This is a genomic window from Micromonospora sp. S4605, assembly GCF_003176715.1.
GTDB classification, from domain to species: Bacteria; Actinomycetota; Actinomycetes; order Mycobacteriales; family Micromonosporaceae; genus Micromonospora; species Micromonospora echinaurantiaca.
The window spans coordinates 1-49,342 of the sequence record NZ_QGSW01000201.1 but is presented as its reverse complement, the minus strand read 5'-3'; the positions used below and the strand labels follow the sequence as shown (position 1 = coordinate 49,342).

Here is a 49,342-nt window from a genome sequence, read left to right as displayed (position 1 = left end):
CCAGGCCCCGGACGCCCACCCGGCTCCACCAACCGCAGGCCGGCGCCCCGCCACGACGTCGGCAAAACGATCAAACGTGACCGGAGCATCACCGCACGTAAACGGCGCACGGGTTAAACGACAAGCTCAGGCCCGGTCGGAGATCTGCTGGACGGCCCAGGCGTTGCCGTCCGGGTCGGTGAAGAAGACGAAGCCGACGTTGTCCAGCGGGTCCGGCATCGGGCGCGGGTTCTCGCCCAGCACCTGGATCTCGCTGACCTCGACGCCCCGCTCGACCAGCTGGGCCCGGGCCTTGTGCAGGTCGGGCACCACCAGTTGGAGGCCCTTCAGCGAGCCCGGTGGCATCTCCGGCACGGCGCCCTTGCCGATCACGATGGAGCAGCCGGAGCCGGGCGGGGTGAGCTGCACGATCCGCGCGTCGTCGCCGATTACCGTGTCGTGGTCGACGGCGAAGCCGAGCTGGTCGGCGTAGAACGCCTTGGCCCGGTCCACATCGGAGACCGGGACGATCACCACTTCCAGGGTCCAGTTCACGGTGCCTCTCCTAACCTCGTCGTCTCGTGCAGCAGCTCGGCGAGCCGCGCGAAGCTCTCACCGACGCCGCGGGTCATCGGGTAACGCAACACCCGGTCGCGTCCTTCGGCGGTGGCGTACCGCAGGGTGGTGGTGACCGTGGTCCGCCCGACGAGTTCGGTGAACTCGTGGGTGACCAGGGTCTCGCCCGGGTAGGACTGGTCGTCGAAGAGCTCGGTGCAGACCAGCCGGTGTGGTGGCTCGACCGTGCGGTACACGCCGGCCTGGCCCATCCGCTCGCCGTCCGGGCCCTGGGAGACGTAGCGCCAGTGCCCGCCCACCCGCAGGTCCACCTCGCACTCGACCAGCCGCCAGCCGCGGGCGCCGTACCAGCGGACGAGCAGCTCCGGGCGGGTGAAGGCGGCGAACACCAGGTGCGCGGGCGCGTCGAAGAGCCGGCTCAGCACGATCTCCCGGTCGCCCGGGGTGGCGACCACCAGCGGGTCGGGGCCGGTCACCGGGCCGCGTCCCGTCGCCCCGCGGTCCGGTCGTCGGCCTGCAGCTCGTCGAGCAGGGCGTCCAGGCGCTGGTAGCTCTCCGCCCAGTAGTCGCGGTAGTTCGCCAGCCAGGCGCTGGCCTCCCGGAGCGGCCCGGCCACCAGCCGGCAGGGCCGCCGCTGGGCGTCCCGGCCCCGGCTGACCAGCCCGGCGCGCTCCAGCACCTTGAGGTGCTTGGAGATGGCCGGCTGGCTCATCGCGAAGGGCGCGGCCAGCTCGGTGACGGTGGCCTCGCCGGCCGCCAGCCGGGCGAGGATGGCCCGCCGGGTCGGGTCGGCCAGCGCGGCGAAGGTCGCGTCCAGATCGGTGGCCACCGTTCATAACCTCCTGGTTGTATAACCAGTTGGTTTGTACCGTGGATCCGGTGCCGGGTCAAGCACCCCGGACGCACCGTGGCCCCGGCGAACCGCCGGGGCCACGGTGCGGCAGGCGCCGTCAGCAGGCGTACGCCTCCAGGCGCTGGGCCCGCTCGGGGGCGCGCAGCTTCAGCAGGGTCACCTTCTCGATCTGCCGGATCCGCTCCCGGGACAGGCCGAACTCGCGCCCGACCTCGTCGAGGGTGCGCTGGCGGCCGTCGTCGAGGCCGAACCGGAGCCGGATCACCGCCTGCTCCCGCTGGGAGAGGGTGGCCAGCACGATGCTCACCTCGTTGCGCAGCTCGCCCTGCGCGGCCGCGTCGCCCGGCTCGGCGCCCGGGTCGACGGCGGCGACGAAGTCGCCGAGCGCGCTCTCACCGTCCTCACCGACCGCCTGGTCCAGGCTGACCGGCTCCCGGTCGTACGAGATCAGCTCGATCACCTGGAACTCCGGGATGTCCAGCGCCCGGGCGACCTCCGCGACGGTGGGCTCGCGGCCCAGCGTGACCGACAGCTCGCGGCGGGCCCGGACCATCCGGTTGACCTGCTCGACCATGTGCACCGGGATGCGGATGGTGCGGGCCTGGTCGGCCATGGCGCGGGTGATCGCCTGGCGGATCCACCAGGTGGCGTAGGTGGAGAACTTGTAGCCCTTGGTGTAGTCGAACTTCTCCACCGCGCGGATCAGGCCGAGGTTGCCCTCCTGGATCAGGTCGAGGAAGGCCATGCCGCGACCGGTGTACCGCTTGGCGATGCTGACCACCAGCCGCAGGTTCGCCTCGAGCAGGTGGTTCTTGGCGGCGTGGCCCTCCGCGGCGATCAGTTCCAGGTCGGCGCGCAGCTCGGCCGAGACCGGGGTGCAGGTGGCCAGCTTCTCCTCGGCGAAGAGCCCGGCCTCGATCCGCTTGGCCAGGTCGACCTCCTGCGCGGCGGTGAGCAGCTTGGTACGACCGATGCCGTTCAGGTACGCCCGGACCAGATCCGTGGAGACGCCGCGCTCGTCGGTGGCGTCCAGGTCGGTCAGGGTGTCGGTGCCGTGCTCGGCCTCGATGGTGCCGCGCACCCGGTGCTCCGTCATCTGCAGGGCCATCTCTTCTCCCCGTGTCCGCTTCGGTGCCGCTCGCCCGGCCCAGTGGTGCCGGTGTGACACACAGCTTGGCGGGCGGGGCGTGAAACGGGAGTGAGGCGATCGGGGAACCGACACCAATCTCGGCGCGACGGCGGATGCCGGGGTGTCGGCCGCCGGTGGTTGCCGGGCCCGGTTACCGTGCCAGCGGTCGGCCAGCGGGGTCGATCGCGCCGGCCGGCGCGGAACAGGCAACGGAGGGCGTCGTGGTCTTCAAACGGCTCATGCAGGCGATGGGTGTGGGTGGCCCGTCGGTGGAAACCGTGCTGGCGAACCCCAACTGCCGGCCCGGCGGCCAACTGGAGGGCACCGTCCACGTGGCCGGCGGCGACCACCAGGTCGACGTCAGCTACGTGGCGCTGGGCCTGGTCACCCGGGTCGAGGTGGAGAGCGGCGACAACGAGTACAACACCACCCAGGAGTTCCACCGGCAGCAGGTGACCGGCGCGTTCCGGCTGGAGCCGGGGCAGCGCTACGACATCCCGTTCCGCTTCGACGTGCCCTGGGAGACCCCGGTCACCGAGCTGTACGGGCAGCACCTGCACGGGATGACGATGGGGCTGCGTACCGAACTGGAGGTGGCCCGGGCGGTCGACAAGGGCGACCTGGACGCGGTCGCGGTGCACCCGCTGCCGGCCCAGGAGCGGCTGCTGGACGCACTGCTGCGGCTCGGCTTCCGGTTCGCCCGCGCCGATGTGGAGCGGGGCCACATCTACGGCGTACGGCAGACCCTGCCGTTCTACCAGGAGATCGAGTTCCACCCGGCGCCGCAGTACGCCCGCGCGATCAACCAGCTGGAGGTGACCTTCATCGCGGACCCGCGGCAGCTGCAGGTGGTGCTGGAGCTGGACAAGCGGGGTGGGCTGCTCACCGAGGGCCGCGACGCGTTCGGCCGGTTCACCGTCGACTACGCCACCATGGACCGCACCGACTGGGCCGCGCAGCTCGACGGCTGGCTGCGCCAGTCGCTGCAGCGCCGGGGCCTCTTCTTCTGACCGCACCGGACCGGGCCGGCCTGCCCGCTGGGCGCCGGCCGGTCAGGTCCAGCCGTGCCGCGCGGCGTGCCAGCCGAGCTGCATCCGGGTCTCCACGCCGGCCAGGTCCATCAGGTGGCGCAGCCGCCGTTGCAGCGTCCGCAACGACAGGTCGAGCTGGGCGGCGACCACCTGGTCGGTGAGCCCGGCCAGCAGCAGCGCCAGGATCCGCCGGTCCAGCTCGGTGGGGCCGGCCGCGCCGTCGCCGTCCGGGCGCTCGGTCAGGCCCTCGGCGGTCAGGTCGAGCGGGCGGGCGGTGCGCCACACGGTCTCGAACAGCGCGTCCATCGCCGCCAGCAGCCCGGTGCGGTGCAGCAGCACGGCACCGGGCTCGCCACCGGGTGTGGCGGTGAGCGGCACCAGGGCCAGGTCCGCGTCGGCCAGGATCAGCTTGATCGGCAACGAGTCGACCACCCGCACCTGCACCCCGTTGCGCAGCGACTCCAGGGTCTCGGCGACCACCCCGGGCTCGGCCAGCGTCGGGCGGTCCACCACCACCCGGAACCGCACCCCGTGGCCCACCGCCACCTCCTCGACCGCGTTGGTGCCCGGTGGTACGGCGAGGAAGGGCGCGGTGACGAAGCTGCGGACCTCCGTCCGGGCGGCGTGCTGCACCTGGGCGAACCGGTGGCGGACGGCGTCCAGCCCGGTGACCACCTCGATCAGCTCGTCGATGGCCCGGCCCGCGACCGCGCCCCGGTACTCCTCGGCCAACGTGACCAGCGCCAGCTCGGCGCTGCGCAGGGCGCTGCGCTGCTCGCTGATCAGCGCGCCGAGCGCGACCGCGGGTGGCGCCACCGAGTACGCCTCGTCCGGTCCGCACTTCACCAGGCCGGACGCGGTCAGGTGGGACAGCGCCGCGCCGACCGCCGCGACCGGCATCCGCAGGGCGTCGGCGAGCTCGGCCGGACCGGCCGACCCGCGCCGGACCAGCAGACCGTAGACCGCCTCGTCGTCCGGGTTCAGACCCAGCGCGCCCAGCATCGGTGGCTGCCTCCCTCCGGCGGTGACGGCACGGAGAGTATGGGCCACGCTGATGGATCTTGAACAGGGGGTGGGGGCCGGCGGAGCCCCGGGACGGTGCCGGTCCCGGGGCTCCGCCGGTCAGCTCAGCGCACGCCGTACGCCCGGATGAGCTCCTGCCGGATGGCGAAGCCGGCGTCGGTGCGGGCGGCGGCCCGTACCGAAACGAAGCCGCCGGGCTGCTTCGGCAGCTTCAGCGCGCCGGTCCACCGGTCGCCGGCGCCCCGGCTCAACGTCACCCGCTGCCAGCTGCCACCGTCGTCGTACGAGACCTCCAGCTCGACCGAGGTGACCGTGCCCGTGCCGGTGCCACCCGGCTGCGGTCCGGCCGTGACGCTGATCTGCTGGCTGGTGCCCGCCTTGAGGTCACCCCGCAGGTCCGTCTCCAGCGCGTAGTCGAGCTGGAGCAGCGCGAACGGCACGAACGTGTCCGCCTCGTTCGAGCTGGACACGAAGTCCCACTCGGTGTGCGTACGGGTGGACAGCCGCCACTGCTCGGCCGGCCGCGAGGCGTCCAGCACCAGGCGGTACGGCAGCGTGCCGGCGGGTACCTCGGTCCACTGCAGGTCGGAGTTGAAGGTGTTCTCGGCCAGCAGGGTGTCGCCCTGGTAGAGCTTCAGGTTGGTCGGCACCGACCCCCAGTCCAGGTTGCCGCCGTGCTCCAGGACGTCGTCCGACGGGCTCCAGGCCTGCACGTTGAGGGTCATGAAGTCCCGGTACCGGCTGTTGCGGACCGCGAACGCCCGGTTGAAGGCGGGCCGGACGGCGGGTGCGAACCAGTCCAGCCGGGTAGCGGTGCCCTTGGCGTACGTGTTCAGGTACGCGGTGTCGGTCCAGCTGCTCTGCTGGTGCACCTCGTGCCAGACCACGTCCGGCGTGACCCACTCGGTACGGGTGCCGGGGTGCCACTCGGACTCGGGGAAACCGAACGCCGGGCTGAAGGTCATGTCGTACCGGTAGCCGGCCCCCGCGGTGTCCCGCACGGCGTGGTACCGGGCGTCGAGCCGGGCCAGGTCCTGGTGGCCCGGGTGGTACGCGAGTGCCCGGTCCGGCACCTGGTCCGGGTAGACCCGGGTCAGGTCGTAGACGTAGCCGGCGTACGGCGTCCGGTCGACGGTCAGCTTGGGCGCCGCGCCGCCCCGGATCGCCGCGATCAGCCGCTGCCCGGCGTCCCGGTGCAGGGTGCCGACCGGGATCGGCGACTCGCCGACGTACTCGTTGAGGATGCCGGGCCCGTCGTTGACGACCAGCAGCAGCGCCGCCCCGGCCGCCACCGCGGCGGCGGCGCGCTCCGGCGGGGAGACCGCGTCGCTGCGGGTCACCACCGCGATCCGGCCCTTCGCGTCGACGCCGGCGTACTCGGCGGGGGCGCCGGTGCCGACGTGGACCGGGCGCAGCTTCCCGCTGCCCGCGGTGAGCGTGCTGCCCGGCTGCACGGTGGCGTCGAGCGGCGGCTCGCCGGGGGAGTGGAGGCTGAGCATCGGCTCGCCCTTGCGCCACCGGGTGGCCATGGTGAACGACCCCTGGCTGACCGGCTCGGTCGGCATGACATAGAGGTCGTCGTACCGCACCGGCAGCTGGTACGCCGCGCGGTAGGCGTCTCCGCCGGCGTACTCGACCAGGTAGTCGAGCCGGCGCTGCCGGTCCTCGGTGCGCTGCGGCGCGGTGGTGTCGAGCAGCCGGGCGCGGCTCGCGTCCAGTACCACCTCGGCCGCGCCGTCGAGCACCGTCTCCGGGTCGACCAGCAGGGCGAGGCCGAGCCGGTCGGGCCGCTCACCCGGGACGTCCAGCACGGTCTCGACGGTGTAGGTGCCCGGCGGCAGTCGCAGCGTCCGCTCGCCGTCGACGGCGTACCGCCACGGGTAGAACTCGCCGGCCTTCTTCAGCACCACCTGCGAGCTGGCGGGCTCGCCGTCCCGGCCGGTCAGCTTGATCGTCAGGTCGTACCGCTCGTCCTCCTTGAGCAGGGCGAGCGCGGTGCGGGTGACCGGCGTGCCGGTGGCCGCGTCGGTGCCGACCAGGTAGCCGGTGAGCTGGCCGTGGGCGTCGCCCCGCGGGTCGCCGGTCACCGCGACGTCGGCGCTGCCGCCAGCCGGCACGGTCACCGAGGTGGCGCCCAGGGTGAACGGGCCGGCGCCGGTGAGCGCGAGGTCCAGGGTGACGTCCGTCGGGCCGGAGTTGGTGAACGTCACGGGTCTGCTGACCGGCGCGTCGGTGGGCTCGTGCGGCCAGTCGAAGCTGCCGAAGAACGCCGAGCCGGTGGCCCGTACGGTGGCACGCACCGCCGCCGCCACGTCCAGCCGGCCACTGCCCACCTGGTACGGCTGGTAGCCGTCGGACAGGCCCTTGGCGCTGCTCATCAGCGCGTCCTTGAGCTGCGGGCCGGACCAGTCGGGGTGCCGCTGGGCGAGGATCGCCGCCGCCCCCGCCACGTGCGGCGCGGCCATCGAGGTGCCGTCCATGCTCTGGTACGCGCCCTCGCCGGGGGCCTGCCCGGAGCGGGCGGCCGTGATGGCGACGCCGGGCGCGGTGAGGTCCGGCTTCAGCGCGCCGGTGCGGGCCAGCGGGCCGGTGCTGGAGAACCAGGCCAGCTCGTCCTGCTTGACCACCGCGCCGACGGTCAGCGCGCTGGCCGAGGTGCCGGGCGAGCCGATGGTCTGCGGGCCGGAGTTGCCCGCGGCCACCACGAAGAGCGTGCCGTGCCGCGCGGTGAGGGTGTCCACCGCCGCCGTCATCGGGTCGGTGCCGTCGGTCCGCGACGCGTCGCCGAGACTCATGTTGACCACGTCGGCCCCGGACTCGGCCGCCCACTGCATGCCGGCGATGATCCACGAGTCCTGGCCATACCCGTCGTTGCCGAGCACCTTGCCGACGATCAGGTCGGCGCCGGGCGCGACGCCCTTGCGGTCGCCGCCGGAGGCCGCCCCGGTTCCCGCGATCGTCGAGGCGACGTGGGTGCCGTGGCCGTGCACGTCCGAGACGTCCTCGCCGGGCACGAAGCTGACCGCCTCGTCGACCTGGCCGGCCAGGTCGGGGTGGCCGGCGTCGATCCCGCTGTCCAGCACCGCGACGGTCACGCCGGCGCCGTCGTACCCGGCGGCCCACGCCTCGGGGGCGCCGACCTGCGGCACGCTCTCGGTCAGGCTGGCCGTCACCCGGCCGTCCAGCCAGAGCTTCGTCAGCCCGCCGCCGAGTGCCGAGCCGGACCGGGCCGCCGGCGTGGACGCGACCGCGGACCAGAGGGCGCGGGCCTGCTTCTTGTCGGCGGCCAGCGCGGCGCCGGTGACGCTGGGCAGGTCGCGGACGACCCTGGCGCCGCGCGGCGCGGCCGGGCGGCCCGCCCGGGCCTTGGCCGGGGGATAGGTGGCGATCAGCGGCAGCTCGGCCGTTCGGGCGTCGTCGTAGCCCATCTCGATCAGGTCGGTGACGTTGAACAGCCGCCGGTCGAGCCGGTCGCTGCCGAGCAGCGGCAGCGCCTCGTCGGGCAGCACGTACAGGTCGCCGCCGCTCTGCTGGATCCGTACCCCGCCGGTGGCGTGGTCGGGCCGGTCGACGTCGGCGGTGGCCTGGCCGTCGGCGAACGTGGTCACCGTGACCACGTCGCCGGTGACCAGCGTGACGGTGTGGGTGTCCCGGGTCGCGGCCGGGGCGGGCGGGGCCGGGTCGGCCGCGGTGGCCGGTGACTGGATCGCGGCGGCGCCGGCCGCGACCAGTCCGGCGGCGGCCGCGGCGGCGATCAGCCGCCGTCTCGTCCGGCCGGCGGTAAAGGGCTGTGAGGGCGATGGCATGCGACGGTTCTACCGCCGCCGCCCGGCCCGGTGAACAGCTGGCGGTGGCGGGGTCGCGCCACGGCGTCACTCCGCCACCGCCCTCGCGGTCCGCCCGGTCGGAGCCGGTCAGAGATCGAGCAGGATGGTGCGTGGCCCGACGTTGACGCTCTCCACCAGCATGTGCGCGCGGAACCGGCCCGTCTCGACCTTCGCCCCCCGGATGCGCAGCGCCTCGACGACCGCGGTCACCAGCGGTTCGGCGACCTCGGCCGGCGCCGCCGCGGTCCAGGTCGGACGGCGCCCCTTGCGGGCGTCGCCGTAGAGGGTGAACTGGCTGACCACCAGGATCGGCGCGCCGGTGTCGGCCGCCGACCGCTCGTCGTCGAGGATGCGCAGCTCGTGCACCTTGCGGGCCATCGTGCGCGCGGTCTCCACGGTGTCGGTATGGGTGACCCCGAGCAGCACGAGCAGTCCGTCGGAGATCGCGCCGACCAGCTCGCCGTCGACGGTCACGCCGGCCCGGCCGACGGTCTGCACCACCGCCCGCATCAGCCGGCCACCGGCTCGATGAAGCCCCGCTCGACCAGGTGCGCCACGATCGGCCCGGCCGCCTCGGCCAGCTCCTCGACGGCGACGTCGTGCGCGGCGGCGAGCAGGGCGAGCTGGTCGCGCAGCGGCAACCGCCCGTCGGCCCCGCCGACCAGGGCCAGCACCAGCGGGTCGATCTCCTCGGTCCAGCGCAGCCCGTGCGGCATGGCGAGCACCTGCCGATCCACCGCCCAGCCCTCGTCGCCCATGGTGGCCTCCTGGCGCAGCTGGAGCCCCTCGGCCGCCCGGTAGCGCTCGGCGAGCAGGCCGTCGGCGCCGCGGGTACGCAGCCAGTCCTGCCGGTCGAACCAGCCGGTGATCCGGTCGCCCATCGGCGCCTCCACCCGCTGGCGCAGCTCCTCGACCCGGATCACCGGGTCGTCGTGCCCGGCCCGGCGCAGCGACACGATGCCGAAGCCGATCGCCTCCACCTTGTGCGCGTCGAACCAGTCCAGCCAGTCGGCCATCCGGTGCGGGTCGGCGGCCTCGCCGACGTCGGTCAGCCACAGGTTGACGTACGCCATCGGGTCGGCCACCTCGCGCTGGATCACCCACGCGTCCAGGCCGGTGCCGGCGAACCAGCCGGTGACCCGCTCGGCCCAGTCCTCCCCGGTCACGTGCACCCAGTTCGCCAGGTACTGCATGGTGCCGCCCTCGGTGAGCAGGTCGGGCGCGGCGGCCGCCAACTCGGCCCCGATCGCGTCGCCCACCCGCCCGGAGTCCCGGTAGACGTGGGTGGTGGTGCCGGGACCGACCACGAACGGCGGGTTGCTCACCACCAGGTCGAACCGGCGCCCGGCCACCGGGGCGACCAGGTCGCCGCGGAGCAGTTCCCAGTCCTGCCCGTTGAGCGCGGCGGTGGTGGCGGCGAAGCGCAGGGCCCGCTCGGACACGTCGGTGGCGGTGACCCGCCGGGCGTGGGTGGACAGGTGCAGCGCCTGCACCCCGGAGCCGGTGCCCAGGTCGAGGGCGGTCTCCACCGGCCGCCGGACGGTGGCGCCGATCAGGGTCTGGGTCGCCCCGCCGATGCCGAGGACGTGTTCGGCGTGCAGTGGCCGACCCGGCCGGGCGCTGGCCGGCACGTCGGCGAGCACCCACCAGTCGTCGCCGTACGGTTCCAGGTCCAGGCCCATCCGGAGGCCGTCGCCGTGCCGCTCGACCAGGCCGCCGGCGAGCGCCTCCTCGATGGACAGGGGTGCCAGCGCGGCGGCCACCGCCGCCTCCGGCTCGGTCTGTTCGCAGATGAAGACCCGGATGAGGGTGCCGAGCGGATCGCGCTCCTCGGTGGCCCGTAGCGCGGCCCGGAAGTCGTTGCGGGCCACCCCGCCGGTGGCCTGCGGACCCAGCCGGGTGGCGATGCCGTTGGCGGTGAACCCGGCCCGGGTGAGCGCGGTCCGCAGCGCCGTCACCCCGGCGGGGGAGAGCAGCATGTCGTGTTCGTCCACGTCGCCATCCTGCCTCCTGCCGCCGCAGTGGGCGTCGCCACCCGCGACATCCGCGCCGGATGACCAAACCAATCGACAAACATCTCTATCATCATCATCGATGCAACGGCTACCATCTGCGGCACCAGTCGTCGAGGGTGCGCCCCGCGGCCCAGCAGGCACCGGCCGGGCGTACCGATGAGGAGGCACACGATGCCAGCAGGGTCCGTTCCGCGGCGGCGTCTGTTCCGGGCGCTCGCCGTCGCCGCCGGCATGGCCGCCGTCACCGCGGCCGCCACCCCCGCCCTGGCGGCGCCACCCACCGGGCAGATCCGGGGCGCCGCGTCCCCGACCGCGATCAGCGGGAGCTACCTGGTCGTCCTCCGGCCGGACGCGGCGGGCGCCGCGGGCACCGCCGCCGCCCGGGCCGCCGTGCCGGAGCGGGCCAGCGCGCTGACCAGGCGGTACGGCGGCAGCGTCGGCGACGTGTACAGCGCGGCCCTGACCGGCTTCAGCGCCCGGATGACCGCCACCCAGGCCGGCCGGCTCGCCGCCGACCCGGCGGTCGCCTACGTGGAGCAGGACCAGGTGCTCACCGTCCAGGCCACCCAGTCCAACCCGCCGTGGGGGCTGGACCGCATCGACCAGCGCAACCTGCCGTTGAGCCGCAGCTTCACCTACCCGAGCACCGCGTCGAACGTGCGGGCGTACATCATCGACACCGGCATCCGGACCACCCACTCGCAGTTCGGCGGCCGGGCCACCTGGGGCACCAACACGGTGGACAGCAACAACACCGACTGCAACGGCCACGGCACGCACGTCGCCGGCACGGTCGGCGGCTCCACCTACGGCGTCGCCAAGCAGGTGCGGCTGATCGCGGTCAAGGTGCTCAACTGCTCGGGCAGCGGCAGCACCACCAGCGTGGTGAACGGCGTCAACTGGGTGACCGCCAACGCGGTCAGGCCGGCGGTCGCCAACATGAGCCTCGGCGGCGGGGCCAGCAGCGCCATCGACAACGCGGTGGCCAACTCGATCAACTCGGGGGTGAGCTACGCGGTGGCGGCCGGCAACTCCAGCGCCAACGCCTGCAACTACTCGCCGGCCCGTACTCCGGCCGCGATCACCGTCGGCTCCACCACCAGCAGCGACGCCCGCTCGTCGTTCTCCAACTACGGCTCCTGCGTGGACGTCTTCGCCCCCGGCTCGGGCATCCTGTCGGCCTGGCGGACCAGCGACACCGCCAGCAACACGATCAGCGGCACCTCGATGGCCTCGCCGCACGTGGCGGGCGCGGCCGCCCTCGTGCTGTCGGCCAACCCGTCCTGGTCGCCGTCGCAGGTCAGCAGCTACCTGACCAGCAACGTCACCACCGGCAAGGTGACCAACCCCGGCTCCGGCTCGCCGAACCGGCTGCTGTTCGTGGTCAACTGACGTCGACCCGGCCCGGCGGACCGACCTGACCGGTCCGCCGGGCCGCGCCCGGGTGCCGGGCCGGCGCCGGCACGCGCTGGCGTGTCGGGCGTCCCGGCTGCACCCGGGCCGGTTCGTGCGGGACCATGACTGCCATGACGCTCGCGCTGCCCATCGACCCCGAGGCCAACCGGCTGCTGGCGCGCAGCCCGCTGGCCCTGCTCCTCGGCATGGTCCTCGACCAGCAGGTGCCGATGGAGAAGGCGTTCTCCTCGCCGTACGTGCTGACCCAGCGGCTCGGCCACGAGCCGGACGCCGCCGAACTCGCCGGGTACGACCCGGAGGCTCTGGTCGCCCTCTTCGCCCAGCCGCCCGCGCTGCACCGGTTCCCCAAGGCGATGGCCGCCCGGGTGCAGGAGGTGTGCCGGGTCCTCGTCGACCGGTACGACGGCGACGCCGCCCGGCTCTGGTCCGACGCCACCGACGGCCGGGAACTGCTGCGGCGGATCGCCGACCTGCCCGGCTTCGGCAAGCAGAAGGCGCAGATCTTCCTCGCCCTGCTCGGCAAGCGGTTCGACGTCACGCCGGAGGGCTGGCGGGAGGCCGCCGGCGGCTACGGCGACCCGGACGCCCACCGGTCGGTGGCGGACGTCGTCGACGCGGACTCGCTGCGCCGGGTGCGGGAGTACAAGCAGCAGATGAAGGCGGCGGCCAAGGCGAAGTCCGCGCAGGCCTGACGCAACCCCGACGTCGGCCCGGTCGTTGTAGGCAGGATGGCGACGGGCGACCGATGACGGACCGACGCGGTGCGCGACTGCTGCGTCCCGAGGTCAGCGCGACCCGGGCCACCTTCCTCGAACTCTTCTTCGACCTGGTCTTCGTCTTCGCGCTGACCCGGGTCTCGGTGCGCCTGATCGACATCGCTGGGGCGTCCGTCGTCGAGCTGGTGGCCGAGATCGGGCGAACCAGCGTGCTCTTCCTCGCCCTCTGGCTGCTCTGGTCGATCACCACCTGGGTCACCAGCCGGTACGAGCCCGAGCGCGGCGTGATCCAGTTCGTCGTGGTGGGGTCGATGTTCGGCGCGATGGTGATGGCGGTCGCGCTGCCCGGGGCGTTCGAGGACCGGGCCCTGCCGTTCGTGCTCGGCTACCTGGCGGCGATGATCGGCCGGCCGCTGGTCATCGCCGCCGCCCTGCACCGCCATCCGCGCCGCGCGGTCCCGCTGCGGGTCGCCGCCTGGGCGGCGGTCGGCGCCGTGCCGTGGCTGGCCGGGGCGTTCGCGCCGGAGCAGCTGCGCCTGCCGCTGTGGCTGCTCGCGGTGGCCGTCGACGGCACCGGGCTGCTGCTCGGCTGGCCGCTGCCCCGACTGGGCCCGGCACGCGCGTCCGGCTGGCTGATCGCCGGCGAGCACCTGGCCGACCGGTACCAGCAGATCTTCCTCATCTCGCTGGGGGAGACCATCCTGGTGATCGGCCTGACGTACAGCGGCGAGGCGTTCACCGCCGACCGGGCCGCCGCCTTCGCCGTCGCGTTCGTCACCACGGCGCTGCTCTGGCGGATCTACTTCCACCGGGCGGGTCACCTGCTCGCCGAGGCGTTGCGGGTGGCCCGGTCGGCCGGGCGGCTCGGCTCCTCGGTCGGCGCCACCCACCTGGTCATCGTGGTCGGGGTGCTGGCCACCGGCGTCGGCTACGAGCTGGTGATCCAGCACCCCTACGACCGGATCGACCCGGTCTGGCTGGCCTTCGTGGTCGGCGGCCCGGCGATCTTCCTGCTCGCCCGGGCTCGCTTCGAGTACGAGATCTTCGGCCGGGTGTCCTGGTCGCGGTGGGGCGGCCTGGCGGTACTGCTCCTGCTGACGCCGGCCCTCACCCGGGGCTCGCCGATGGTGGCGCTGGTGGCGGTCGCCGCCGTGCTGGCCGCGGTGGCCACCGCCGACACGTGGCGCAGCCGAGGTCGGGGCGCCGAGGTGCCCGCCTCACCGCTGCTGCACGGCGGGGAGCCGGGCGGCGACTTCCACCGGGCCCCCTGAGCGGGCCCGGGTCAGGCGGCCGTCGGGTGGGCCAGCGCGGCCAGCGCGCGCCGGACGTCGGCGAGCGAGACGGTGGCCGAGTCGTCGAGGTCGGCCAGCCCGGCCTCGATCCACTGCCGCATCAGCGTGGTGACGCCGATGCCCCGGGCGTCCGCGGCGGCGCGCACCCGCTCGTAGGTCTCCAGCGGCAACCGGACCGAGCGGCTCACCATCGGGGTGTCGGTGTCGGGGGTGGGCAGTTCCACCGGCGGGCTCTCGTCGATCAGCTCCGCGAGCCGGTCACCGCCGCTGTGGAACTGCTTGGTCGCGTCGTTACGGTGCATCGTCACCGCCTCCTCGTCGGTGGGACCTCCGCACTGCCTCGTCGTAGCGCTTGGCCTCGACGTCGCTCAGCTCCCGGGCGGAGAGGATGTCCCAGTCGTTGTCGGTGCCGTCGGCCTCGGCGAGCAGCACGGCCAGCCGGCGCCCCCGGCGGGCGGCGGCGTAGACGACCATCACGTCGTCGCCCAGGTGGCGGATGACCCGCCGGCTGCTGTGCAGCGCCTCCCAGACTTCCCCCGGCGTGACGTCGTAGACCCGCAGGTTGGCCAACGCCTCGTCGGTGAAGCTGAACCTGCTGCCCACGGGGCGAGCGTACCACGCACGTAACACGAAGCTCGATGCCCGGAATTTCGCTGATCACGGCCTCGGGGTGACAGGATGAGGCGTAACCCCCTCGAGGAGGTCCGTGGTGAAGCGTCAGGCGTACCAGCCGATCCTGATCACCGACGCCTCGCGCAGCCAGGACGACCAGCTCACCAGCCGGCAGAAGCGGTACGTGCTGATGATGGGCATCCGGGTGGCCTGCCTGATCGTCGGTGCGATCCTGGTCGGCGCGCAGGCCCCGTTGCTCTGGCTCTGGCTGCCGATGGTCGCACTGGGCATGGTGCTCATTCCGTGGCTGGCCGTGCTGCTGGCCAACGACCGGCCGCCGAAGGACGAGCACCGGCTGATGAACCGGTTCCAGGCCCGGCACCGGGACGAGACCCCGCCGATGAGCCTGACCGCCGAGGAACGGCCGCACAAGGTCATCGACGCCGAGCCCTGACCGGCCGACCGGCCACCCACCCGGCCGGCTCGGCTCGGGCGGGCGCCCCACCCCGCCGGCTCGGCTCAGCCCGGGCGGGCGGGCACCCCACCCGGCCGGCTCAGCTCAGCTCGGGCGGGCGCCGACCTGTGACACCGCCGACGCGCCGAGGTCACCGGCCCGGGCCAGCGCCGCCGCCGGTGCCGCCCCGGACAGCCAGGCGGAGAGCAGTCCCGCCGCGAACGCGTCCCCGGCACCGGTGACGTCCACCACCGCCACCCGACGGGCCGGCGACACCGTCACCGCCCCGTCCCGGTCCACCCAGACCGCCCCGGCCGCGCCCCGTTTCACCACCACCCGCCGGGCGGACGCCGTCAACGCCCGCCCCTGGGCGGCCGGGTCTAGCCCGCCGGCCAGCACGGTCGCCTCGTCCGCGTTGACCAACAGCAGGTCGACCTCCCGTACCCAGGTCAGGAAGGCCGCCGCGCCGACCCGCCGCAGTGGCGCGGCGGAGGCCGCGTCGACGCTGGTGGTGAGCCCACGCCCGCGGGCGGCGGCCAACGCGGCCAGGCCGGCCGGGCGGGACGCCGCGTCCAGCAGCGAATAGCCGGACAGGTGCAGGTGCGCCGCGTCCGGTGCGGCGGCCAGCGCCGCCTCGACGTGCTCCGGGGTCAGCCGCAGGTTCGCGCCCCGCTCGGTGATCATCGTGCGTTCGCCGTCGGTGGCCAGCACGATCACGGTGCCGGTGGGATGGTCCGGATGCCGGCTGACCGCGCAGTCGACCCCGGCGCGCGCCAGCTCGGCCACCCGGTCCCGCCCCTGGCTGTCGTCGCCGACCGCGCCGACCAGCGTCACCGGCACGCCCCGGGCGGCGAGCCAGGCCGCGGTGTTGGCGGCCTGCCCGCCACCGCTGAACCGGATCGCCGCCGGCGTGTCGGATCCGGTGGCCGGCGGACCGGCCAGCACCGCCACCACGTCGGTGATCAGGTCACCGACGACGAGGACGCGGCCTGCGGTCATGCGTCGGCGCGGCGGGCGGCCGCGGCGGCCGCGATCCGGGCGGCGAGGTCCGCGTTGCGCAGGATGATCCGGACGTTCACCGCCAGGCTCGCCCCCTCCGTCGCCGAGTGGAAGTGCGCCAGCAGGTAGGGCGTCACCGCCTTGCCGGTCACCCCGTCGCGCTCCAGCCGGGCCAGCCCCTCGGCGAGGGTGCGGTCGTGCAGGTCCGGGTCGAGCTGCTCGTCGGTCGGCAGCGGGTTGGCCACGATCAGGCCGCCGCGGTGGACCCCGTGCTGCTCGCGGGCGGCCAGCACGTCCGCCACCCGCTCCGGGCTGTCGACCGACCAGTCCAGGTCGAAGCCGCCGTCGGTGACGAAGAAGCCGGGGAACCGCCGGGTGCGGTAGCCGACCACGCCGACCCCGAGGGTCTCCAGCCGCTCCAGCGTGGCGCCCACGTCGAGGATCGACTTGACCCCGGCGCAGACCACCGCGATCGGCGTCCGGGCCAGGGTGACCAGGTCGGCCGACTCGTCGAAGGTCTGGGCCGCCTCCCGGTGCACCCCGCCGAGGCCACCGGTGGCGAACACCGCGATCCCGGCCGCCGCGGCCACCGCGCTGGTCGCGGCCACGGTGGTGGCACCGTCCGCGCAGGTGGCGGCGGCCACCGCCAGATCGCGTACGGAAAGCTTGGTCACGCCGTCGGCGGTGGCCAGCCGGGTCAGCTCCGCGTCGTCCAGGCCCACCACGAGCCGGCCGCTGACCATGCCGATGGTCGCGGGCACCGCCCCGGCGTCCCGGACCGCCTGCTCGATCTCCCGGGCCACCCGCAGGTTGTCCGGGCGGGGCAGCCCGTGCGAGACGATGGTGCTCTCCAGGGCGACGACGGGACGCCCGTCGCGCAGGGCGTCGGCCACCTCGGTGCCGTAACGGATGTGGAAGTTGTTCACAACAGCCACGGTACGGCCTGCGCCCCGGCCGGGCTGAGGTGGACCGGGCCGCGGTGACCTGCCAGACTTGCGGGTTGGAGGTGGAAAAGTGAGCACAGAGGTCCTCGAGCGTCCAGAGCTGAAGGACGCCGACACCGGTCCGGAGATGTTCCACTACGTCCGGAAGGAAAAGATTGCCGAAAGTGCCGTGATGGGCACTTTCGTCGTCGCGCTCTGCGGGGAGACCTTCCCGGTGACCAAGGCCGCCAAGCCCGGCTCGCCGGTCTGCCCGAAGTGCAAGGAGATCTACGACTCCTGGGCCGACTGATCGCGGGCGGCCCGTCCGGCCGCCCACGTAGCCTGCGGCGGTGACCACCTCCACCGCACTGCTCCTCGCCGATCTGACCGGGGTGGCCGTCTTCGCCGCCTCCGGTGCCTCTGCGGCGGTGGCCAAGCGGCTCGACCTCTTCGGCGTGGTCTTCGTCGGCTTCGTGGCGGCGCTCGGCGGCGGCATCTTCCGCGACCTCGCCATCGACGAGGTACCGCCGCTGGCCTTCGCCGACTGGCGCTACCCGGCCACCGCAGCGATCACCGCCGCCGCCGTGTTCTGGCTGCATCCCCAGCTCGCCCGGCTGCGCACCACCGTGCTGGTGCTGGACGCGGCCGGCCTCGGCCTGTTCACCGTCACCGGCACGCTGAAGGCCCTGGACGCCCAGGTGCCAGCGGTCGGCGCCTGCGTGATCGGCATGCTCACCGCGATCGGCGGCGGCCTCGGCCGGGACCTGCTCACCGCCGAGATCCCGGTGGTGCTGCGGCGGGAGATCTACGCGGTGGCCGCGCTCGTCGGCTCGGTGGCGGTGGCGATGCTGTACGCCCTGGGCCTGGCCGACGCCGGCTGGCTGATCGCCGCGGCGGTGCTGGTCTTCGGCATCCGCCTGGTGGCGCTGCGTCGGCGCTGGTCGGCCCCGGTGGCCACGCTGCGCCCGCCGCGCGGCCCGGGCCTCTGACCGTGCCCGTCGGGCCTGCTCGTGCGGCGCGAGGAGCCCGCTGCGGGGCGCTCCCGGCACCGGTGACCGGTGCGGTGGACACCGGGGTCACCGGTGGCTGAGCGGGCCACCGGTGGCGGCGGTCCCGGTGTGACCCGGGTGACCAGCGTGGCGTCCGCTGCGCCGGGTGGGGGCCGCTGGTTATGCTGAGTCGGCCTTCGCGGCATCTTCTGCGCGGAGGCGTTTTCATGGGCGGCGGTCCCCGTTGGCCCTCGGCCGGGGTCCGCCTGTGTGCGGTCGGAGAGGAGCGCTCGCGTGGCTGCCCGGTTGCCGGCGATCGAGACGTTTCCGGCACTACGCGCCTGGCAGCGCAAGGCGCTGGTGGAGTACCTGCGCCGCCGGAGCGAGGACTTCACAGCGGTCGCCACGCCCGGCGCCGGTAAGACCACCTTCGCCCTGCGGATCGCCGCCGAGCTGCTCGCCGACGGCACCGTCGAGGCGGTCACCGTGGTCGCCCCGACCGAGCACCTGAAGACCCAGTGGGCCGCCTCGGCCGCCCGGGTCGGCATCCAGCTCGACGCCGCGTTCCGCAACGCCGACCTGCACTCCTCGGCCGACTTCCACGGCGCGGTGGTCACCTACGCCCAGGTCGGCATGGCCCCGCAGGTGCACCGGCGGCGCACCATGACCCGGCGCACCCTGGTCATCCTCGACGAGATCCACCACGCCGGCGACTCCCGGTCCTGGGGCGACGGCGTGAAGGCGGCCTTCGAGCCGGCCGTCCGCCGGCTGATGCTCACCGGCACCCCGTTCCGCTCCGACGACAACCCGATCCCGTTCGTCAGCTACGAACGGGGCGACGACGGCCTGCTCCGGTCACGCGCCGACTCGGTCTACGGCTACTCCGACGCGCTGCGTGACGGCGTGGTCCGGCCGGTGCTCTTCCTCGCGTACTCGGGGGAGACGCGGTGGCGCACCAACGCCGGGGAGGAACTGGCCGCCCGGCTGGGCGAGCCGATGACCCAGGACCTGATCGCCCAGGCCTGGCGGACCGCCCTGGACCCGGCCGGTGACTGGATGCCGCAGGTGCTGCGGGCCGCCGACGCGCGGCTCACCGTGCTCCGCGAGGCCGGCATGAGCGACGCCGGCGGTCTGGTCATCGCCAGCGACCAGCAGGCCGCCCGCGCGTACGCCAAGCTGGTCGAGCAGGTGACCGGCGAGCGGGCGGCCGTGGTGCTCTCCGACGACGTCGGCGCCTCCGCGCGGATCGCCAGCTTCGCGGCGTCCGAGCAGCGCTGGCTGGTGGCGGTGCGGATGGTGTCCGAGGGGGTGGACATCCCCCGGCTGGCGGTCGGGGTCTACGCGACCAGCGCCAGCACGCCGCTCTACTTCGCCCAGGCGATCGGCCGGTTCGTCCGGGCCCGCCGGCCCGGCGAGACCGCCTCGGTCTTCCTGCCCAGCGTGCCGCACCTGCTCGGGTTGGCCAGCGAGATGGAGGCCGAGCGGGACCACGTGCTCGGCAAGCCGAAGGACCGCGAGGGCTTCGACGACGACCTGCTCGAACGCGCCCAGCGCGACGAGCAGGCCAGCGGCGAGCTGGAGAAGCGGTTCGCGGCGCTGTCCGCCACCGCCGAGCTCGATCAGGTGATCTTCGATGGCGCCTCGTTCGGCACCGCCGCGCAGGCCGGCACCCCGGAAGAGGAGGAGTACCTCGGCCTGCCCGGCCTGCTCTCCCCCGACCAGGTGGCCCTGCTGCTGAGTAAGCGGCAGGCCGAGCAGCTGGCCGCCCAGCGACGCAAGGCCGCCGCACGGTCGGCTGAGCCGGCCACCGACGCCGCGCAGCCGGCGGCGCCGATGAGCGCCGCCCAGCGCCGGGTGGCGCTGCGCCGGCAGTTGAACGCCCTGGTCGCCGCCCGCCACCACCGCACCGGCCAGCCGCACGGCAAGATCCACGCCGAGCTGCGCCGGCTCTGCGGCGGCCCGCCCAGCGCCCAGGCCACCATCGAGCAGCTGGAGGAACGCATCGCCACCGTCCAGACCCTCTGACCGGCCTCGGCCCGGCTGGCTCGTGCCCTCCGCCCGTCCCCCTCCCTGCATGATCGTCTCTGGGTGAGCAGGGCACCGGGTCTGACTCACTCCTGCCCAGCATCAGACGATCTTCCGGTTGATGGCGGGAGGTGCCGGGTGGGCGGTGCGGGGCGGTTGGTCACGCGGGTGGGCGCGTGCCATCAGGCGGTCCTGGCGGGCGAGTGCGGTGCTGGCGGGGCGAGTCGGTGCCGGCGGGGTGCGGACAGCAAAAAGCCGGCCGGAGGCACCCTGGGGGTGCCTCCGGCCGGCTATGTCGGGTAGCGGACTCAGTTCGCCATCAGATCCGCGCCACGCCAGCTGAACTCCGGGTCCGTCGCGTACCGCACGGTGATCTTCACGAGATCCTCCGCGTACTTGTTCGCGTGGTGCCCACAGAACACCAGCTCGCTCCCACCCGCCAGAGTGATCCGGAGCTTGCCGGCAGCATTGCAGCGGTCGCACCGTTCATCGGCGGCCGGGGGGCTCACCGTCTCGGGCGGCGGCGTGAGGGTCGGGGTCATCGCCTTCCTCCTCTGGTCGTCACCGATGAACAATCTCTTCGGTCGTTGCTCACCTATCGTGCAACACCCTTGTGGGGCCTTGCCTTCCCTGTGTGCCCGCGGGGGACGGAGGTCACACATGGCAGGGACAGTGTGCCGTGCACCAAGGGTGCCACGTCAACGATCACATTCGTGCAACCGAACGATCACCATCCGACGTTGCACGCCAAGTGGCCAAAACGACACACCGGGTTGACGATCGCGGATCAGTCGAGGTAGTCCCGGAGCACCTGGGACCGCGACGGGTGCCGCAGCTTGGACATCGTCTTGGACTCGATCTGCCGGATCCGCTCCCGGGTCACGCCGTAGACCTGGCCGATCTCGTCCAGGGTGCGCGGCTGGCCGTCGGTGAGGCCGAAGCGCAGGCGTACCACACCCGCCTCACGCTCGGAGAGCGTCTGCAGCACCTGCTGGAGCTGGTCCTGCAGCAGCGAGAACGAGACGGCGTCGACCGCGACCACGGCCTCCGAGTCCTCGATGAAGTCGCCGAGCTGGCTGTCACCCTCGTCACCGATGGTCTGGTCGAGCGAGATGGGCTCCCGGGCGTACTGCTGGATCTCCAGCACCTTCTCCGGTGTGATGTCCATCTCCTTGGCCAGCTCCTCCGGGGTGGGCTCGCGGCCCAGGTCCTGGAGCAGCTCACGCTGGATCCGGCCGAGCTTGTTGATCACCTCGACCATGTGCACCGGGATGCGGATGGTGCGGGCCTGGTCGGCCATGGCGCGGGTGATCGCCTGGCGGATCCACCAGGTGGCGTAGGTGGAGAACTTGTAGCCCTTGGTGTAGTCGAACTTCTCCACCGCGCGGATCAGGCCGAGGTTGCCCTCCTGGATCAGGTCGAGGAAGGCCATGCCGCGACCGGTGTACCGCTTGGCCAGGGAGACGACCAGTCGCAGGTTGGCCTCGAGCAGGTGGTTCTTGGCGCGCTCACCGTCGCGGGAGATCCAGAGCAGATCCCGCTGCATGTCGCGGGTGAGCTTCTCCTCGCCCTCGTCGGCCGCGCGCAGCCGCTCGGCGGCGTAGAGCCCGGCCTCGATCCGCTTGGCGAGCTCCACCTCCTGCTCGGCGTTGAGCAGCGGAACCTTGCCGATCTGCTTGAGGTACGCCCGGACGGAGTCGGCGGAGGCGGTCAGCTCGGCGTCGCGGCGGGCCTGCTTGAGGGCCTCGGACTCCTCGTCGTCCCACTCGAAGTCGTTGTCGCTAGCGGAGTTGGCCGCGTCGGTCTCGGCGGCCTGGGTCAGCTCGGCCGGCTCCTCGACCACCACGTCCTCGATCTCGGCGGCGAGTTCCTCCGGGTCGATCTCGCCCTCGGCGCCGTCGCCCTTGGCCTTTCCGGCGGCCTTGGTGGCCTTCGCCGGGCCGGTCGCGGCGGCCACCGTTGCCTTGGTGGCCCGGGTGGCCTTCTTGGCCGGCGCCGCGGCCTTGGCGGCCACCTCGGCGGTGGTGCCGGCGGCCTTGCGCGCGGTCGCCTTCCGCGGCGCGGGGGCGGGGGCCTCCTCCGCGGCGGGCGCCTGCTTCGGGGCCGGCGCGGCGGCCTTCTTGGTGGTCTTGGCGGTGGTGGCCCGGGACGCCGGCGTGGCCGAGCGGGCGGCGGCCACCCGACGGCGGGTGCTGGCCGAGCCGTCCACCACCACGGTCACTCCCGCCTCGGAGAGTGCCCGCAGGATCTTCTTGGCCTGGGCCGGAGTCACCTCGGCGGACTCGACGGTGCGCGCGAGCTGGGCCGACGTGAGCTGGCCGCCGGCGCTCTGCGCGTGGGCGATCAGGGTGTCGGTGAGCGAGCGAACGTCGGCGCCGGTCTGGCGGGGTTCTGTCACGAATGACCTTCCGGAGGCGAAGAGCGAGCACGGCCGGGTCGTCCGACGCAGAGCGGGGCACCGTGCCGAACGATGTGGTTGAGGAACCCCCGTGTCCCGGGCCGGCCGGTCGCTGGCGGTCCGTGGCGCGTGGGCAGGGGTGAATTGTAACGCCGTCTGCGGCGATCATCCTCCGCCGCACGGCGTGCCCCGTGGGGACCGCCGATTCGACGCAGATGTGGACTTTGTAAGGATGATACCCGCGCGGGATCCGGAACACCCCGGTCGTGCGGGAAGGGGACGGACGATGGACCGGACGGCGCCGGCGCCGCGGGAACTGCTGGAGATCGCGGTCGAGGTGGCCCGGGACGCGGCCGCGACGGCGTACCGGATGCGGGCCGAGGGCGTGTCGGTGGCGGCCACCAAGAGCACCGCCACCGACGTGGTGACCGCCGCGGACCGGGCGGTGGAGCGGCAGGTGATGGACGCGCTGCACCGGTTGCGTCCGGCGGACGCGGTGCTCGGCGAGGAGTACGGCGCGGGCGGGCCGGCCGGGCCGGGCGGGGTGCGCTGGATCCTCGACCCGATCGACGGCACTGTCAACTACCTCTACGGCCTGCCGCACTGCGCGGTCTCGCTCGCCGCCGAGGTGGACGGCCAGGTGGTCGCCGGGGTGGTGCGCAACGTCAGCACCGGCGAGGAGTGGACCGCCACCCTCGGCGGCGGGGCCTGGCGCGACGGCGAGCGGCTGCGCTGCTCCACCGAGACCGACCTCGGTCAGTCGCTGGTGGCCACCGGCTTCGGCTACGACCCGGGTCGCCGGGCGCACCAGGCCCGGGTGGTCGCCGAGCTGATCCCGCACGTCCGGGACATCCGCCGGCTGGGCGCCGCCGCGCTCGACCTCTGCCTGGCCGCCGAGGGCCGGGTGGACGCGTACTACGAGAAGGGGCTGGCCGCCTGGGACCTGGCCGCCGGCGGCCTGGTGGCCGGCGAGGCCGGGCTGCGGGTCGGCGGGCTGGGCGGGCTGCCACCGGGGCCGGACATGGTCATCGCGGCGCCACCGGCGCTGTTCGAGCCGCTGCACGCCCGGCTGGCCGACCTGGACGCCTCCGGCGGCCCCTGACCGGCCGGCACCTCTCAGCCGCGCTGCCGATGATCGTCTGTCGCTGAGCAGGGCAGGACGCCCGACCGGCGCCTGCCCAGCATCAGGCGATCTCCGGACGCGTCACTTCTCGACCGGGGCCGGGCAGGACTCGGGCGGCGCGTTCGGGGAGCCCAGGTCACCGAGGGACTGGTTGACCTCGGTGGTGGTGGCCAACTGCTGGAAGGAGTTGCCCAGCACCACGTCGACCACGTCGTCGGTGCGCTTCGGGTCGTACACCAGCTCCGCGTTGTCCAGGAAGTAAGCCCGCAGCAGGTGTGCCGAGCCAACCGCCTTCGGGCCGTACCGGAGCACCGCGATCTCGTCGGACTTCTTCTTCTCGTCGCCGGTCTTCTGCACCTGGAACTTCCGGTTGCGGAAGTCGTCGGCGATCTGGGCGGCCAGGCCGTTCCGGTCCGTTGTCGCGTTCAGCACATTGATCTTGACGTCCTTGGGCTCGCGCAGGGTCACGTCGGCCAACGGCCAGCCCTCCGGGCAGCCCTCGGCGAGGCCGGCGGTGCCCTGGGTGTCGCGGACCAGCGCGACGACCACGAAGACCAGGGCGAGCACCCCCAGCAGGCCGACGACAACGAGTGCTCGCACTCGCGCAAAGCTCATCAGGGCGCTCCCGGACAGTGATGGGTGGCGGCGGCCGCCGGCGGTCGGACCGCCCCGCCGGCCGTCGAGTACGCCGCTGAGGTTAACGGTTGTCCGACCGTCGCGTGGAAACAGCCGGACATGCCGGCGCGCCATCCCGGAACCGGGTACTACTACCCCTATCTTCGTGTCGCCTGAGTCACATTGGGAACAACTTCGCGTGCGGGGGCGTACATCTCAGCCACGAGGGCGGTATACATGCCTCGCCCAAAGGGGGGGTATGGTTCCGCGCTCGCTGGGGGAGTTCTCTGGCGGCGACGGCCCGTACGGTCAGCCAGGTCGGGTGACCGACAAAAGTGGTGGCCGGCCAGCGGAACCGAAACAGCGTCGTCCGGCGTTACAACCGGAAGCGACAACATCGATATGGGAGAGTGAAACCGATGGCCACCGACTACGACGCCCCGCGTCGCGACGAGGTCGACCTCGGCGAGGACAGCCTGGAAGAGCTCAAGGCCCGGCGCGTCGACTCACAGTCGGGCGCCGTGGACGTTGACGAGGCCGAGGTGGCCGAGAGCTTCGAGCTGCCCGGCGCCGACCTGGCCGACGAGGAGCTCACGGTCAAGGTGCTGCCGATGCAGCAGGACGAGTTCCGCTGCGCTCGCTGCTTCCTGGTGCACCACCGCAGCCAGCTGGCGGTCGAGCGGAACGGCGAGCTGATCTGCCGCGAGTGCGTCTGATCCGGGCAGGCTCCACCAGCGGCGGCTCCCGGACGGGGCCGCCGCTGTCCGAGTTCGCCGTTGTCTCCGGCCGCCGCTGTACCGGTCGCCGTGCGGCGGGCCGGGGTAACTGCTTGACTCGGAACGGGTAGCCAGCACGGCGGCGGCCGATCCATCCGGGAGGTTGGTTCGATGAGCGAGCGCGGCGCGGACGAGGCGGGCGTGGGCGAGCGGGGGGCGGGCGACGAGCTGGGGGCGACGGTCGCCGCGCTGACCGCCGACGAGATCGAGCCGGCCCGGCGCCGGCAACTGCTCACCCGGCTCGTCGGGCAGGCCCGGGCGCGCGGGCTCGGCGACCTGTTCAAGCCCCGCGCGGCCGTCCGCTGGATGGTCGACACGGTCGCCGAGATCGCTCCGCACGTGCCGGTGCGCGACCTGGCCACCCTGCGCCGGCACTTTCCCGGGCTGGACGACGACGCGCTCGCCGACCGGCTGGTCCGTAACGCCGCCCGGGCGACGGCCGGGGTGGGTGCGGCCGGCGGTGGCGTCGCCGCCGTGGAGTGGGCGGTCACCCCGACCCTGCTCTCCGCGCCGGTGCTGCTGGCCGCCGAGACGGTCGCCGTGGTGGCGATCGAACTGAAACTGGTCGGCGAGCTGCACGAGGTCTACGGCGTACCGCTGCCCGTCGGCGGCACCCCGCGCGCCGTTGCGCTGGTGCACTCCTGGGCCAGCCAGCGCGGGATCAACCCGATGATCCCCGGCGCCGGGGTGGGGGCGGTGCTCGGCACCGCGGCCCGCCGGGAACTGCGGGAGACCCTGCTGCGGCGCTTCGGGCGCAACCTGACCACGCTCGGGCCGTTCCTCACCGGGGCGGCGGTCGCCAGCTACCTCAACCGGCGGGCCACCCGCGGGCTGGCCGACCAGGTCCGTGCCGACCTGCACCGCAAGCGCCGCGCGCTGCCGGGCGCCCCGCCGGCGCTGCCCGGCGCGTCCGCCGCCAGCTGAGCGGCGGCCGTCAGCCGGCGTCGCGGGCGGCCAGGATCGCCTCGGCCAGCTCGACCGGGCGGCGGCTGCTCACCACCCAGAACGGGGTCGGGTCGGCCGGGTCGTCCAGCACCACCTGCACCGCGCCGCTGACCCACGGCCGCTGCACCACGAACGCCAGCGGATCCGCGCCGACCCCGAGCACCTCACGCCGTCCGGCGGCGTCCAGCGGGATCGCGTCGGCCACGAACCGCACCGGCAGCCGGGCGTCGTCCACCCGCAGCTCGCCGTCGCGGACCGCGACCCGGACCCGACCGAGCCAGGCCAGGCCGAGCACGGTCGCCGGCGGCAGCACCGCGAACGGCAGCCACGCGCGGACCCCGGAGTAGCCCATCCAGAGCTCGGCGGCGAGCAGGACGGCCGCGGCCACCCCGGCCAGCCAGAGCCACCAGGGCAGGCCGAGCCGCTCGGAGTGCCCGGCGGGGGGTGCCGCGACGGGCGACACCGGCGGCGTCGGCGACGGCGAGGATGGCGACAGGCTCACAGTCCGAGGGTACGGCGCACAACCGCCCGGGTACCCGGCAGGATGGCAGGGTCACCCCGTGAACCGGACGGAAGAGGGGAACCGTGACCGACGTTGTACCCGTGCCCGTACGGCAGCTCGACCCGGAGCTGCCGCTGCCGGCGTACGCCCATCCCGGTGACGCCGGGGCCGACCTGGTGGCCGCCGCGGACGTCGAGCTGCCACCCGGCGGTCGGGCCCTGGTCCCGACCGGTCTGGCGATCGCCCTGCCCGAGGGGTACGTGGGCCTGGTCCACCCCCGGTCAGGGCTGGCGGCCAGGCTCGGCGTGACCGTGCTCAACGCGCCCGGTACGGTCGACGCCGGCTACCGGGGTGAGATCCTGGTCAACCTGATCAACCATGATCGGGACGTGCCGGCGAAGATCTCCCGTGGCGACCGGATCGCCCAACTCGTCATCCAGCGGGTGGAACGGGCGGTCTTTCAGCCGGTGGTCGAGCTGCCCGCGTCCCCGCGCGGTGCCGGCGGGCACGGCTCCACCGGCGGGCACGCCGGGCTGGTGCCGCCCGCGCCGCGCGCCGACGGGGCGGACGGGCGGACGGAAGAGGTGGCAGGGTGAGTGCGAACAGCGGAGGGTTGGCGCAGTGATCTTCTCCCGTAAGCGGGCCGACGCCGGGCGGCGTGGCCGCGACGAGCGGACCACCGAGGTCCTCGACAGTCACGACGGCGAGCAGACCCCGGCGGCCCCGGCCCGCGGCCCGTACGACGTCGGCGAGGCGCCCGCCGGTGTGCAGCGGCTCGACCTGGGCAGCCTGCAGATCCCGGCGGTGCCCGAGGTGGAGGTGCGGGTGCAGGCCGACCCGCAGGGCGTGATCCAGCAGGTGGTGCTGGTGCACGGCCAGAACGCGCTCCAGCTCGGCGTCTTCGCCGCACCCCGCTCCGAGGGCATCTGGGACGAGGTGCGTGAGGAGATCCGCCAGTCGCTGTTCAACGACGGCGCCGCCGCCCAGGAGGTCGACGGGGAGTACGGCACCGAGCTGCGCGCCCGGGTCCGCACCCCGGACGGCATGACCGACCTGCGGTTCGTCGGCATCGACGGGCCGCGCTGGATGGTCCGCGGCGTCTACCAGGGCCCGGCGGCCGTCGACCCGGCCGCGGCCGGGCCGCTGGCGCAGTGCCTCGACGGGCTGGTGGTCGACCGGGGCCAGGAGGCGAAGCCGGTGCGCGAGCCGCTGCCGCTGCGGCTGCCCCGCGACGTCGCCGACCAGGCTGGTCCGGCCGGCGCCGGGGAAGCCGACGCCGGCGCGGCGGCCGGCCGGCCCGCCCCGGAGCCCCGCGAGGCCTGACCGCCGTTTCGCCGGCCCGCCGGGACCGGCCCGCTCGGCGTACGCTGGCGGAACGGTCCCGGCGCCGCCGGGCTCGGGCAGTGCCGGCGCGGGCCGGCCGGCGTGGAAGGGTGACGCGGAGGTCATGACGACCGACGAGGACCGGAGGCCGCTGCGGCGGATGCTGCGCCGGCTCACGGCCAGCGAGGCCGAGATCGAGGCGCAGGAGCTGCAGAAGGAGAGCGCCGAGCACGGCGGGGTGCCGGCCCGGCAGTGCCACCGGGGCCAGGTGGTGTCGGTCTCCGGGCGGCTGCGCACAGTGGTCTACACCCCGCGCACCAACCTGCCCACCCTGGAGGCGGACCTCTACGACGGCAGCGACGTGGTGACGCTGGTCTGGCTGGGCCGGCGGCACATCGCCGGGATCGAGCCCGGCCGGCACCTCACCGCGCGCGGGCGGGTGGCCGTCCGGGACGACCGGAAGGTCATCTACAACCCGTACTACGAGCTGGAGTCGCCGAAGTGACGACGGGACAGCACCGGGCGGCGGAGCCGGACACCGGGCCGGAGGAGGAGCGGCTGCCCACCATCGCCGAACAGATGGCCGACCAGCTCGGCGGCTGGCGGGGGCTGGTGGAGTCGAGCATCCCGGTGGTCGTGTTCGTGGTGGCCAACATCCTCGGCGAGCTGCGCCCCGCGGTGATCGCCTCGGTGGCGGTGGCGCTGGCGATCGCGGTGCTGCGGCTGGCCCAGCGCCGGCCCGTCCGGCACGCGGTCAACGGGCTGTTCGGCATCGCCATCGGCGCGGCGATCGCCTGGCGCACCGGCGACGAGCGGGACTTCTACCTCCCCGGCATCCTCTACGGCATCGGCTACGGGCTGGCGCTGCTGCTCTCGGCGGCGATCCGGCAGCCCCTGGTGGGGTGGATCTGGTCGGTGTTGGTGGCCAAGGGCCGGTCGGAGTGGCGCGACGACCCCCGCCTGGTGAAGACCTTCACCGGGCTGACCGTGCTCTGGGGCGTGGTCTGGCTGGCCAAGGTGGGCGTGCAGGCCGGGCTCTACCTCGCCCAGCAGGACACCGCGCTGGGCGTGGCCCGGCTGGCGCTGGGCTACCCGCCGTACGCGCTGCTGCTGCTGATCACCGTCTGGACCGTCCGCCGGGTGACCCGGGAGAACCGCCCGGCGCCGCTGGCCGGCGGCTGAGCCACCCGCCGGGCTCGGGCGAGCCGCCCCGGCGGGGTCAGCGCGCCTCGCGGGTCCGCTCGACGCTGTCCGGCCCGAGCACCACGGCCCGTACCGCGTCCTCCACCTCGGCGGTGCAGACGAAGATCAGTTCGTCGCCGGCCTCCAGCGGGTCGTCCGGGCTGGGCACCAGCACCCGCTTGCCCCGCAGGATCGCCACCAGCGCGGAGTCGCGGGGCAGCGGCACCGCGTGCAGCGGCTGCCCGACGTACGGGGCGGTCGTCGGCAGGGTGATCTCGACCAGGTTCGCCTCGCCCTGCCGGAAGGTCATCAGCCGGACCAGGTCGCCGACCGTGACCGCCTCCTCGACCAGGGCGGCCATCACCCGGGGCTTGCTCACCGCGACGTCGACGCCCCACTGCTCGGTGAAGAGCCACTCGTTCTCGGCCCGGTTCACCCGGGCGACCACCCGGGGCACCGCGAACTCGGTCTTGGCCAGCAGCGACACCACCAGGTTGACCTTGTCGTCGCCGGTGGCCGCGACGACCACGTCGCAGCCGGCCACGTTGGCCTCCTCCAGGCTGGTCAGCTCGCACGCGTCGGCCAGCACCCACTCCGCGGCCGGCACCCGGTCGGGCCGCAGCATCTTGGGCTGGCGCTCGATGAGCATCACCTGGTGGCCGTTGTCGATCAGCTCCTGGGCGATGGAACGGCCCACGTTGCCGGCGCCGGCGATGGCGATCCGCATGCTCAGTGCACTCCTTCCGGCGGCGCCGCCGCCACCGACGTGACCGTCGCCACGATGTCGTCGGTGACCAGCATGAAGACCTGGTCACCCTCCTGCACGACGCTGGAGGTGGTGGGCAGCGTCCCGATGCCGAAGCGGCTCAGGTAGGCCACCCGGGCCCCGGTCGCCTCCTCCAGGGCGCGCACCGGCCGGCCGATCCAGTCCTTGTGCGTCGGCACCTCGACGATCGACACGGTGCTGGTCGGGTCGCGGAAGATCTCCACGTTGCCCTCCGGCACCAGGTGCCGCAGCATCCGGTCGGCGGTCCACCGGACGGTGGCCACGGTGGGGATGCCCAGGCGCTCGTAGACCTGCGCGCGGCGCTGGTCGTAGATCCGCGCGGCGACCCGGGACACCCCGAACGTCTCCCGGGCCAGTCGGGCCGAGATGATGTTGGAGTTGTCGCCGCTGGAGACCGCGGCGAAGGCGTCCGCCCGCTCGATGCCGGCCTGGCGGAGCACCTCGCCGTCGAAGCCGGCGCCGGTGACCGTGATCCCGGCGAAGTCCGGGCCGAGCCGGCGGAAGGCGTCGGCGTCCTGGTCGATGACCGCCACCGAGTGCCCCCGGGACTCCAGGCTGTGGGCGAGGGTCGAGCCGACCCGGCCACACCCCATGATCACGACGTGCACGCTGCCCTCCCAAGGTGCCACCCGCCCCGCCGGATCGGGCGTGTGTCTGCGAGCCTGCCACGTTCCCGGCAGGGGCGGGCACCGACGGTACTCCGCCGGGGCCGCCGGGGATGATCGACCACCCCCACGGTCCCGGACGGCGGGTCGTACGCTTGGCGGTTGTGGCCAGTCCCACCTCGCTGCTGAAGCGGCTGCTCGTCGGTCGACCGTTCCGGTCCGACCGGCTCCAGCACACCCTCCTGCCCAAGCGCATCGCGCTGCCCGTCTTCGCCTCGGACGCGCTCTCCAGCGTCGCGTACGCGCCGGACGAGATCCTGCTGACCCTCTCCATCGCGGGCGCGTCGGCGTACCTCTTCTCGCCGTGGATCGCCCTCGCCGTGGTGGTGGTGATGCTCACCGTGGTGGCGAGTTACCGGCAGAACGTGCACGCCTACCCCTCCGGGGGCGGCGACTACGAGGTGGCCACGGTGAACCTGGGGCCACGCGCCGGAGTGGCGGTGGCCAGCGCGCTGCTGGTCGACTACGTGCTGACGGTCGCGGTGTCGGTCTCCTCCGGGGTGGCCAACCTCGGTTCCGTGGTGCCGTTCGTGGCCACCCACAAGGTGCTCATCGCGGTCATCGCGGTGGTGCTGCTGACCGCGGTGAACCTGCGCGGGCTGCGCGAGTCCGGCACGGCCTTCGCGATCCCTACCTACGGCTTCGTCATCGTGATCGGCGGGATGCTGCTCACCGGCCTGATCCGGATCTTCGTGCTCGGTGACGACCTGCGCGCCCCCAGCGCCGACCTGGTGATCCAGGCCGAGCACAGCGTGACCGGCTTCGCCCTGGTCTTCCTGCTGCTGCGCACCTTCTCCTCGGGGTGCGCGGCGCTCACCGGGGTGGAGGCGATCTCCAACGGGGTGCCCGCGTTCAAGGCCCCGAAGAGCCGCAACGCGGCCACCACGCTGCTGCTGCTCGGCACCATCGCGGTGGCGATGCTGATCGGCATCATCTGGCTGTCCCGGCTCACCGGGCTGCAGTTCGTCGAGGACCCGGCCCTGCAGATCGTCGCCGGCCCCGACGGGTACGTGCAGAAGACGGTCACCACCCAGCTCGGCGAGACGGTCTTCGGCTCCGGCTCGGTGCTGCTCTACGTGGTCGCCGGGGCCACCGCGCTGATCCTCTTCCTGGCCGCGAACACCGCGTTCAACGGCTTCCCGGTGCTCGGCTCGATCCTCGCCCAGGACCGCTACCTGCCCCGCCAGCTGCACACCCGGGGCGACCGGCTGGCCTTCTCCAACGGCATCGTGTTCCTGGCGGTCTTCGCGATCGTGCTGATCGTCGGCTTCCAGGCCGAGGTGACCAGGCTCATCCAGCTCTACATCGTCGGGGTGTTCGTCTCGTTCACCCTCTCCCAGGCCGGCATGATCCGGCACTGGAACCGGCACCTGAAGACCGAGCGGGACCCGCAGGCCCGGCGGCGGATGCTCCGCTCCCGGGCGATCAACACCTTCGGCATGGCGATGACCGGCGCCGTGCTGGTCGTCGTACTGGTCACCAAGTTCCTGCTCGGCGCGTGGATCGCGATCGCCGCGATGGCGGTGATCTACCTGCTGATGCTGGCCATCCGCCGGCACTACGACCGGGTCGCGGCCGAGCTGACCCCGCCGGACGGCGGCCGGGCCGTGCTGCCCGCCCGCAACCACGCCGTGGTGCTGGTCAGCAAGCTGCACCAGCCGACGCTGCGGGCCATCGCGTACGCCCGGGCCACCCGGCCGGACACGCTGACCGCGGTGACCGTCAACGTCGACGACAAGGACACCCGGAACCTGCAGGGGGAGTGGGAACGGCGGGAGCTGCCGGTGCCGCTGACCGTGATCGACTCGCCGTACCGGGAGATCACCCGGCCGATCCTCAACTACGTGGCCGGCGTCCGCCGGGAGTCCCCGCGCGACGTGGTCACCGTCTTCATCCCGGAGTACGTGGTCGGCCGTTGGTGGGAGAACCTGCTGCACAACCAGAGCGCGCTGCGGCTCAAGGGCCGGCTGCTCTTCGAGCCGGGGGTGATGGTGACCAGCGTGCCGTGGCAGCTCGAGTCGACCGCCAGCAAGAACCTGGACCGGTTCGACGCCACGCTCACCCGCGGCCCGGCCCGGGGCCCGCGGGTGGTGCCGCGCAGCACCCTGCCGCCGGCCGTGCCGCCGCTCGGCGTCGACGAGCCCGGGGAGGGCGGCCGGACCGCCGGGGCCAACCGTGACTGAGCCGGGGCGGGGCCTGGAGGAGGCCGAGCGGGTCGAGCTGACCGTGGGGGCGGTCGCCCCCGGCGGGCACTGCGTGGCCCGGGTGGACGGCCAGGTGGTCTTCGTGCGGCACGCGCTCCCCGACGAGCGGGTGGTCGCCGAGGTCACCGAGGTGCACAAGGGCTTCGTCCGGGCCGACGCGGTGACCGTGCTGGCCGCCGCGCCGGAGCGGGTCGAGCCGCCCTGCCCGTACGCGAAGCCGGGCCGCTGCGGCGGCTGCGACCTGCAGCACGTCGCCCCCGCCGCGCAGCTGGAGTGGAAGGCCGCGGTGGTGCGCGAGCAGCTCACCCGCCTCGGTGGGCTGACCCCGGACGAGCTGGACCGGCTGGGCGTACGGGTCGAGGCGCTGCCCGGCGGCCCGCTGGGCTGGCGCTCCCGGGTGCGCTACGCGGTGGACGCGGCCGGCCGGGCCGGCCTGCTCAAGCACCGCTCCCACGAGGTGGTGCCGATCGACCGCTGCCTGATCGCCCACCCGGCGATCCAGCAGCTGCCGGTGCTCAGCCCGAGCGGGGCGCGCTGGCCGGAGGGGGACGCGGTCGACACCGTCGCCTCCACCGGTGGCGACGTCACCGTCTCCACCGTCGCCGAGGGGGTCGCCACGCCGGTCGACGGGCCGGCCGAGGTGCGCGAGGTGGCCGCCGGCCGGGAGTGGACGCTGCCCGCGTCCGCCTTCTGGCAGGTGCACCCGGCCGCGGCGGACACCCTGGTCGGCGCGGTGCTGGCGGCGGTAGAGCCGCGCCCGGGCGAGTCGGCCTGGGACCTCTACGGCGGGGCCGGGCTGTTCGCCGCGGCGCTGGCCGACCGGGTCGGCCCCGGTGGGCGGGTCACCCTGGTCGAGTCGGCCGCGCAGGGCGTGGCCGCGGCCCGGCGGAACCTGCGCGACCTGCGCCAGGTGGAGGTGGTGGCGGCCCGGGTGGAGACCGCGCTGGCCCGCCGTCGGATCACCGGCCCGGTCGACGTGGTGGTGCTCGACCCGCCCCGCTCCGGCGCCGGCGGCCGGGTGGTGCGCGAGCTGGCCGCCGCCGGTCCGCGGGCGGTGGCGTACGTGGCGTGCGACCCGGCGGCCTTCGCCCGGGACGTGCGCACCTTCGCCGGGCTCGGCTGGCGACTGGCCACACTGCGCGGCTTCGACCTGTTCCCGATGACCCAGCACGTCGAGCTGGTTGGGCTGCTGCTGCCGCCCGACTGAGCCGGCCGCCGGCTTCCCGGCCGACCGCGCGGCCGCCGTGGCGCTAGCCTGGCCCCGTGAAGATCGTCGGGCTGATGTCGGGCACCTCCTACGACGGGGTGGACGTGGCCGCCGCCGAGTTCGAGGTCGAGGGCGACACGCTGTGGCTGCGCCCGCTCGGCCACCGCGAGCTGGACTACGACGACGAGCTGCGGGCCGAGATCGGCGCGCTGCTGCCCCCGGCCGGCACCACCATCGAGGCGGTCTGCCGGCTGGACAACCGGCTCGGCGACGTCTTCGCCGAGGCGGCGGCGGTCGGGGTCGAGCTGGCCGGCGGCGCGGACGCGGTGGTCTCGCCCGGGCAGACGGTCTTCCACTGGGTCGCCGACGGGCGGGCCCGGGGCACCCTGCAGCTCGGTGCGGTGGCCCGGGTGGCCGCCCGGGTGGGCGTACCCGTGCTCAGCGACCTGCGCTCGGCGGACATCGCGGCCGGCGGGCAGGGCGCCCCGCTGGTCCCGGCCTTCGACGCGCTGCTGCTCGACCCGGCCGCCGGGCCGCGGGCGGCGCTCAACCTCGGCGGCATCGCCAACCTCACGGTGGTCGCGCCGGGCGCGCCGGTCCTCGGGTACGACGTCGGGCCGGCCAACGCGCTGCTCGACGCGGCCGCCCGCCGCTTCCTGGACCGCCCGTGCGACTCCGACGGGGCCCGGGCGGCCGCCGGCCGGGTGCACGCGGGGCTGCTCGCCGCGCTGCTGGCCGAGCCGTACTACGCCGCGCCGCCGCCCAAGTCGACCGGCAAGGAGCTGTTCCACGCCGGCTACCTGGACCGGCACCTGGCCGCGGTCGGCGAGCCGGTGCCCGTCGACGACGTGCTCGCCACGCTGACCGAGCTGACCGCCCGGGTGGTCGCCGCCGAATGCGACCGGCACCGAGTGGTCGAGGTGGTGGCGGCCGGCGGCGGGGTGCGCAACCCCACACTGCGGCGCCGGCTGGCCGCGCTGGGCGCCGGCCGGTGGCGGCTGCGCAGCACCGACGAGCTGGGGGTGCCGGCGCAGGCCAAGGAGGCGTACGCGTTCGCCCTGCTGGGCTGGCTCTCCTGGCACGGGCTGCCCGGCGCGCTGCCCTCGGTGACCGGGGCCACCCGGGCCGCCGTGCTCGGCTCCTGGACCCCGGCCGGGCCGGCCCGCGACGCCGTCCCGCCCACCCCGCCGCGCCGGCTGCGGATCCGGTCCTGAGCTGGCGCTCAGCCCGGCGCCGGGGGCCGGGCGGGCTCGGCCCGGGCTGCGGAGTACCGGGCGGCCGATAGACTCTCCGGTCATGAGTGTTGAACAGGACACGGCCGCGGGCCGGCTGCTGGCCACCGTACGCGGTCCGCAGGACGTCAAGCGGATGTCCGCCGAGGAACTGGACGTCCTCGCCGCCGAGATCCGCGACTTCCTGATCGCGAAGGTCTCCCGCACCGGCGGGCACGTCGGGCCCAACCTCGGTGTGGTGGAGCTGACCCTGGCCCTGCACCGGGTGTTCGACTCCCCCCGGGACCGGCTCCTGTTCGACACCGGCCACCAGGCGTACGTGCACAAGATCCTGACCGGGCGGCAGGCCGGCTTCGACCGGCTGCGCCAGCGCGGCGGGCTCTCCGGCTACCCGAGCCAGGCCGAGAGCGAGCACGACCTGATCGAGAACTCGCACGCCTCCACCGCCCTCTCCTACGCCGACGGCCTGGCCAAGGCGTACGCGCTGCGCGGCGAGTCGCGCAGCGTGGTGGCGGTGGTCGGCGACGGCGCGCTGACCGGCGGCATGTGCTGGGAGGCGCTGAACAACATCGCCACCAGCGGCAACCCGCTGGTGATCGTGGTCAACGACAACGGCCGGTCCTACTCGCCGACCATCGGCGGGCTGGCCGACCACCTCTCCTCGCTGCGGCTCAACCCCGGCTACGAGAAGGTGCTGGACACCGTCAAGGACGCGCTCGGCTCGACCCCGCTGGTGGGCAAGCCGATGTACGAGGTGCTGCACGCGGTCAAGAAGGGCATCAAGGACGCGGTCGCCCCGCAGGCGATGTTCGAGGACCTCGGCATCAAGTACGTCGGCCCGGTGGACGGGCACGACGTGTCGGCGGTGGAGTCGTCGCTGCGCGCGGCGAAGAACTTCGGCGGCCCGGTGATCGTGCACGCGGTCACCCGCAAGGGCTACGGCTACCGCCCGGCCGAGGAGGACGAGGCGGACTGCCTGCACGGCCCCGGCGGCGCCTTCGACATCGAGACCGGCAAGCTGGTCGCGGCCCCGTCGGTGAAGTGGACCCACGTCTTCGCCGAGGAGCTGGTCGCGATCGCCGACGAGCGGCCCGACGTGGTCGGCATCACCGCCGCCATGGCCGAGCCCACCGGCATCGCCTCGCTGGCCCGCAAGTACCCGGAGCGCACCTACGACGTGGGCATCGCCGAGCAGCACGCGGCCACCTCGGCGGCCGGGCTGGCGCTGGGTGGGCTGCACCCGGTGGTGGCGGTCTACGCGACCTTCCTCAACCGCGCCTTCGACCAGGTCCTGCTGGACGTGGCGATGCACAAGCTGCCGGTCACCTTCGTGCTGGACCGGGCCGGCATCACCGGCCCGGACGGCCCCAGCCACTACGGCATCTGGGACATGTCGGTCTTCGGGGTGGTGCCCGGGCTGCGGATCGCCGCGCCCCGGGACGCCGCCACCCTCCGCGAGGAGCTGCGCGAGGCGGTGGCCGTCGACGACGGCCCGACCGTGGTGCGCTTCCCGACCGGCACCGTGGCCGCCGACCTGCCGGCGGTCCGCCGGGTCGGGTCGGTCGACGTGCTGGCCGAGTCGGCGCGTACCGACGTGCTGCTGGTCGCGGTGGGCGCGTTCGGCCAGCTCGGCATGGAGGTGGCCGCCCGGGTCGCCGAGCAGGGCTACGGGGTCACCGTGGTCGACCCGCGCTGGGTCCGCCCGATCCCGGCCGAGCTGGTCGAGCTGGCCGCCGGGCACCGCCTCGTGGTCACCGTCGAGGACGGCGTACGGGTCGGCGGGGTCGGCGACGCGCTCGCCCAGGCGATGCGGGACGCGGACGTCCGGGTGCCGCTGCGCGACCTCGGCGTACCGGCCGACTGGCACCCGCACGGCACCCGGGCGCAGATCCTGGCCGACCTCGGCCTGACCGCGCAGAACGTGGCCCGCGACGTCACCGGCTGGATCTCCCGGCTCGACGTCGAGCCGGTGGAGCCGGTCCGGCTCTCCGCCGACGACGCGGCCGCGTCGAACTGAGCACCACCGACGGCGGGCGTCCCCGGGTCACCGGGAGCGCCCGCCGTCGGCGTTGAATCAGGATCGGCAGCCCGGGCGTTGGCCGGTGGGGCCGGCGCGGGTCAGCGGCCGCCGACCGAGCGGTAGTGGGTCTTACCCGAACCGGCCAGGCTGAACGTCTCCTTGCGTGCCGGCTCCGGCACCACGGTGAGCCCCGGCCGGTCCACCAGCCGCGGGGTGCCCGGTGGCACCGACAGCGAGCTGTCCCGGGTGGCCCGCCAGCTCAACACCACCAGCGGCTGCCCCGGCACCGGCAGCAGGTACGTCTGCAACGGGCTGGCCTGGTCGGCGGGGGAGACCACGGCCGGGCCGCCGTCGGCCGGCCGGTAGACCACCGCGGTCATCGGGCCGGTGGCGGTCTCCCAGCTCAGCTGCTGCAGTTCGGCCGGCTCGCCGCCGCCGAGCGCCACCTCGCCGAGAGTGCGGACGGCGACCTTCTCCATCGGCCAGGACGACGGCACCGAACGCGGCGCGTCCCGGTCGCCGATCCGCCGCTGGATGCTGCCGAACGGGCCCTCCTCGCCGGCCAGCGCGCAGGTGTCCAGGCCGGCGAGCGCCCGCTTGCCCGACCCGCTCTCGTCGCGGACCAGCGGGTAGCGCGGGTCGGCGGTGCCGGTGCCCAGGTCGAGCAGCCGGTCGGCGGCCCGGCCCCGGGGCAGCGACTCGGAGGAGCGCAGCGTGGCGGTCACCGCCACCGCCCGGCAGGCCGGCACGTCGACCGGCTCGGTGAGGCCGTCGGCGCTGGTCAACGCCTTGCCGTCGGGGCCGAGCAGGCGCTGCACCCGGGCCGAGGTGAGGTAGCGCCGGCCGCCGGTGGTCTGCACCGGGAGCACGTCGGAGTAGACGAGGTAGCCGGGGTCGGTGTACTCGGTGGCCCGGGTGACCGCGTACCGGTCGCCGTCGCGGGTGAGTTGCAGCAGCCAGGAGGCGCTCTCCCCGGGCACGTCCGCGGCCACCAGGGCGAGCGGCGCGCCGTCCACCTCGCCGGCGTAGAGGATGCCGGAGGTGGGCAGGTGCACCCGGTCGTCGACCGGTGACCGCCAGTCGCGTACCGCCGCGGTCACCGCCGCGGTGACCGCGGCGTCGCCGGCCAGGGGGCCGCGCGGTGGCCAGACCGTGAGCGAGCCGTCCCGGCTGTCGAAGCCCATCCGCAGCTCGCGGGGCTGCTGCCGGTCGGCGACCGGGCCGCAGGCCGTGGCGGTCAGCAGCAGGGTCAGCAGTGCGGTGGCCGTCGTGCCGCGCCGGCGGGCTGGAGCCACCTGTACGCCCCCTCGGTCGAGCTGCCGTCGTGAAAGCGCCATAGTACGAGATGTCCGGTCACCCGGACGCGCCGCCTCGTCCCTGTTCCCACCGCCGTCGACCCTGCCGGCGGGAGCCACCACAAGGGACCTCGCAGTGTCTTTGGGGACATTTTCCCGCTCCGGTAGACTCCGCCGACTGTGACGCCTGCCGAGACCCGCGCCGAGTCCTCGCCGGAATCCGACGCCACCACCGCGTCCGATCCGGTGACCGGCGGCGGCACGGCGAACGGCCACCCGGCCAACGGCGGCACGGCGAACGGCCAACCCGCGCCGGACGGCGCGCCGGCCCCGAACGGGGTGGCCCGTGCCGGGGTCGGCACCCTGCCGGCTCCGTCCACCACGGACCCCGGTGCCAGCCCGGCCGAGCCGGCCACCACGCCCAGCGGACCGGATCCGGGTGCGGAGCCGGCGCGGGCCGACGCGGACGCGGGCTCGTCCGCCGGGGCGGCCCGGCCCCGCTGGTGGCGCCGCCGGCGCACCGACCTCGCCGTGTTCGGGCTCTTCCTGCTCACCGCGCTCTGGGTGACCAGCCAGATCTGGGTGGACCCCGCCGGCCGGGTCGCCCCGCTCTACAGCAGCGACCCGGCCCAGGTGCAGTTCTTCCTCGCCCACTCGGTCCGGGTGGTGCTGCACGGCGAGTTCCCGTTCTTCACCGAGCAGTTCAACTACCCCGACGGCGTGAACCTGATGGCGAACACCGCCATCCTCGCGCTGGGCATCCCGATGGTGCCGGTGACGCTGCTGTTCGGTCCCGCGGTCACCTTCGTGGTGCTGGTCACCCTCGGCCTCGCCGGCACCGCCACGGCCTGGTACGTGATGCTCTCCCGGCACGTCGTACGCACCCCGCTGGCCGCGGTGGTCGGCGGCTGGTTCTGCGGGTTCTCGCCGGCCATGCTCTCGCACGCCAGCTGGCACCCGAACATCATCAGCCAGTTCCTGCTGCCGTTCATCGTCTGGCGGGTGCTGGTGCTCACCCGGTCGACGCGGCCGGTCCGCGACGGCGTGCTGCTGGCCCTGATGGTCACCGCGCAGGCGTTCATCAACGAGGAGATCCTGCTCTTCACCGCGCTGGCCTGCGGGGTCTTCCTGCTCGCCGTGCTGGTCCAGCGGCCCGCGCTCTGGTCGGCGGCGTGGCGGCCGCTCGGCGCGGGCCTGGCGGTCTGCGCGGCGCTCGCCGGCGCGCTGCTGGCGTACCCGCTCTACATCCAGTTCGGCGGGCCGATGGCGTACCACGGGCTGAGCGACGCGGTGCGCGACTACGGCAACGACATCGCCGCCTTCTTCGCCCCCGGCTCGCCCACCATCGGCGGCAACCAGCGGGCCAACGTCAACCTGGCCCCGAACTACTCGGAGGAGAACGCCTTCTTCGGCTGGAGCCTGGGGCTGCTCACCGTCGGCATCGTGCTCTGGCTGCGTCGCGAACCGCTGGTCCGGGCGCTGGCCGCGACCGGGGTGTTCTTCGCCGTGCTCTCCCTCGGCGAGCGGGTGTCCTGGTGGGACCGGGAGTTGTTCACCGGGCCGTGGGAGTGGCTGGTCCGGCTGCCGCTGCTCGACGCGGTGGTGCCCACCCGGTTCGGCCTGATCACCAGCGTGGTGATCGGCGTGCTGCTGGCGCTCGCCGTCGAGCGGGCCCGGTCCCTGCCGCTGGACCGGCGTACCGTGCGGACGCTCACCGTCGCCGGGCTGGTGCTGGCGCTGCTGCCGATCGCGCCGATGCCGCTGCACATGACCTCCCGCCCGCCGGTGCCGGACTTCATCACCGCGGACCGCTGGCGCGGCTACGTCGGGCCGGACCAGACCCTGGTGCCGATCCCGGTGCCGAGCATGGGCAACACGCACGGGATGCGCTGGGCGGCGGCGACCAACCTGGACTTCAAGATTCCCGGCGGCTACTTCCTCGCCCCGCGCAACGGCAACACCGGCGACCCGGGGCGCTTCGGCGGACGCCCGAGCGGGTTGGGTCAGCTGCTGGAGGAGGTGGCGACCACCGGGCGTACCCCCAAGCTGGACGATCGGCAGCGCCGCCGGTCGCTGGACGAGCTGCGGCACTGGCGGGCGGCGATCCTGGTGCTGCCGGTGCGCCAGCACCACGCGGAGCCGCTGCGCCGTACCGTCGAGCAGTTGGTCGGCCCCGGCCGCCGGGAGCTGGACGTCTGGGTCTGGGACGTTCGGGCGCTGACCGACCAGCCGGCCTGATGGCGGTCAGCACCACCACCGCACCCGCCGACGCCCCGCCCGCCCGTCGGCGCCGGTGGCCGGTCCGCCGGGCGGACCTGCTGGTGGTCGCCGGGTACCTCGCCCTGGCGGTGCTGCTCACCAGCGGGCAGTGGGGTCGCCCGGATCGGCTGTTCCACCAGGCCGGCGACCAGGTCCTCTTCGAGTGGATGCTGGCCCGCGCCGCCCGGTCGGTGGTCGAGGCGGAGAACCCGCTGCACAGCACGGCGCTGAACGCCCCGGACGGGGTGAACCTGATGGCCAACACCTCGGTGCTCGGCCTGGGCGTGCCGCTGACCCCGGTCACCCTGCTGTTCGGCTCGCAGGCCGCCTTCCTCACCGCCGTCGTCTGCTGCCTGGCCGGCACCGCGACCGCCTGGTACGCGCTGCTGCGCCGCCGGTTGGTCGACTCCCGGGTGGCCGCCGCCGTCGGCGGGCTGTGCTGCGGCTTCGCCCCGGGCATGGTGGCCCAGGCCGGGGCGCACCTGCACATGGCGGCGCAGTTCCTGGTGCCGGTGATCCTCGCGCTGGTGTTCCGGCCGGCGCCCGACCGGGTCTGGCGCTCCGGCGTGCTGCTCGGTCTGACCGTCACCTACCAGGTCTTCCTCGGCGAGGAGGTGCTGGTCTTCGTGGCCCTGGCGGCCGGCGTGTTCGTGCTCGCGTACGCGCTGGCCGACCGGGCGGCGGCCCGCCGGCTGGCGCCCGCGATGCTCGCCCGGATCGGGATCGGCGCGGCGGTGGCGGTGGTGCTGCTGGCGTACCCGCTGTGGTTCCAGTTCTTCGGCCCCGGCCACTACCGGGGGATGCCCTTCCATGCGTACGGCTACCAGTTGGACGCGGCCTCGTTCACCGCGTCGGCCCGGCAGACCGTGCTCGGTGACGACTACCTGCCCGGCCTGCTGTCGCCCAACCCCACGGAGGAGAACTCGTTCTTCGGCCCGGGGCTGCTGGTGCTCGCCGTGGTGGTCACCGGCTGGCTGTGGCGCCGGCCGCTGGTGAAGGCGCTGGCCGTCTGCGGTGTGCTGTTCGCCCTGCTCTCGCTCGGTGAGCAGATCCGGCTGGACGGCACCCCGACCGGCATCCCCGGGCCGTATCGGCTGGTGTCCGGGCTGCCGCTGCTGGACCTGGCGGTGCCGGCCCGGCTGTCGCTGGTCTGCGTACCGGTGCTGGGCATCCTGCTCGCCCTCTCGCTGGACCGGGTCCGGTCGCTCCGGCCGCCGGCCGACTCCGACGCCGGTCCGGCGGCCAGCGCGCCGGTGCGGCTGCTCTGGGCCGGCGCGGTGGCCGCCGCGCTGCTCCCGCTGACCCCGACGCCGATCCGGACCGTGCCGGCGTGGCCGGTGCCGCCGTACGTGGCCGAGGGCGGCTGGCGGGCAGCCGTACCGGCCGGCCGGACCGTGGTGCCGGTGCCGCCGGTGACCGGCGCGGGCCTGAGCCCGGCGATGTTCTGGTCGGCCCGGACCGGGCTGTCCTTCGACGCGCCGGGCGGCTACTTCATCGGCCCCCGGTCGGCCGACGACCCGGCGGCGCGCTGGGGCGCCCCGGACCGGCCCACCTCGGTGCTGCTGCGCCGGGTCGCCGAGACCGGCGAGGTGCCGGTGGTCACCGACGCCGACCGCCGCCAGGCGGTCGAGGACCTGCGGCACTGGCGGGCCGCCGTGGTCGTCCAGGGTGGACTGCACCGGGGCGACCCGGTGCGTCGCACGGTGGACCAGCTGCTCGGCCCCGGCCGGGAGATCGGCGGCGCCTGGGTCTGGGACGTGCGGCCACTCGTCGGCTGACGCCGGCCCCGCTCGTCGGCCCGGCCGCACGTCGCGCCGCCGCGCTGGCGAGATCGGCGGCCCGGCCGGGCGGAGGCTCAGCCGGGCCGGGTCAGCTCAGCGCGGTAGGCGCGCGGCGTGCGGCCGGTGGTGCGTTTGAAGGCGACGCTGAGCGCGCTCTCCGAGCCGTACCCGACGGACCGGGCGATGGTGGCCACCGTCTCGCCGCCGCGCCGGATCCGGTCGGCGGCGAGTTCGATCCGCCACTCGGTGAGGTACTCCAGCGGGCCCTTGCCGACCACCTCCTTGAACCGGGCCGCCAGCGTGGACCGGGAGACGGCGGCGGCCCGGGCCAGCTCCGCCACGGTCCACGGATGGGCCGGCCGGTCGTGCATCGCCCGCAGCGCCGCGCCGACCGCGGGATCGGCCAGGCCGGCCAGCCAGCCCGACCGGCCACCGCCGTCGTGGGCGAGATGCAGGCGCAGGATCCGGATCAGCATGACCAGGGCGAGGTGCTCCGCGACGAGCGTGGCCCCCACCGGCCGCCGGCGCAGCTCGTCGTCGATCTCCCCGACGGCCCCGCGTACGGCGGTGGCCTCCGGTGTGCCGGCGGGCACGTGGATGACCGGGGGCAGGCTGTCCAGCAGCAGGGCGCGGGCCCGCTCGGCGAAGGAGAACGCGCCGCCGACGAGGAGCACCTCGTCGCCGTCGCCGGCGCGGGCCACGCCGTCTACGGCCGCGGCGAAGACAGGTTGCGCCGGCTCGGCCGGCAGGTCGGGGTCGCTGGCGAGGGTGAACGCCCGGGGCCGGGCCAGCAGGAAGCAGTCTCCCTCGGCGAGGCGGACGGGGTCGGGCAGGCCGTCCACCCGGAGCCAGCAGCGACCACGCCGCACCGCGTTGAACTTGGCCCCGGCCGGCGGGGGGAACCGGAGCGCCCACCGCCCGCCCGCGGACAGACGGGACGACACCCGACTCGTCGGGGCGAGCAGCGCCAGCACGTCCTCCAACGGGTCCATGCCGGCACCTCCTGGACTGACGCTAAAGAGTGGTGGATCCCAGACTATAGGCAGTCCAGCGGTGGCGTCCCTAGCGTTGTCGTCATGACAACCACCGCACGCCTGAGGACCCCGTACACCGCCCGCACCACCGCCGCCGAGATCCTCGCCGGCGTCGACCTCACCGGCCGCCGGATGATCGTCACCGGCGGCGCCTCCGGGATCGGCGCGGCGGCCGTCCGGGCCCTGGCCGGGGCTGGGGCGGAGGTCACCGTGGCCACCCGCGACCCGGCCCGCGCCGACGCCCTGGTGGCCGAGTTCGCCGGCCCGGGCAGCGTCCGGGCCGCCGCCCTCGACCTGGCCGACCTGGCTTCGGTCGACGCCTTCGTCGCGGCGTGGGACGGCCCGCTGCACGCCCTGGTCGCCAACGCCGGGATCATGGCGATCCCGACCCGGCAACTCACCCCGCAGGGCTGGGAACTCCAGCTCGGCACCAACTACCTCGGCCACTTCGCGCTCGCCCGCGGCCTGCACGGCAACCTGGGCGCCGCCGGCTCCGCCCGGGTCGTGGTGGTCAGCTCCGGCGCGCACCTGCGGGAGGCGTTCGACTTCGCCGACCCGCAGTTCGAGCGGCAGCCGTACGACCCGTGGTCGGCGTACGGCCGGTCGAAGACGGCGGACGTCCTGCTCGCCACGGGCATCGCCCGGCGGTGGGCCGCCGACGGCATCACCGCCAACGCCCTCAACCCCGGCTACATCAACACCAACCTGCAGCGCCACCTGGAGGACGACGCGCTGCGGGCGTTCGGGGTGCTGGACGAGGCGGGTAACCGGATCGACCTGCCGTACTACAAGACGCCCGCCCAGGGCGCGGCGACCACCGTGCTGCTGGCCGCGTCACCGCTGGTCGAGGGGGTCACCGGCCGGTACTTCGACGACAACCAGGAGGCCGAGGTGGTGGCCGGCGGCCCGGAGGCCACCGGCGGGGTGGCCGCCCACGCCGTGGACCCGGCCGCCGCCGACCGGCTCTGGGCGTACGCCGAGCGGGCGCTGATCGCCCGCTGAGCGCCCGAGCGCCGGTCGGGCGTCAGGGCACCAGCGGGCGGACGTCCCAGAGCCACACGTCGTCGACCCGCTGCGGTGGGCCGAGCAGGGCGGTCATCAGCTCGCGCAGCACCGCCTCGCGCGGGTGGGCCCCGAGCACCACCACCGACGCCTTCCAGAAGCGCAGGTCCTCGACCGCCTGGCGGCGGTTCTCCTCGGTCAGCGCCGGCACTACGCCCTGGTCCATCGTGGTGTAGATCAGGCTGCTGGTCGGCCGGTTCGGCGCGCCGAACACGCCCTCGCCCAACTCGTTCGGGCCGATGAAGTAGCCGCCGGGGATCGGGAACGCGTGCTGGGTCAGCGCGCTCCAGCGCAGCGTGGGCAGGCCGTGCACGTTGCTCGGGATCGGCACCGGCACCAGGGTGCGGCCCTGCGGCACGTACGGCCGCCAGCCGCCGGCGGTGATGAAGTGCGGCGGCGGGTCGACCGGCTGCGCGGGCAGCGGACGCGGGACGAGCGGCAGCACCGCCAGCGCGATGGCGGCGTAGCCGACCGGCCGGACCCAGCGGCGGCGCGGCCGGGTCGGTGCGTCCGCCTCGCCGGTGCGTTGCGCGGGCACCGGCGGGCGGCCCACCCCGGACACCGCCTCCCAGGCCAGCGCGAGCAGCACGCCGACGGCGGCCACCACCACCAGGGCCAGCCGGGTCGGCATCATCATCTCGACCAGCGGCAGGTCGTCCGGGACGTACGCCCACGGGCCGTCGGTCTCCGTCTCCACCCCGTTGAACCGCACCTTCGGGCCGATCGAGGCCACCGTGAAGACCACCACGAGCACGGCCAGGATCCGGGCGGCGAACCAGCGGCGGACCAGCAGCGCCAGCGCCACCAGCGCCAGCAGCACCAGCGGCCAGCCGAACCAGGTGTTCTGCTCGGTGAGCCCGATGGTCTGCTCCACCGCCTCGTCCCCGGCGACGGTGTCCCGGGCGAAGGTGACGAAGGCCTTGAGGTCCTCGCCCCAGTTGTGGAACACCCCGCCCTGCAGCCCCCGGTAGGACTGCGGGCCGTTGAACTGGAACCAGATCGGGTACGCGGTGAGCAGCAGCGCCAGCCCGCCGCCGACGCCGAGCGCGGCGGCGAAGGTGCCGGCCATCGCCCACGCCCGGCGCGGCCGCATGAGCGCGTACGCCACCACCACGACCAGGCAGGCCAGCGCGGTGAGCAGCAGCATCTCCTCGTTGATGAAGATCTGGTACGCGACCAGCAGGCCGAGCACGACGCCGTTGCGCCGCCAGCGGCCCGGCTCGCCCAGCCGCAGCACCCGCACCACGATCAGCGGCAGTAGGAAGTTGGAGACGAAGTTGGGCTGGCCGTTGGCGTGGTGCACGATGCCGGGCGCGAAACCGAGGAACGCGCCGCCGACGAAGGCCGCCGCGCGGGAGCGCACCAGGTGCCGGGAGAGCGCCCAGTACGCGGTGCCGGCGGTCGCCGCCAGCGCCGCACCCAGGTAGAGCGCGTACATCACCTGCGGGCCGAGCAGCATGGTCAGCGGCGCCAGCGGCAGCGTCACCCCGAGCAGCGAGGTGTTCGCCATCATGTTCACCCCGTCCGGGGCGTTCTGCCGGGCGGTGAAGAGCGGGTTCTCCAGGTGCCGCACCGAGTACGCGCCGTGCGAGAAGAGCCACTCGAACCAGCTGTGGTCGGTGGGCAGGTGCGACGAGACCCGGTGCTGCACGTCCACCCAGTAGTTGAGACAGACGAGGACGCCGAGCGCCAGGTAGACGGCCACGGCCAGCAGGTCGGCGCGGGCCGGCCGCCAGCGGGAGCGCCGGGACGGCCGCGCCGCGACTGGGTCGGCAACTCGGGTCGGTGCGGGGTCTACCATCGGCGCAGCCACGACGCGCCATCGTACAGGCGTGATGCGTCGCATTTGCCGGCCCGGTACGGCCCTGGCCGGTTCGCCGGGCGCGCGGGCCGACGGGGAGGACGACGTGACGCTGATCGACCTCGGTGACCTGCGCGACGCGCCGGAGCCGGAGCGGACGGCGCCGCCCCGCCGGCTGCGGCCGGCCGGCCGTCCACTGCGGACCGCCCTGCTGCTCGCGCTGGTGCTGGCGGTGGCGGCCGGCGCGACCCCACCGCCGGGCCGGGTCACGGCCGTCGTGCCCGGCCCCGCGTCCGCGCACGCCTTCCTCGCCGGTGACCGGCTCTACGTCGTGCGGCCGGCGGAGGGGGTCACCGATGGCAGTCGCGACCTGCTCGCCTACCCGCTGCCCGAGCGGGCGACGGCCACCCCGCAGCGACCCGCGCCGCTGTGGCGGGTGCCCATGCCGAGGGCCGGCGACCTCTGGGGATTCCACGCCCGCGACGGGGCGGTGCTGCTCTCCGTCGCCGGATTCGACGGCTCCCGGGGCGACACCATCGTCCTCGACGCCGACACCGGGCGGACGCGGTGGCAGCAGCCCGGCCTGGCCTGGCTGGACGCCCGCGGCCGGCTGCTGCTGGAGACCAATGGCCGCGACGGTGCGGGCACGCTCCGGTCGGTGGACCTCGCCTCGGGCCGGACGCTGTGGTCGCTGCCGGTCCCGTCGCAGGGTGCGCAGTACCGGGGCCGCGACGGCCTGATCGAGCAGGTCGTGGTCATCGACGGCGGGCGGGTGGCGATCCACGACGCCGGCACCGGCGTGCTGGTCAGCCGGAACGAGCTGCCGATGGGCGAGCCGGGCGGGCAGGAACAGCCGGACGTGTATCCGCAGGTCGCCGGGGACCTGTTGGTGGTGGTACGGCAACCGGCGGGGCGGGTGACCGCGTACGAGCTGGACGGGCTGCGGCGGCGCTGGGAGGTGGAGCTGCCGCTGGTGGAGTACCTCTACCCGTGCGGTGCCCTGCTCTGCGCGGCCGGGCGGACCGGTGGGATCCGGGTGGTCGACCCGGCCACCGGCCACCTCCGGTGGAGTGACCCGAGCCGCACGGCCCTGCTGAGCCTGCGGGGTGGCGCGATGCTCGCGTTCGCGCCGACCCCGTCGGGGGCGGACCGGGTGGTCGTGGTGGCGGCGGCGACCGGCCGGGAACTCGCCGACCTCGGCGCCTGGCAGCTGGTGCCGTCCCGGTCGGTGGACGACCGGGTCGTCGGGACCCGGCCGGTACCCGGTGGCGGGTTGCTGGTCGCCGAACTGGACCCGGCCACCGCCCGGGCGCGGCGGCACGACGTGCTCCGGGACGTGGCGGGGGACTGCCAGCTCGAGGGGGACCTGATCCTGTGCCGTCGACCGGGCGACGGCTTCCTGGTGCGGCGGCTGCCGGCATGAGCGAGCGGAGTGAGCGAATCATCAGGCTCAGCGCGGTGGTGCTTCGTGGCGGCACGCAGCGCAGCGGAGTGCCGGCATGAGCGGCGAGGTGGTCATCGACCTGGGGGAGCGGCCGCGCGGCCCCGAGCCGGAGCCGGTTCCCGGCCGGCCCCGGCCGCCGGCCCGCTGGTGGCGGGTGGCGCTGCCGCTGCTGCTCGCCCTGGGCACGCTCACCGCCGGCGCCGCCCCGCCGACGGGCCCGCCGACGGTGACCGTGCCCGCGACCGATCCGGCCGACTTCCTGCCGCTCGGTGACCGGCTGCTGGTCCTGCAGGGGCTGCTGCCGACCGACGGCACGGCCCGGGAGCTGGTCGCGTACCGGCTGCCGGGTGGGGAGCCGCTCTGGCGCCGGGCGCTGCCGGACGACGACGTCCCGATGGGGGTGAGCGTGCACGGCGACCTGGTCCTGGTCAGCACCTCGTCGCCCGACGGCGACGACGCGTCCACCAGCGCCCTCACCCTGGACGCCGGCGAGCTGCGGTGGCAGCGGCCGGGTCGGGCGCTGCCCGTGGCGGGCGGCGGGGTGCTGCTGGAGACGCACCGGCCGGGGCCGGGGCACACGGTGCGGGCGGTGGACCCGGCCACCGGGGAACCGGGCTGGGCCGTGCCGGTGGCGGCGGAGGGCTTCGCCGCCTACCGGTACGCCGGCGGGGGCGTCGATCTCGTCGCCGCGGTCTCGCCCGCGGGGCGGGTGGAGCTGTACGACCCGGCTACCGGCGCCCGGCTCGGCGCGGCCGACCTGCCGCGCGTCGGGCCGGCCGGGAACCGTTACCTGGAGCTGATCGGGGACGTGCTGCTGGTCGGCGACGGCGCCGGCGGGATCGCCGGCTACGAGGTGCCGTCGCTGCGCCGGCGCTGGGCCCTGCCACCCGACCCGCAGACGGGCTGGGCGAGCCCATGCGGGCCGGGGATCTGCCTGCACCGGCCCGACGCCGGGGTGCGGGTGGTCGACCCGGCGACCGGGCGGACCCGCTGGGCGGACCCGCGCTGGTCGCACCTGGTGGTGGTCGGTGACCGGCTGCTCGCCGAGGCGGGCCGGCCGGACGACCGGGAGGACCGGCCGTTGACGGTGCTGGATCCGGCCACCGGCCGGGTGCTCGGTGAGCTGGGCCGCTGGCAGGCGCTCTGGGAGTGGCCGGCGGCTCAGCCGCGGTACGGGCTGCGCCGGCTGGCGGACGGGCGGATGCTGCTGGCCGAGCTGGACATCGCGGCCGCCCGGGCCCGGGTGCTCACCGTGCTGCCGTCGTGGGCCCGGCGGTGCGGCGCGCAGGCCGGCACGCTGGTCTGCCAGGCGCCGGGGAACACGCTGCGGATCTGGCACCTGCCCCGCTGAGTCACCAGTTGGCCTGCGCCGGGGCCGGCGGCAGCGGCACCCCGGCCGGGCGGACGACGTACGCCACGCCGCCGCTGCCGGCCTGCCAGACCGCCTCGAACCGGTCCCGGTCCACGGTGCGGCGCACCCCCTCGTCGTCGGCGGCGTACGGGTCGTTGAGCACCGGGTCGCCGGTCGCGGTGAAGCCGACCAGCACCATCAGGTGCCCCCGGGTGTCGTAGTCCAGGCCCGGCACCTCGCCGGCCCGGAAGGCGGCGGAGACGATCAGCGGGATGCCGGCGGCGACGAACGCCTCCGCCTCGGTGAGCGAGCGCAGCCGGGTGACGAAGGCGTCCATCCCGTGCAGCCCGGCGTAGGCGGTGTTGAACGGCCAGTTCCCGGCCCCGGCGTAGGCGTGGTCGTAGCAGTGCCGAGCGGCGTGCACCACCATCGGGCGGGGGCCGGGCGGGCGGCGTGGCCGCCCCGAGCCCGAGCCGG

At 74.5% G+C, this 49,342-nt stretch carries 46 protein-coding genes; 24 read left to right on the top strand and 22 right to left on the bottom strand.

The window, feature by feature from the left end; translation table 11 throughout:
• Nucleotides 1-126: 126 nt before the first annotated feature.
• From DLJ47_RS16390 to sigB, 4 genes are all read right to left on the bottom strand, one after another.
• Nucleotides 127-534, bottom strand: coding sequence for a VOC family protein (locus DLJ47_RS16390; protein WP_109900854.1), 408 nt, complete (start codon nucleotides 532-534; stop codon nucleotides 127-129).
• Nucleotides 531-1,031, bottom strand: coding sequence for an SRPBCC family protein (locus tag DLJ47_RS16385; protein WP_109900853.1), 501 nt, complete (start codon nucleotides 1,029-1,031; stop codon nucleotides 531-533). The genes DLJ47_RS16390 and DLJ47_RS16385 overlap by 4 nt, the downstream gene beginning before the upstream one ends.
• Nucleotides 1,028-1,384 carry an ArsR/SmtB family transcription factor gene (locus DLJ47_RS16380; RefSeq protein WP_109900852.1) on the bottom strand — a complete coding sequence of 119 codons (357 nt, stop codon included), beginning with the start codon at nucleotides 1,382-1,384 and terminating at the stop codon, nucleotides 1,028-1,030. Before DLJ47_RS16380 ends, DLJ47_RS16385 begins: the two co-directional genes overlap by 4 nt.
• A gap of 121 nt (nucleotides 1,385-1,505) precedes the next feature.
• The gene (gene sigB, locus DLJ47_RS16375; protein ID WP_109900851.1) at nucleotides 1,506-2,516 is read right to left on the bottom strand and encodes an RNA polymerase sigma factor SigB; all 1,011 of its coding nucleotides are present in this window, start codon (nucleotides 2,514-2,516) and stop codon (nucleotides 1,506-1,508) included.
• A gap of 242 nt (nucleotides 2,517-2,758) precedes the next feature.
• Between sigB and DLJ47_RS16370 the strand changes: the two genes are divergently transcribed.
• Nucleotides 2,759-3,547 (top strand): sporulation protein, encoded by a 789-nt coding sequence (locus tag DLJ47_RS16370; RefSeq protein WP_109900850.1) that lies wholly within the window; start codon nucleotides 2,759-2,761, stop codon nucleotides 3,545-3,547.
• Between the two features lie 42 nt (nucleotides 3,548-3,589).
• Here DLJ47_RS16370 and DLJ47_RS16365 read toward each other — a convergent pair whose 3' ends face one another.
• From DLJ47_RS16365 to DLJ47_RS16350, 4 genes are all read right to left on the bottom strand, one after another.
• A complete protein-coding gene (locus DLJ47_RS16365) occupies nucleotides 3,590-4,570 on the bottom strand; it encodes a transcriptional regulator TrmB (protein ID WP_109900849.1) in 981 nt (326 codons plus the stop codon).
• A 125-nt stretch (nucleotides 4,571-4,695) separates the two neighbouring features.
• Nucleotides 4,696-8,397, bottom strand: a complete 3,702-nt coding sequence (locus tag DLJ47_RS16360; RefSeq protein ID WP_109900848.1) for a S8 family serine peptidase — start codon at nucleotides 8,395-8,397, stop codon at nucleotides 4,696-4,698.
• A gap of 108 nt (nucleotides 8,398-8,505) precedes the next feature.
• Nucleotides 8,506-8,928 carry a D-aminoacyl-tRNA deacylase gene (dtd, locus tag DLJ47_RS16355; protein ID WP_088995341.1) on the bottom strand — a complete coding sequence of 141 codons (423 nt, stop codon included), beginning with the start codon at nucleotides 8,926-8,928 and terminating at the stop codon, nucleotides 8,506-8,508.
• Entirely contained in the window at nucleotides 8,928-10,412 is a 1,485-nt protein-coding gene (locus DLJ47_RS16350; RefSeq protein WP_109900847.1) for a DUF7782 domain-containing protein, read from the bottom strand. The genes dtd and DLJ47_RS16350 overlap by 1 nt, the downstream gene beginning before the upstream one ends.
• Nucleotides 10,413-10,604: 192 nt before the next feature.
• Between DLJ47_RS16350 and DLJ47_RS16345 the strand changes: the two genes are divergently transcribed.
• The 3 genes from DLJ47_RS16345 (at nucleotide 10,605) to DLJ47_RS16335 (ending at nucleotide 13,836) form a co-directional block, all read left to right on the top strand.
• Nucleotides 10,605-11,825 (top strand): S8 family peptidase, encoded by a 1,221-nt coding sequence (locus DLJ47_RS16345; protein ID WP_109900846.1) that lies wholly within the window; start codon nucleotides 10,605-10,607, stop codon nucleotides 11,823-11,825.
• Between the two features lie 125 nt (nucleotides 11,826-11,950).
• The gene (locus DLJ47_RS16340; protein WP_109900845.1) at nucleotides 11,951-12,541 is read left to right on the top strand and encodes an HhH-GPD-type base excision DNA repair protein; all 591 of its coding nucleotides are present in this window, start codon (nucleotides 11,951-11,953) and stop codon (nucleotides 12,539-12,541) included.
• 53 nt (nucleotides 12,542-12,594) lie between these two features.
• Nucleotides 12,595-13,836: a low temperature requirement protein A gene (locus tag DLJ47_RS16335; RefSeq protein ID WP_109900844.1), complete on the top strand. Its 1,242-nt coding sequence runs from the start codon at nucleotides 12,595-12,597 to the stop codon at nucleotides 13,834-13,836.
• Between the two features lie 11 nt (nucleotides 13,837-13,847).
• On the opposite strand, the gene DLJ47_RS16330 is transcribed toward DLJ47_RS16335, so the two are convergent.
• Entirely contained in the window at nucleotides 13,848-14,159 is a 312-nt protein-coding gene (locus DLJ47_RS16330) for a hypothetical protein (RefSeq protein ID WP_088995336.1), read from the bottom strand.
• Entirely contained in the window at nucleotides 14,149-14,460 is a 312-nt protein-coding gene (locus DLJ47_RS16325; RefSeq protein ID WP_172899378.1) for a hypothetical protein, read from the bottom strand. Before DLJ47_RS16325 ends, DLJ47_RS16330 begins: the two co-directional genes overlap by 11 nt.
• Nucleotides 14,461-14,563: 103 nt before the next feature.
• Between DLJ47_RS16325 and DLJ47_RS16320 the strand changes: the two genes are divergently transcribed.
• The gene (locus DLJ47_RS16320; protein WP_199235873.1) at nucleotides 14,564-14,923 is read left to right on the top strand and encodes a DUF3099 domain-containing protein; all 360 of its coding nucleotides are present in this window, start codon (nucleotides 14,564-14,566) and stop codon (nucleotides 14,921-14,923) included.
• Between the two features lie 105 nt (nucleotides 14,924-15,028).
• Here the strand turns inward: DLJ47_RS16320 and DLJ47_RS16315 are convergent, their stop codons facing one another.
• Complete coding sequence (locus tag DLJ47_RS16315) at nucleotides 15,029-15,922, bottom strand: carbohydrate kinase family protein (protein WP_109900842.1); 894 nt, start codon at nucleotides 15,920-15,922, stop codon at nucleotides 15,029-15,031.
• Nucleotides 15,919-16,848, bottom strand: a complete 930-nt coding sequence (locus tag DLJ47_RS16310; RefSeq protein WP_109900841.1) for a pseudouridine-5'-phosphate glycosidase — start codon at nucleotides 16,846-16,848, stop codon at nucleotides 15,919-15,921. Before DLJ47_RS16310 ends, DLJ47_RS16315 begins: the two co-directional genes overlap by 4 nt.
• An 88-nt stretch (nucleotides 16,849-16,936) precedes the next feature.
• Between DLJ47_RS16310 and DLJ47_RS16305 the strand changes: the two genes are divergently transcribed.
• From DLJ47_RS16305 to DLJ47_RS16295, 3 genes are all read left to right on the top strand, one after another.
• A complete protein-coding gene (locus tag DLJ47_RS16305; protein ID WP_088995333.1) occupies nucleotides 16,937-17,155 on the top strand; it encodes a DUF3039 domain-containing protein in 219 nt (72 codons plus the stop codon).
• 40 nt (nucleotides 17,156-17,195) lie between these two features.
• Entirely contained in the window at nucleotides 17,196-17,834 is a 639-nt protein-coding gene (locus tag DLJ47_RS16300) for a trimeric intracellular cation channel family protein (RefSeq protein ID WP_109900840.1), read from the top strand.
• Between the two features lie 294 nt (nucleotides 17,835-18,128).
• Nucleotides 18,129-19,859: a DEAD/DEAH box helicase gene (locus DLJ47_RS16295; RefSeq protein ID WP_109900839.1), complete on the top strand. Its 1,731-nt coding sequence runs from the start codon at nucleotides 18,129-18,131 to the stop codon at nucleotides 19,857-19,859.
• 308 nt (nucleotides 19,860-20,167) lie between these two features.
• On the opposite strand, the gene DLJ47_RS16290 is transcribed toward DLJ47_RS16295, so the two are convergent.
• Nucleotides 20,168-20,401: a DUF7455 domain-containing protein gene (locus tag DLJ47_RS16290; RefSeq protein ID WP_073835435.1), complete on the bottom strand. Its 234-nt coding sequence runs from the start codon at nucleotides 20,399-20,401 to the stop codon at nucleotides 20,168-20,170.
• Between the two features lie 245 nt (nucleotides 20,402-20,646).
• Nucleotides 20,647-22,257, bottom strand: coding sequence for an RNA polymerase sigma factor (locus DLJ47_RS16285; protein ID WP_109900838.1), 1,611 nt, complete (start codon nucleotides 22,255-22,257; stop codon nucleotides 20,647-20,649).
• A gap of 286 nt (nucleotides 22,258-22,543) precedes the next feature.
• Here DLJ47_RS16285 and DLJ47_RS16280 point away from each other — a divergent pair, with 286 nt between their 5' ends.
• Nucleotides 22,544-23,359: an inositol monophosphatase family protein gene (locus DLJ47_RS16280; protein WP_109900837.1), complete on the top strand. Its 816-nt coding sequence runs from the start codon at nucleotides 22,544-22,546 to the stop codon at nucleotides 23,357-23,359.
• A gap of 102 nt (nucleotides 23,360-23,461) precedes the next feature.
• On the opposite strand, the gene DLJ47_RS16275 is transcribed toward DLJ47_RS16280, so the two are convergent.
• The gene (locus DLJ47_RS16275; protein WP_199235874.1) at nucleotides 23,462-23,980 is read right to left on the bottom strand and encodes a LytR C-terminal domain-containing protein; all 519 of its coding nucleotides are present in this window, start codon (nucleotides 23,978-23,980) and stop codon (nucleotides 23,462-23,464) included.
• Nucleotides 23,981-24,414: 434 nt separating this feature from the next.
• Between DLJ47_RS16275 and DLJ47_RS16270 the strand changes: the two genes are divergently transcribed.
• Nucleotides 24,415-24,711 (top strand): DUF4193 domain-containing protein, encoded by a 297-nt coding sequence (locus tag DLJ47_RS16270; RefSeq protein ID WP_007075406.1) that lies wholly within the window; start codon nucleotides 24,415-24,417, stop codon nucleotides 24,709-24,711.
• 171 nt (nucleotides 24,712-24,882) lie between these two features.
• Entirely contained in the window at nucleotides 24,883-25,695 is an 813-nt protein-coding gene (locus DLJ47_RS16265; RefSeq protein WP_109900835.1) for a hypothetical protein, read from the top strand.
• A gap of 10 nt (nucleotides 25,696-25,705) precedes the next feature.
• Here the strand turns inward: DLJ47_RS16265 and DLJ47_RS16260 are convergent, their stop codons facing one another.
• A complete protein-coding gene (locus DLJ47_RS16260; RefSeq protein WP_109900834.1) occupies nucleotides 25,706-26,179 on the bottom strand; it encodes a DUF3093 domain-containing protein in 474 nt (157 codons plus the stop codon).
• Between the two features lie 122 nt (nucleotides 26,180-26,301).
• Between DLJ47_RS16260 and dut the strand changes: the two genes are divergently transcribed.
• The 4 genes from dut to DLJ47_RS16240 all read left to right on the top strand — a co-directional run bounded on the left by dut (nucleotide 26,302) and on the right by DLJ47_RS16240 (nucleotide 28,723).
• Nucleotides 26,302-26,814 (top strand): dUTP diphosphatase, encoded by a 513-nt coding sequence (gene dut / locus DLJ47_RS16255; protein ID WP_109900833.1) that lies wholly within the window; start codon nucleotides 26,302-26,304, stop codon nucleotides 26,812-26,814.
• A 25-nt stretch (nucleotides 26,815-26,839) separates the two neighbouring features.
• Nucleotides 26,840-27,541: a DUF3710 domain-containing protein gene (locus tag DLJ47_RS16250; RefSeq protein WP_109900832.1), complete on the top strand. Its 702-nt coding sequence runs from the start codon at nucleotides 26,840-26,842 to the stop codon at nucleotides 27,539-27,541.
• Between the two features lie 124 nt (nucleotides 27,542-27,665).
• Entirely contained in the window at nucleotides 27,666-28,046 is a 381-nt protein-coding gene (locus DLJ47_RS16245; RefSeq protein WP_088995324.1) for an OB-fold nucleic acid binding domain-containing protein, read from the top strand.
• Nucleotides 28,043-28,723, top strand: a complete 681-nt coding sequence (locus DLJ47_RS16240) for a DUF3159 domain-containing protein (RefSeq protein ID WP_109900831.1) — start codon at nucleotides 28,043-28,045, stop codon at nucleotides 28,721-28,723. Before DLJ47_RS16245 ends, DLJ47_RS16240 begins: the two co-directional genes overlap by 4 nt.
• Before the next feature lie 37 nt (nucleotides 28,724-28,760).
• Here the strand turns inward: DLJ47_RS16240 and DLJ47_RS16235 are convergent, their stop codons facing one another.
• Both DLJ47_RS16235 and DLJ47_RS16230 read right to left on the bottom strand, forming a co-directional pair.
• The gene (locus DLJ47_RS16235; protein WP_088995322.1) at nucleotides 28,761-29,450 is read right to left on the bottom strand and encodes a potassium channel family protein; all 690 of its coding nucleotides are present in this window, start codon (nucleotides 29,448-29,450) and stop codon (nucleotides 28,761-28,763) included.
• A 2-nt stretch (nucleotides 29,451-29,452) separates the two neighbouring features.
• A complete protein-coding gene (locus DLJ47_RS16230) occupies nucleotides 29,453-30,118 on the bottom strand; it encodes a potassium channel family protein (RefSeq protein WP_109900830.1) in 666 nt (221 codons plus the stop codon).
• 161 nt (nucleotides 30,119-30,279) lie between these two features.
• On the opposite strand from DLJ47_RS16230, the gene DLJ47_RS16225 reads away from it, so the two are divergent.
• The 4 genes from DLJ47_RS16225 (at nucleotide 30,280) to dxs (ending at nucleotide 36,835) form a co-directional block, all read left to right on the top strand.
• Nucleotides 30,280-32,358, top strand: a complete 2,079-nt coding sequence (locus tag DLJ47_RS16225; RefSeq protein WP_109900855.1) for an APC family permease — start codon at nucleotides 30,280-30,282, stop codon at nucleotides 32,356-32,358.
• Entirely contained in the window at nucleotides 32,351-33,586 is a 1,236-nt protein-coding gene (locus tag DLJ47_RS16220; protein ID WP_109900829.1) for a class I SAM-dependent RNA methyltransferase, read from the top strand. Before DLJ47_RS16225 ends, DLJ47_RS16220 begins: the two co-directional genes overlap by 8 nt.
• A gap of 56 nt (nucleotides 33,587-33,642) precedes the next feature.
• The gene (locus DLJ47_RS16215; protein ID WP_109900828.1) at nucleotides 33,643-34,800 is read left to right on the top strand and encodes an anhydro-N-acetylmuramic acid kinase; all 1,158 of its coding nucleotides are present in this window, start codon (nucleotides 33,643-33,645) and stop codon (nucleotides 34,798-34,800) included.
• A gap of 82 nt (nucleotides 34,801-34,882) precedes the next feature.
• Nucleotides 34,883-36,835 carry a 1-deoxy-D-xylulose-5-phosphate synthase gene (gene dxs, locus DLJ47_RS16210; RefSeq protein ID WP_109900827.1) on the top strand — a complete coding sequence of 651 codons (1,953 nt, stop codon included), beginning with the start codon at nucleotides 34,883-34,885 and terminating at the stop codon, nucleotides 36,833-36,835.
• Nucleotides 36,836-36,936: 101 nt separating this feature from the next.
• On the opposite strand, the gene DLJ47_RS16205 is transcribed toward dxs, so the two are convergent.
• Nucleotides 36,937-38,133 carry a hypothetical protein gene (locus DLJ47_RS16205; protein WP_109900826.1) on the bottom strand — a complete coding sequence of 399 codons (1,197 nt, stop codon included), beginning with the start codon at nucleotides 38,131-38,133 and terminating at the stop codon, nucleotides 36,937-36,939.
• 339 nt (nucleotides 38,134-38,472) lie between these two features.
• Here DLJ47_RS16205 and DLJ47_RS16200 point away from each other — a divergent pair, with 339 nt between their 5' ends.
• Together DLJ47_RS16200 and DLJ47_RS16195 are read left to right on the top strand one after the other, a co-directional pair.
• Nucleotides 38,473-40,371 (top strand): hypothetical protein, encoded by a 1,899-nt coding sequence (locus tag DLJ47_RS16200; protein WP_446723569.1) that lies wholly within the window; start codon nucleotides 38,473-38,475, stop codon nucleotides 40,369-40,371.
• Nucleotides 40,371-42,170 (top strand): hypothetical protein, encoded by a 1,800-nt coding sequence (locus DLJ47_RS16195; RefSeq protein WP_109900825.1) that lies wholly within the window; start codon nucleotides 40,371-40,373, stop codon nucleotides 42,168-42,170. The genes DLJ47_RS16200 and DLJ47_RS16195 overlap by 1 nt, the downstream gene beginning before the upstream one ends.
• Nucleotides 42,171-42,247: 77 nt before the next feature.
• Here the strand turns inward: DLJ47_RS16195 and DLJ47_RS16190 are convergent, their stop codons facing one another.
• On the bottom strand, nucleotides 42,248-43,165 hold the full coding sequence (locus DLJ47_RS16190) for an AraC family transcriptional regulator (RefSeq protein WP_109900824.1): 918 nt from the start codon (nucleotides 43,163-43,165) through the stop codon (nucleotides 42,248-42,250).
• 84 nt (nucleotides 43,166-43,249) lie between these two features.
• On the opposite strand from DLJ47_RS16190, the gene DLJ47_RS16185 reads away from it, so the two are divergent.
• The gene (locus DLJ47_RS16185) at nucleotides 43,250-44,209 is read left to right on the top strand and encodes an SDR family NAD(P)-dependent oxidoreductase (RefSeq protein ID WP_109900823.1); all 960 of its coding nucleotides are present in this window, start codon (nucleotides 43,250-43,252) and stop codon (nucleotides 44,207-44,209) included.
• Nucleotides 44,210-44,231: 22 nt separating this feature from the next.
• Here DLJ47_RS16185 and DLJ47_RS16180 read toward each other — a convergent pair whose 3' ends face one another.
• Complete coding sequence (locus DLJ47_RS16180; protein ID WP_109900822.1) at nucleotides 44,232-46,070, bottom strand: DUF2029 domain-containing protein; 1,839 nt, start codon at nucleotides 46,068-46,070, stop codon at nucleotides 44,232-44,234.
• Between the two features lie 34 nt (nucleotides 46,071-46,104).
• Between DLJ47_RS16180 and DLJ47_RS16170 the strand changes: the two genes are divergently transcribed.
• Complete coding sequence (locus DLJ47_RS16170) at nucleotides 46,105-47,493, top strand: outer membrane protein assembly factor BamB family protein (RefSeq protein ID WP_233257856.1); 1,389 nt, start codon at nucleotides 46,105-46,107, stop codon at nucleotides 47,491-47,493.
• Nucleotides 47,494-47,569: 76 nt separating this feature from the next.
• Nucleotides 47,570-48,865 (top strand): outer membrane protein assembly factor BamB family protein, encoded by a 1,296-nt coding sequence (locus DLJ47_RS16165; RefSeq protein ID WP_109900820.1) that lies wholly within the window; start codon nucleotides 47,570-47,572, stop codon nucleotides 48,863-48,865.
• Between the two features lies 1 nt (nucleotide 48,866).
• On the opposite strand, the gene DLJ47_RS16160 is transcribed toward DLJ47_RS16165, so the two are convergent.
• Nucleotides 48,867-49,342: C39 family peptidase (locus DLJ47_RS16160; RefSeq protein ID WP_199235872.1), on the bottom strand; the 476-nt coding region annotated here is incomplete at its 5' end.

Bases quoted from the DNA above. Each gene is read 5' to 3' on its own strand.
- DLJ47_RS16180 (WP_109900822.1), bottom strand. From the start codon at position 46,070: ATGGTAGACCCCGCACCGACCCGAGTTGCCGACCCAGTCGCGGCGCGG.
- DLJ47_RS16330 (WP_088995336.1), bottom strand. From the start codon at position 14,159: ATGCACCGTAACGACGCGACCAAGCAGTTCCACAGCGGCGGTGACCGG.
- DLJ47_RS16165 (WP_109900820.1), top strand. From the start codon at position 47,570: ATGAGCGGCGAGGTGGTCATCGACCTGGGGGAGCGGCCGCGCGGCCCC.
- DLJ47_RS16315 (WP_109900842.1), bottom strand. From the start codon at position 15,922: ATGACCGCAGGCCGCGTCCTCGTCGTCGGTGACCTGATCACCGACGTG.
- dxs (WP_109900827.1), top strand. From the start codon at position 34,883: ATGAGTGTTGAACAGGACACGGCCGCGGGCCGGCTGCTGGCCACCGTA.
- DLJ47_RS16190 (WP_109900824.1), bottom strand. From the start codon at position 43,165: ATGGACCCGTTGGAGGACGTGCTGGCGCTGCTCGCCCCGACGAGTCGG.
- DLJ47_RS16335 (WP_109900844.1), top strand. From the start codon at position 12,595: ATGACGGACCGACGCGGTGCGCGACTGCTGCGTCCCGAGGTCAGCGCG.
- DLJ47_RS16365 (WP_109900849.1), bottom strand. From the start codon at position 4,570: ATGCTGGGCGCGCTGGGTCTGAACCCGGACGACGAGGCGGTCTACGGT.
- DLJ47_RS16280 (WP_109900837.1), top strand. From the start codon at position 22,544: ATGGACCGGACGGCGCCGGCGCCGCGGGAACTGCTGGAGATCGCGGTC.
- sigB (WP_109900851.1), bottom strand. From the start codon at position 2,516: ATGGCCCTGCAGATGACGGAGCACCGGGTGCGCGGCACCATCGAGGCC.
- DLJ47_RS16265 (WP_109900835.1), top strand. From the start codon at position 24,883: ATGAGCGAGCGCGGCGCGGACGAGGCGGGCGTGGGCGAGCGGGGGGCG.
- dtd (WP_088995341.1), bottom strand. From the start codon at position 8,928: ATGCGGGCGGTGGTGCAGACCGTCGGCCGGGCCGGCGTGACCGTCGAC.
- DLJ47_RS16185 (WP_109900823.1), top strand. From the start codon at position 43,250: ATGACAACCACCGCACGCCTGAGGACCCCGTACACCGCCCGCACCACC.
- DLJ47_RS16170 (WP_233257856.1), top strand. From the start codon at position 46,105: ATGCGTCGCATTTGCCGGCCCGGTACGGCCCTGGCCGGTTCGCCGGGC.
- DLJ47_RS16340 (WP_109900845.1), top strand. From the start codon at position 11,951: ATGACTGCCATGACGCTCGCGCTGCCCATCGACCCCGAGGCCAACCGG.
- DLJ47_RS16290 (WP_073835435.1), bottom strand. From the start codon at position 20,401: ATGACCCCGACCCTCACGCCGCCGCCCGAGACGGTGAGCCCCCCGGCC.
- DLJ47_RS16270 (WP_007075406.1), top strand. From the start codon at position 24,415: ATGGCCACCGACTACGACGCCCCGCGTCGCGACGAGGTCGACCTCGGC.
- DLJ47_RS16345 (WP_109900846.1), top strand. From the start codon at position 10,605: ATGCCAGCAGGGTCCGTTCCGCGGCGGCGTCTGTTCCGGGCGCTCGCC.
- DLJ47_RS16360 (WP_109900848.1), bottom strand. From the start codon at position 8,397: ATGCCATCGCCCTCACAGCCCTTTACCGCCGGCCGGACGAGACGGCGG.
- DLJ47_RS16195 (WP_109900825.1), top strand. From the start codon at position 40,371: ATGGCGGTCAGCACCACCACCGCACCCGCCGACGCCCCGCCCGCCCGT.
- DLJ47_RS16235 (WP_088995322.1), bottom strand. From the start codon at position 29,450: ATGCGGATCGCCATCGCCGGCGCCGGCAACGTGGGCCGTTCCATCGCC.
- DLJ47_RS16245 (WP_088995324.1), top strand. From the start codon at position 27,666: ATGACGACCGACGAGGACCGGAGGCCGCTGCGGCGGATGCTGCGCCGG.